The 57,671-nt window shown below is 36.9% G+C and carries 57 protein-coding genes (2 of these 57 only partly in view); 29 read left to right on the top strand and 28 right to left on the bottom strand.

The annotated features are described in order from the left end of the window. The 3 genes in view from FW781_RS14450 to FW781_RS14440 are tightly spaced (at most 22 nt apart) and all read left to right on the top strand, a layout consistent with a single transcriptional unit that may run on beyond the window. On the top strand, positions 1-1,987 hold the 3' portion of the coding sequence (locus FW781_RS14450; protein ID WP_149388072.1) for a glycoside hydrolase family 20 protein. Its footprint begins 275 nt before the window's first position; only the last 1,987 of its 2,262 coding nucleotides appear in the window; its start codon lies beyond the left edge, outside the window; its stop codon occupies positions 1,985-1,987. An 18-nt stretch (positions 1,988-2,005) separates the two neighbouring features. Further along, positions 2,006-2,575, top strand: coding sequence for a YeeE/YedE family protein (locus FW781_RS14445; protein ID WP_149388071.1), 570 nt, complete (start codon positions 2,006-2,008; stop codon positions 2,573-2,575). A 22-nt stretch (positions 2,576-2,597) separates the two neighbouring features. Next, positions 2,598-3,086: a DUF6691 family protein gene (locus FW781_RS14440; protein ID WP_149388070.1), complete on the top strand. Its 489-nt coding sequence runs from the start codon at positions 2,598-2,600 to the stop codon at positions 3,084-3,086. A 146-nt stretch (positions 3,087-3,232) separates the two neighbouring features. On the opposite strand, the gene FW781_RS14435 is transcribed toward FW781_RS14440, so the two are convergent. The 4 genes from FW781_RS14435 to FW781_RS14420 all read right to left on the bottom strand — a co-directional run bounded on the left by FW781_RS14435 (position 3,233) and on the right by FW781_RS14420 (position 6,993). Then, complete coding sequence (locus FW781_RS14435; protein WP_149388069.1) at positions 3,233-4,633, bottom strand: TolC family protein; 1,401 nt, start codon at positions 4,631-4,633, stop codon at positions 3,233-3,235. Position 4,634: 1 nt separating this feature from the next. Next, the gene (locus FW781_RS14430; protein ID WP_149388068.1) at positions 4,635-5,792 is read right to left on the bottom strand and encodes an HlyD family secretion protein; all 1,158 of its coding nucleotides are present in this window, start codon (positions 5,790-5,792) and stop codon (positions 4,635-4,637) included. Positions 5,793-5,797: 5 nt separating this feature from the next. Next, on the bottom strand, positions 5,798-6,163 hold the full coding sequence (locus tag FW781_RS14425; RefSeq protein WP_149388067.1) for a DUF3302 domain-containing protein: 366 nt from the start codon (positions 6,161-6,163) through the stop codon (positions 5,798-5,800). Between the two features lie 224 nt (positions 6,164-6,387). Further along, the gene (locus FW781_RS14420) at positions 6,388-6,993 is read right to left on the bottom strand and encodes a Crp/Fnr family transcriptional regulator (protein WP_149388066.1); all 606 of its coding nucleotides are present in this window, start codon (positions 6,991-6,993) and stop codon (positions 6,388-6,390) included. Positions 6,994-7,102: 109 nt separating this feature from the next. Between FW781_RS14420 and FW781_RS14415 the strand changes: the two genes are divergently transcribed. The 4 genes from FW781_RS14415 (at position 7,103) to FW781_RS14400 (ending at position 12,157) form a co-directional block, all read left to right on the top strand. Then, positions 7,103-8,101, top strand: a complete 999-nt coding sequence (locus tag FW781_RS14415; protein WP_149388065.1) for an isoaspartyl peptidase/L-asparaginase family protein — start codon at positions 7,103-7,105, stop codon at positions 8,099-8,101. A 226-nt stretch (positions 8,102-8,327) separates the two neighbouring features. Then, positions 8,328-8,888, top strand: coding sequence for a hypothetical protein (locus FW781_RS14410; protein WP_149388064.1), 561 nt, complete (start codon positions 8,328-8,330; stop codon positions 8,886-8,888). Between the two features lie 14 nt (positions 8,889-8,902). Continuing rightward, a complete protein-coding gene (locus FW781_RS14405) occupies positions 8,903-9,565 on the top strand; it encodes a copper homeostasis protein CutC (RefSeq protein ID WP_149388063.1) in 663 nt (220 codons plus the stop codon). 126 nt (positions 9,566-9,691) lie between these two features. Next, the gene (locus FW781_RS14400) at positions 9,692-12,157 is read left to right on the top strand and encodes a beta-mannosidase (RefSeq protein WP_149388062.1); all 2,466 of its coding nucleotides are present in this window, start codon (positions 9,692-9,694) and stop codon (positions 12,155-12,157) included. A gap of 208 nt (positions 12,158-12,365) precedes the next feature. Here the strand turns inward: FW781_RS14400 and FW781_RS14395 are convergent, their stop codons facing one another. After that, entirely contained in the window at positions 12,366-13,463 is a 1,098-nt protein-coding gene (locus FW781_RS14395; protein ID WP_149388061.1) for an alkene reductase, read from the bottom strand. Positions 13,464-13,860: 397 nt separating this feature from the next. Here FW781_RS14395 and FW781_RS14390 point away from each other — a divergent pair, with 397 nt between their 5' ends. The 4 genes from FW781_RS14390 to FW781_RS14375 all read left to right on the top strand — a co-directional run bounded on the left by FW781_RS14390 (position 13,861) and on the right by FW781_RS14375 (position 21,136). Beyond that, positions 13,861-14,769, top strand: a complete 909-nt coding sequence (locus FW781_RS14390) for an AEC family transporter (RefSeq protein WP_149388060.1) — start codon at positions 13,861-13,863, stop codon at positions 14,767-14,769. Positions 14,770-15,044: 275 nt separating this feature from the next. Beyond that, the gene (gene priA, locus FW781_RS14385) at positions 15,045-17,492 is read left to right on the top strand and encodes a replication restart helicase PriA (protein WP_149388059.1); all 2,448 of its coding nucleotides are present in this window, start codon (positions 15,045-15,047) and stop codon (positions 17,490-17,492) included. Positions 17,493-17,653: 161 nt separating this feature from the next. After that, positions 17,654-19,123, top strand: coding sequence for a D-alanyl-D-alanine carboxypeptidase/D-alanyl-D-alanine endopeptidase (gene dacB / locus FW781_RS14380; protein WP_149388058.1), 1,470 nt, complete (start codon positions 17,654-17,656; stop codon positions 19,121-19,123). A gap of 84 nt (positions 19,124-19,207) precedes the next feature. Then, positions 19,208-21,136: a M1 family aminopeptidase gene (locus FW781_RS14375; RefSeq protein ID WP_149388057.1), complete on the top strand. Its 1,929-nt coding sequence runs from the start codon at positions 19,208-19,210 to the stop codon at positions 21,134-21,136. Between the two features lie 67 nt (positions 21,137-21,203). Here FW781_RS14375 and FW781_RS14370 read toward each other — a convergent pair whose 3' ends face one another. Further along, the gene (locus tag FW781_RS14370) at positions 21,204-22,082 is read right to left on the bottom strand and encodes a cupin-like domain-containing protein (RefSeq protein ID WP_149388056.1); all 879 of its coding nucleotides are present in this window, start codon (positions 22,080-22,082) and stop codon (positions 21,204-21,206) included. 158 nt (positions 22,083-22,240) lie between these two features. Here FW781_RS14370 and kbl point away from each other — a divergent pair, with 158 nt between their 5' ends. The 4 genes from kbl (at position 22,241) to gldG (ending at position 26,623) form a co-directional block, all read left to right on the top strand. Beyond that, a complete protein-coding gene (kbl, locus tag FW781_RS14365) occupies positions 22,241-23,437 on the top strand; it encodes a glycine C-acetyltransferase (RefSeq protein WP_149388055.1) in 1,197 nt (398 codons plus the stop codon). A 171-nt stretch (positions 23,438-23,608) separates the two neighbouring features. Further along, complete coding sequence (locus FW781_RS14360) at positions 23,609-24,160, top strand: CopD family protein (RefSeq protein ID WP_149388054.1); 552 nt, start codon at positions 23,609-23,611, stop codon at positions 24,158-24,160. Positions 24,161-24,219: 59 nt separating this feature from the next. Beyond that, on the top strand, positions 24,220-24,948 hold the full coding sequence (locus FW781_RS14355; protein ID WP_149388053.1) for an ABC transporter permease: 729 nt from the start codon (positions 24,220-24,222) through the stop codon (positions 24,946-24,948). 4 nt (positions 24,949-24,952) lie between these two features. After that, positions 24,953-26,623, top strand: coding sequence for a gliding motility-associated ABC transporter substrate-binding protein GldG (gene gldG / locus FW781_RS14350; RefSeq protein WP_149388052.1), 1,671 nt, complete (start codon positions 24,953-24,955; stop codon positions 26,621-26,623). Positions 26,624-26,832: 209 nt separating this feature from the next. On the opposite strand, the gene FW781_RS14345 is transcribed toward gldG, so the two are convergent. The 3 genes from FW781_RS14345 to FW781_RS14335 all read right to left on the bottom strand — a co-directional run bounded on the left by FW781_RS14345 (position 26,833) and on the right by FW781_RS14335 (position 29,488). Beyond that, complete coding sequence (locus FW781_RS14345) at positions 26,833-28,065, bottom strand: serine hydrolase domain-containing protein (protein WP_149388051.1); 1,233 nt, start codon at positions 28,063-28,065, stop codon at positions 26,833-26,835. A 245-nt stretch (positions 28,066-28,310) separates the two neighbouring features. Further along, positions 28,311-28,949, bottom strand: coding sequence for a hypothetical protein (locus FW781_RS14340; RefSeq protein ID WP_149388050.1), 639 nt, complete (start codon positions 28,947-28,949; stop codon positions 28,311-28,313). A 110-nt stretch (positions 28,950-29,059) separates the two neighbouring features. Beyond that, the gene (locus FW781_RS14335) at positions 29,060-29,488 is read right to left on the bottom strand and encodes a DUF4268 domain-containing protein (RefSeq protein WP_149388049.1); all 429 of its coding nucleotides are present in this window, start codon (positions 29,486-29,488) and stop codon (positions 29,060-29,062) included. A 174-nt stretch (positions 29,489-29,662) separates the two neighbouring features. Here FW781_RS14335 and FW781_RS14330 point away from each other — a divergent pair, with 174 nt between their 5' ends. The 4 genes from FW781_RS14330 (at position 29,663) to FW781_RS14315 (ending at position 31,619) form a co-directional block, all read left to right on the top strand. Then, a complete protein-coding gene (locus FW781_RS14330; protein WP_149388283.1) occupies positions 29,663-30,070 on the top strand; it encodes an RrF2 family transcriptional regulator in 408 nt (135 codons plus the stop codon). 89 nt (positions 30,071-30,159) lie between these two features. Then, on the top strand, positions 30,160-30,351 hold the full coding sequence (locus FW781_RS14325) for a hypothetical protein (protein WP_149388048.1): 192 nt from the start codon (positions 30,160-30,162) through the stop codon (positions 30,349-30,351). Between the two features lies 1 nt (position 30,352). Beyond that, positions 30,353-31,240, top strand: coding sequence for a sulfite exporter TauE/SafE family protein (locus tag FW781_RS14320; protein ID WP_149388047.1), 888 nt, complete (start codon positions 30,353-30,355; stop codon positions 31,238-31,240). An 88-nt stretch (positions 31,241-31,328) separates the two neighbouring features. Further along, positions 31,329-31,619 (top strand): putative quinol monooxygenase, encoded by a 291-nt coding sequence (locus tag FW781_RS14315; RefSeq protein ID WP_149388046.1) that lies wholly within the window; start codon positions 31,329-31,331, stop codon positions 31,617-31,619. Positions 31,620-31,751: 132 nt separating this feature from the next. Here the strand turns inward: FW781_RS14315 and FW781_RS14310 are convergent, their stop codons facing one another. Both FW781_RS14310 and FW781_RS14305 read right to left on the bottom strand, forming a co-directional pair. Next, positions 31,752-33,044 carry a T9SS type A sorting domain-containing protein gene (locus FW781_RS14310; RefSeq protein WP_149388045.1) on the bottom strand — a complete coding sequence of 431 codons (1,293 nt, stop codon included), beginning with the start codon at positions 33,042-33,044 and terminating at the stop codon, positions 31,752-31,754. A 195-nt stretch (positions 33,045-33,239) separates the two neighbouring features. Continuing rightward, positions 33,240-34,046, bottom strand: coding sequence for a T9SS-dependent choice-of-anchor J family protein (locus FW781_RS14305; RefSeq protein WP_149388044.1), 807 nt, complete (start codon positions 34,044-34,046; stop codon positions 33,240-33,242). A 95-nt stretch (positions 34,047-34,141) separates the two neighbouring features. On the opposite strand from FW781_RS14305, the gene FW781_RS14300 reads away from it, so the two are divergent. The 9 genes from FW781_RS14300 (at position 34,142) to FW781_RS14260 (ending at position 43,591) form a co-directional block, all read left to right on the top strand. Further along, entirely contained in the window at positions 34,142-36,247 is a 2,106-nt protein-coding gene (locus FW781_RS14300; protein ID WP_149388043.1) for a TonB-dependent receptor plug domain-containing protein, read from the top strand. A gap of 16 nt (positions 36,248-36,263) precedes the next feature. Then, positions 36,264-37,379: an HmuY family protein gene (locus FW781_RS14295; RefSeq protein ID WP_149388042.1), complete on the top strand. Its 1,116-nt coding sequence runs from the start codon at positions 36,264-36,266 to the stop codon at positions 37,377-37,379. A 21-nt stretch (positions 37,380-37,400) separates the two neighbouring features. Beyond that, positions 37,401-38,279 carry a heme/hemin ABC transporter substrate-binding protein gene (locus FW781_RS14290; RefSeq protein WP_149388041.1) on the top strand — a complete coding sequence of 293 codons (879 nt, stop codon included), beginning with the start codon at positions 37,401-37,403 and terminating at the stop codon, positions 38,277-38,279. Further along, complete coding sequence (locus FW781_RS14285; RefSeq protein WP_149388040.1) at positions 38,263-39,303, top strand: FecCD family ABC transporter permease; 1,041 nt, start codon at positions 38,263-38,265, stop codon at positions 39,301-39,303. Before FW781_RS14290 ends, FW781_RS14285 begins: the two co-directional genes overlap by 17 nt. Beyond that, entirely contained in the window at positions 39,303-40,076 is a 774-nt protein-coding gene (locus FW781_RS14280; RefSeq protein WP_149388039.1) for a heme ABC transporter ATP-binding protein, read from the top strand. Before FW781_RS14285 ends, FW781_RS14280 begins: the two co-directional genes overlap by 1 nt. Before the next feature lie 2 nt (positions 40,077-40,078). Next, on the top strand, positions 40,079-40,729 hold the full coding sequence (locus tag FW781_RS14275) for a class I SAM-dependent methyltransferase (RefSeq protein ID WP_149388038.1): 651 nt from the start codon (positions 40,079-40,081) through the stop codon (positions 40,727-40,729). A gap of 4 nt (positions 40,730-40,733) precedes the next feature. Beyond that, the gene (locus FW781_RS14270) at positions 40,734-41,762 is read left to right on the top strand and encodes a hemin-degrading factor (protein ID WP_149388037.1); all 1,029 of its coding nucleotides are present in this window, start codon (positions 40,734-40,736) and stop codon (positions 41,760-41,762) included. A 118-nt stretch (positions 41,763-41,880) separates the two neighbouring features. Next, positions 41,881-42,753, top strand: coding sequence for a ChaN family lipoprotein (locus FW781_RS14265; RefSeq protein WP_149388036.1), 873 nt, complete (start codon positions 41,881-41,883; stop codon positions 42,751-42,753). Positions 42,754-42,955: 202 nt separating this feature from the next. Beyond that, positions 42,956-43,591: a peptide deformylase gene (locus tag FW781_RS14260; RefSeq protein WP_149388035.1), complete on the top strand. Its 636-nt coding sequence runs from the start codon at positions 42,956-42,958 to the stop codon at positions 43,589-43,591. Between the two features lie 46 nt (positions 43,592-43,637). On the opposite strand, the gene FW781_RS14255 is transcribed toward FW781_RS14260, so the two are convergent. The 4 genes from FW781_RS14255 to FW781_RS14240 all read right to left on the bottom strand — a co-directional run bounded on the left by FW781_RS14255 (position 43,638) and on the right by FW781_RS14240 (position 45,765). Further along, positions 43,638-44,072 (bottom strand): hypothetical protein, encoded by a 435-nt coding sequence (locus tag FW781_RS14255; protein ID WP_149388034.1) that lies wholly within the window; start codon positions 44,070-44,072, stop codon positions 43,638-43,640. A gap of 168 nt (positions 44,073-44,240) precedes the next feature. After that, positions 44,241-44,666, bottom strand: a complete 426-nt coding sequence (locus tag FW781_RS14250) for an organic hydroperoxide resistance protein (protein ID WP_149388033.1) — start codon at positions 44,664-44,666, stop codon at positions 44,241-44,243. Beyond that, positions 44,667-45,101: a MarR family winged helix-turn-helix transcriptional regulator gene (locus FW781_RS14245; protein ID WP_149388032.1), complete on the bottom strand. Its 435-nt coding sequence runs from the start codon at positions 45,099-45,101 to the stop codon at positions 44,667-44,669. A 31-nt stretch (positions 45,102-45,132) separates the two neighbouring features. After that, a complete protein-coding gene (locus tag FW781_RS14240; protein WP_149388031.1) occupies positions 45,133-45,765 on the bottom strand; it encodes an NAD(P)H-dependent oxidoreductase in 633 nt (210 codons plus the stop codon). Positions 45,766-46,021: 256 nt separating this feature from the next. On the opposite strand from FW781_RS14240, the gene FW781_RS14235 reads away from it, so the two are divergent. Beyond that, positions 46,022-46,774: an SDR family oxidoreductase gene (locus FW781_RS14235; RefSeq protein ID WP_149388030.1), complete on the top strand. Its 753-nt coding sequence runs from the start codon at positions 46,022-46,024 to the stop codon at positions 46,772-46,774. A gap of 28 nt (positions 46,775-46,802) precedes the next feature. Here FW781_RS14235 and FW781_RS14230 read toward each other — a convergent pair whose 3' ends face one another. The 13 genes from FW781_RS14230 to FW781_RS14170 form a co-directional block, all read right to left on the bottom strand. Beyond that, the gene (locus FW781_RS14230; RefSeq protein ID WP_149388029.1) at positions 46,803-47,078 is read right to left on the bottom strand and encodes a hypothetical protein; all 276 of its coding nucleotides are present in this window, start codon (positions 47,076-47,078) and stop codon (positions 46,803-46,805) included. A 105-nt stretch (positions 47,079-47,183) separates the two neighbouring features. Further along, a complete protein-coding gene (locus FW781_RS14225; protein ID WP_149388028.1) occupies positions 47,184-48,143 on the bottom strand; it encodes a protein-glutamine glutaminase in 960 nt (319 codons plus the stop codon). Positions 48,144-48,516: 373 nt separating this feature from the next. Then, positions 48,517-49,245: a lipoyl(octanoyl) transferase LipB gene (gene lipB / locus FW781_RS14220; protein ID WP_149388027.1), complete on the bottom strand. Its 729-nt coding sequence runs from the start codon at positions 49,243-49,245 to the stop codon at positions 48,517-48,519. A gap of 31 nt (positions 49,246-49,276) precedes the next feature. Next, positions 49,277-50,011, bottom strand: a complete 735-nt coding sequence (trpA, locus tag FW781_RS14215; protein ID WP_206753767.1) for a tryptophan synthase subunit alpha — start codon at positions 50,009-50,011, stop codon at positions 49,277-49,279. Positions 50,012-50,104: 93 nt separating this feature from the next. Beyond that, complete coding sequence (gene trpB / locus FW781_RS14210; protein ID WP_149388025.1) at positions 50,105-51,283, bottom strand: tryptophan synthase subunit beta; 1,179 nt, start codon at positions 51,281-51,283, stop codon at positions 50,105-50,107. 4 nt (positions 51,284-51,287) lie between these two features. Next, positions 51,288-51,833 carry a GNAT family N-acetyltransferase gene (locus FW781_RS14205; protein WP_149388024.1) on the bottom strand — a complete coding sequence of 182 codons (546 nt, stop codon included), beginning with the start codon at positions 51,831-51,833 and terminating at the stop codon, positions 51,288-51,290. Next, a complete protein-coding gene (locus FW781_RS14200) occupies positions 51,830-52,342 on the bottom strand; it encodes a hypothetical protein (protein ID WP_149388023.1) in 513 nt (170 codons plus the stop codon). The genes FW781_RS14205 and FW781_RS14200 overlap by 4 nt, the downstream gene beginning before the upstream one ends. A 25-nt stretch (positions 52,343-52,367) precedes the next feature. Then, positions 52,368-53,048, bottom strand: a complete 681-nt coding sequence (locus FW781_RS14195) for a phosphoribosylanthranilate isomerase (protein ID WP_149388022.1) — start codon at positions 53,046-53,048, stop codon at positions 52,368-52,370. Between the two features lie 20 nt (positions 53,049-53,068). Beyond that, positions 53,069-53,842, bottom strand: a complete 774-nt coding sequence (gene trpC / locus FW781_RS14190) for an indole-3-glycerol phosphate synthase TrpC (protein ID WP_149388021.1) — start codon at positions 53,840-53,842, stop codon at positions 53,069-53,071. A gap of 27 nt (positions 53,843-53,869) precedes the next feature. Beyond that, positions 53,870-54,856 carry an anthranilate phosphoribosyltransferase gene (gene trpD, locus FW781_RS14185; protein ID WP_149388020.1) on the bottom strand — a complete coding sequence of 329 codons (987 nt, stop codon included), beginning with the start codon at positions 54,854-54,856 and terminating at the stop codon, positions 53,870-53,872. 41 nt (positions 54,857-54,897) lie between these two features. Further along, complete coding sequence (locus FW781_RS14180; RefSeq protein ID WP_149388019.1) at positions 54,898-55,500, bottom strand: anthranilate synthase component II; 603 nt, start codon at positions 55,498-55,500, stop codon at positions 54,898-54,900. 88 nt (positions 55,501-55,588) lie between these two features. Next, complete coding sequence (locus tag FW781_RS14175; RefSeq protein ID WP_172625729.1) at positions 55,589-57,013, bottom strand: anthranilate synthase component I family protein; 1,425 nt, start codon at positions 57,011-57,013, stop codon at positions 55,589-55,591. Between the two features lie 251 nt (positions 57,014-57,264). After that, on the bottom strand, positions 57,265-57,671 hold the 3' portion of the coding sequence (locus tag FW781_RS14170; RefSeq protein WP_149388018.1) for a hypothetical protein. It continues 235 nt past the right edge of the window; 407 of the gene's 642 nt are visible here — the last part of the coding sequence; the start codon falls outside the window, past its right edge; its stop codon occupies positions 57,265-57,267.

Here is a 57,671-nt window from a genome sequence, read left to right as displayed (position 1 = left end):
ACAGAAAAAAGAATATTATTCCATAGAAATTTCTCCAAAGCAGATTCATGTAAAATCTTATACAAAACAGGGATATTTTCTGGCGCTGCAAACATTGATTCAGGTTTTTGAGCAATATAAAGGGAGTAAGGAAATTCCGACGATGAAGATTGAAGACCAGCCAAAATTTGCCTGGAGAGGAATGCATCTGGATGTATGCCGTCATTTTTTCACGGTGGAAGAGGTGAAGCAGTATATAGACTATCTGGCGATGTACAAACTGAATACATTCCACTGGCATTTAACAGATGATCAGGGATGGAGAATTGAAATAAAAAAATACCCAAAGCTTACTCAGATAGGTTCAAAACGTAAAGAATCCATGATCGGGGCTTATGTTGATAATACTTTTGACGGAAAGCCTTACGGACCTTATTTTTATACCCAGGAGCAAATAAAGGAGGTGGTAAAATATGCTCAGGACAGACATATCACCGTAGTTCCGGAAATCGAAATGCCGGGGCATGCTTTGGCCGCGTTATCTGCATATCCTGAATTGGCCTGTACAAAAGGACCTTTTGAAGCTGCTACGAAATGGGGCGTTTTTGATGATGTTTTCTGCCCGAAAGACGAAACATTTACATTCCTGGAGAACGTTTTGGACGAGGTGATGAAGTTATTCCCATCCAGATACATTCATATCGGCGGTGATGAATGTCCAAAAACACGATGGAAAGAATGCGCACACTGTCAGGAATTAATTAAGAAAAATAACTTAAAAGATGAGCATGGCTTACAAAGCTATTTTATTCATAGAATTGAAAAATATGTCAATAGCAAAGGAAGAAAAATTATAGGCTGGGACGAGATTTTAGAAGGAGGGTTGGCTCCTAATGCCGCTGTAATGAGCTGGACGGGTGTCAACGGAGGTATTGAAGCTGCAAAATCAAAACACTTTGCTGTAATGACTCCGGGAGCATATTGTTATTTTGATCATTATCAGGGAGATCCACAGTCAGAGCCTAATGCTTTTGGAGGTTTTACTCCTTTAGATAAAGTATATTCTTACAATCCTATTCCTTCCGAGTTGAATGCAGAGCAGGCCAAATATATCATGGGAGTTCAGGCCAACTTATGGACAGAATATATTTTAGATTTTAAACAGGTACAATATATGATCTTCCCAAGATTAATGGCCCTTTCTGAAGTAGGGTGGGGAACATCAGATCCTAAAAATTATAAAGAGTTTGAAAATAGGGTAATCAACCAATTTAAAGTTCTGGATAACATGAAGGTGAACTATGCAAAGAGCATTTATAACATCACCGGAAAAGTAATTCCTTCAAATAATGGAATTGCCTACGAATTGTCAACCTCACAAAACTCAAATGGCATCAGATATACGCTGGATGGGACAGATCCTTCTATCAACTCTAAAACCTACCAGAACGCAGTTCAGATTCCTAATTCTTTGACAATTAAATCTGCTTATTTTGAAGAGGGGCAGTTGAAGAGTGCTGTTTCTACACAGCAGTTTATGATTTCAAAGACCACAGGAAAAAACATAAGTCTTGAACAGCAGCCAAGTGAAAATTATTCTTTCGGAGGTGCTTTTACATTGGTAGACGGGATTATCGGAAATGTAAAACAGCTTGGCAAAACATGGCTGGGTTTTCAGGGGAAAGATGTAGTGGCAACCATAGATTTTGGTCAGAAAACCTCTTTCACAGAAGTATATTTTAATACATTAGAAAATAAAGGAAGCTGGATTCACCTTGCTAAATCTGCAAAGATTTTTGTTTCAGATGATAACAAGAATTTTAAACTAATTAAAGAAATCGGGACAGCAGAAATTCAGAATTCGAATGGAAAAATCAAAGTGAACGTTGGAGCACAAAATACAAAATACCTGAAATTAAGTATTGAAAATGCAGGCATTATTCCGGCAGGAAATCCCGGAGCAGATTCAAAGGCATGGTTATTTGTAGATGAAATTGGCGCAAATTAAAATAAATAAAGAAGAGAAATGCTGGAGATTATAAAAGAACCGTGGCCGTGGTATATTGCCGGCCCATTGATTGGTCTTACCGTACCTGCCTTATTGCTAATGGGAAATAAATCCTTTGGAATCAGTTCCTCACTAAGACATATCTGCGCAGCCTGTATACCCGCCAATGTGAACTTTTTTAAATATGATTGGAAAAAAGAAGCCTGGAATTTATTCTTTGTAGCTGGAATTTTCTTTGGAGGAATGATTGCTTCCGATTTTTTGCTCAATCCCGCAGAAATAACCGTTAATCCTGATCTGAAAACGGAATTGGCAGGTTACGGAATTACAGATTACAGCAATCAGGTTCCGGTACAGCTAATGAATTTTGAAAGCCTACTGACTTTGAAAGGATTTATCATGATAGTAGTAGGCGGATTTCTGGTAGGCTTCGGAACAAGGTATGCCGGAGGATGCACCAGTGGACATGCTATCATGGGGCTTTCCAACTTACAATGGCCCTCTTTGGTTGCAACAATCTGCTTTATGATCGGTGGTTTTTTAATGGCTAACATTATTCTGCCAGTCATTCTTTCCCTATCAATATAATTTTAAAACAGAAGTTTACATCATGATAAAAGAAAAAGAACAGAATATATGCCAACAGGATGCTGTATGTGTGAACGGAAGTACTCTTACTCATCAATGGTATCACAATTTGAAGTACCTTGCTGCAGGAATTATTTTCGGGATTATTTTTGTGAAAGCAGAAGTCATCAGTTGGTTCAAAATACAGGAAATGTTCCGCATGCAGTCTTTTCATATGTATGGTATCATTGGAAGTGCTGTGTTGGTGGGCATGATTTCAGTATGGCTCATCAAAAAATTCAATATAAAAACAATACATGGAGAGCCTATTACACTCACTCCAAAAAAGTTTAATAAAGGTCAGATTTATGGTGGATTGATTTTTGGTTTTGGCTGGGCTGTTACAGGAGCCTGCCCCGGACCTCTATTCGCTCAGATCGGAACAGGAGCTTTAGCAGTATCTGTTACCCTTTTGAGTGCCATTGCAGGAACATGGGTATATGGATATTTCCGGGATCAATTACCACACTAAAGAATCGGAAACTTTCCCAAATACTCCATCAAAGGTACTTATATTCCTCTCCTTTGCAGGGGTGGTTTAAAATGATAAAAACGCATACAGAATTTTAAAAGCAAAAAGACTGCAGAAAATAGCCTGTAGTCTTTTTAAGTATAAAATTATGAATAAATGAAGTTCTCAGCGCCTAAAGCCATATAAAGATTAATGCGCTCTATTCTGTACTGAAGTTCCAGACTGATGAGGTTCATTTCGTTTTTCAGGAGATCCCTCTGTTTACGGATCAGTACAAAACTGTTGTTGATACCTACCTTTATCTGTTTCTCGGTGAGCGTAATATTATTTTTTAATTCATTGACAGCCTTAGTCGTATAAGTCATCTGTTTTTCAATAGAATGAAGATTGGCCAGAGAAGTCTCCACTTCGTTCAAAGCATTCAGAACCGCTTTTGAATATTCTTCAACAACCTGTTTCTGCTGGGAATTTTTTATCTCCACATTCTTTTTTAATTTTCCGCTGTTGAATAGCGGAGAAACCAATCCGCCACCCACTTTTAATAAGGGATTTGAAAATAAAGAATTGATAGATTCCACATTACTTCCGGCAGATCCAAGAGACGCACTTATACTTAATGAAGGAAGTCTTGCTGCTTTAGCCTGCTGTACTTCATAAAAAGCCTTTTCAATCTGAAAATGATTAGCCTGGATATCTGATCTGTTTTCCAAAAGTTCAAGAGGAAAAGACTCAGGAATCCTATTGGTTACAGGATTAAAAAAATTCTGAGTGGCTAACTTCCCTTCCGGATACTTTCCGGTGAGCAGTTCCAGTGATCTTCTGGATTGTGTATTTGCATTTTTTATCTTTTCCAGATAACCTTGCAGGGAAATAATCTCTGCTGTTATATTGGAGATATCCAAAGCATTGGCCGTTCCTATTTTCTTTTGAATGACATACAGCTTTTCCAGATCTCTAGATTTCTGAATGTAACTTTCAATCTTATCTTCCTGATTATTTCCCGCAATATTCAGAAAATAAGCTTTAGCAATCATCCCGGCAATAGACTGATGCAGCAAGGTATTCTGATGTTTTGCAGAAAAGTAATTGCTGGTGCCTGCCATTTGTGAAGATTTATTTTTTCCCCAAAGATCAATTTCCCAGTTGGCTTTTAAGGCAAGGCGTCGGATCTGAGTATCACTTACTAAATTATTGGAAGTATTGGCTACTGCGCTTACACTTGGATAAAGATCACTTCCTGCAATTTCCATTGCCAGTTCAATCTGATTCAGCTTTTCCTTTGCTATAATAAGATCAGCATTATACAGCATTCCTTCATTGATCAGGGCTTCCAATAGAGGTGTTTTAAGATCATTGATCCAGTCATAGGAAATTGATCTTGAGTTCGCTTTTCTGTCGAAGATCCATTCATCCGGGATTTCCATATGAGAAGCAATTTCGCTCTTTTCCTTAAGCCCGTTTATATTTTCCTTAGTTGGCTCTTTGTAACCAATGCATGAACTTAAACTTACAGAAAGTACACCCAGTAAAATTAATTTCTTGTACATGTTAATGAAGTTTAGGAATCAGATAGTTGATTTTACTGTTGATACGTACCATTACTTTTCGGATAAGATGAAGCGGTTTGATATGGTCAGAATAGATGACCGCTGTTCCTCTTGCTCCAACGGTAAGCTGTTTCTGGCTGTCTTCCAATACAAACTTCGCAATAAGTTTTCCATCGGTTTCCGGCAATTGTCTTGCTGTGTCAGGAAGTCCGGCAGTAGACCCGTTGCCTCCCAGCATTCCTCCTGCATTATTCATAATTCCCTGGCTGGTAGCATCAATTACATATTCAAGTCTGGCTTTTACCACTTTTCCCGGTTCTGTTTTAAGAGCCAGTTCTACTTCATCACCGTTTTTTACCGATTCCAGTTCATTCTGGGCAAAAAATCCAATTACTGACTGTTGCTTCTGGATCAGAACAAAAGCAGATTTAAAAGGTGCCATAATTGCTCCTTCATTCAATTGAACATTGGGAATTACTCCATCGGTAGGAGCCAGAACAACTGTTTGGGAAAGATTCCATTTTGCTTGCTCCAGCTTTGCCTGAATCTCAGACACTGATGAATTCTCTCCACCATAAGAAGCGTTAGATTTCGTTTCCAATGACTGTTGCTGTGACTGTGCTGCACTGATTCTTGATTGAAGATCACGTACATTCGTGACAGCCTGTTCCAGATCAAATTTATTAGCCGCGCCTGCTTCCACCAATTCCTTATACTGAGTAGCTCTTTTATTAGCTAAATCCAGCTGTGACTGTAACCCTGCAATATTTTTTCTGGAAGCTGAAATATCCGTATTATAAGAACTTACAGTAGCTTTCATATTGCTCAGCTTAGCTTCCAAAGATTTTATTTCCTGTAGATATGGCTCTCTGTCCAGTACAAATAGAGTATCTCCTTTCTTTACTTCCTGATTGGTCTTTACATAGACTTTTTTCACCCTTCCCAAAACCTGAGTGGTAATATCTACACTTCTGTTTCCCACTTTTACGTCAGAGGTAATAGGACAGTAATAATTTAAACTTAATATTAAAGCTATAGACCCGAAGATAGGTAATGAATATACCACTACCTGTGTAGTAAATGTCCAAGGGATGAGTTTGAGTTTTTTAATAAGCAGCCAGCATATTCCGGCATATATTGCTACTAGTAATTCCAGCATGTTTTTTAATTTTCGATTGTTTTAAATTCTTCTTCAGTAAAATCTGTGGTATTCGTGTCTTTTTTCGGTGTTTCTTGGGTTCCGTAATCATAGTTGGCCCAGATTAGGGCAATCGGCCATAAAAGGCCTCCAAAAACAAGGGAAAGGAGGCACATACTTTTTATGGCTTTCAGCTGAGGATGGTTCTTTTTCTCAGCTACCTTTTCCGGATAAATGTGAACTTTCCAGAAAAGATAAATTCCTGCTATAGGTAAAACAAGTAAAATGAACCAAGAAGCAGAATTTGCTATAGTATCTTCTAAACTGCCTGTTGATGCCTGAACAAAATTGCATGATAGTAACAGGCAAAGAAGTAAGGATATTCTTTGCATAAAATAATTGTATGAGGTAATAATGAAATGTAAACAAGGAAGTAATATGGCGGTCAGTACTTAACCTGCCGATTACTGTGAAATCTTAAGAAAGATTAAAGATAATTCAATAATAAGTCGTTTTTTAGGTGATGTTTTTCTCATTTTGCTTTTTAATTGATTGTATAATAGTGTTTTGAGTAAGCAAAAATAGAATGAATAAAATGAGAAAAAGTATTCCTAAGTTATTTTTTTCTTTCGTTTCTTTTTTTATGAATACGGGCTGTCATCCTTGAAAGCGAGTTTGGAGTAATGCCCAGAAAATTGGCAATATACTTTCTGTTGGCATTCTGTGAAGTAAAAGGACGGGTTTCCAGAAACTCTTCATACCGGGAATGGGGAGAAGCAGAGCAGAACTGTTCTGTGCGTACTTTTAATATGCTGATGATCTGTTTTAAAGATTTAATATATAGATTATAAATACCTCTGTTCTGAAATGCAGCTTCTTCAAATTCACTTTTATTAAACAAGAAGATCTGAGTTTCTATTACAGCTTCTATGATATACTTTCTTTCATTTTCATGAGCATAAGACTCCGGACTTTCCATAATAGCAGCTTCTTTTTCAGAGGGGAGAAAAAGGTTGCTTTCAACCCCGTCTTCATCATCAAAGAAAAATCTTAATAATCCATGGGAAAGAATGAACATCTGGTTGAAAGACTTCCCCGGTTCTGCCAGTTTTTCTTTTCTTTGAAGTAGTTTGGGAGTACTCATATTGGCCAGAATAGCAATTTCTTCATCAGAGAGTTCCTGAAAGAAAGAGATATTTCTGAAAATTTTAAATGAGTCCATTACAGCAGTAAAGATAAATAAAAATAATACACGGATATTCGTTGAGCTGCCATGAGGATTTCATAGAAGTTTTTTTTAGATTTGTGGGTATTATACAATTTGAGATACCATGAACAATAACCGAAGAAGTTTTATTAAAAAACTGGGAATTGCAACAGCCGCACTTGCCGTAAACCCACTGGATTTAATGGCTGCTGAATTACCCGGACCCACTGTCAAAGCTGTCAACAAACCAATTGTCCTTTCTACCTGGAATTTCGGATTAAAAGCCAACGAAGAAGCGTGGACAATTCTTGGAAAAGGAGGAAAAGCTTTGGATGCCGTTGAAAAAGGAGTTCGTCTCGTAGAATTAGATCCTAAGGAAAGAAGTGTGGGCTATGGAGGCCGTCCGGACAGAGATGGAAGAGTAACGCTGGATGCCTGTATCATGGATGAAAATTATAATATCGGTTCTGTGGCATGCCTGGAACATGTTAAAAACCCTATTTCCGTTGCCAGAGCAGTAATGGAAAAAACACCACACGTTATGCTTGTGGGAGATGGAGCCCTGCAGTTTGCCCTTTCACAAGGATTTAAAAAAGAAAACCTTCTCACTCAGGAATCTGAAAAAGAATGGAAAGAATGGTTAAAAACCAGCCAGTATAAGCCTATTGCCAATATTGAAAATCACGATACCATAGGAATGATTGCTTTGGATGCACAAGGAAATCTTTCAGGTGCCTGCACAACAAGTGGAATGGCTTTTAAAATGCACGGCAGAGTGGGAGATTCGCCAATTATCGGAGCAGGTCTGTTTGTAGATAATGAAGTAGGAGCAGCTACAGCAACCGGCCATGGTGAAGAAGTGATAAGAACGGTAGGAACTCATCTTGTAGTTGAGTTGATGAGACAAGGCAGAAATCCACAGGAAGCCTGTAAAGAAGCCGTAGACAGAATTGTAAAAATCGCACAGCGAAGAAACAAAAATCTAAAAGATATTCAGGTAGGTTTTATTGCCATCAATAAGCAGGGAGAATACGGATCTTACTGTATTCAGGACGGATTCAACTTTGCGGTGTATGATCAGAAAGGAAACCGCCTTGAGAAACCGGAATTTGCTTTGAAATAATTCTGGTACCGGAAATATGACTTGTAGAGAGCAAAATAAGGATTCAATATATTTTGTCGGAGATAAAATCCTTGCACCTTGAAACAGATTGCAAGAAAAATCTTTGTGTCTTTACGTTATTCCAGCAAGAAATAATTAAAAACTTAACAGTAACGGGGGCGTGCTGTCGAAGAAATTTATTTAAACAAATCATTAAAAAACTATTTAGCCAAAACATAAAACAAATATGAAAAGAACGATTATCGCTTCCTTATTTCTGGTTATTGCATGCAAAGAAGAAAAGAAGGAGATTAACAATGTTACTGAGCCACAGCAGATAGAAGAGAAAGTAGTTTTGAATAACGAGTCCAATGAAGCAGAAGATGCTAAAAGATGGCTGGAAAAAAGCATTATTGATTATTTTAAAGCTGATATCGGAAATGGAGAAAAGAATATGCAGAAGATCACAACCAAAGACTATTTCGATTATAAGACTGATGCGATGAATGTAGACATGGATGTAGACGGAAGTCTTACTGAGAAAGAATTTCAGGATAAATGGAAATCGAAATTCGACACCCGTAAAGCCGGAGTTGGAGTCGGTTTCTTAATTACAGCTCAGGATTGGAACAAGATTGAAGTTGGAAGCTGTGAATTAAAATCTTCGTCAAAAGATGAATATGTCTTCAGTATAGTGTTGAGGGATGATGGTTTTAAGGCTAAATATCCTTCAGTAATAAAAGTAATAAAAGAAAACGGTTCCTTTCTGATTGCAGATGTATTGCAGGATAGGCCAAAGGAAAATTAAACAGATACAATACAATGTCAAAAATAGAAATAGCATGTTTTAATCCTGAATCAGCAATAATTGCTTTTGAAAATGGAGCTGACAGAATAGAATTATGTGACGGTCTCAGTGAAGGCGGTACAACCCCGGATTTTGAAACCATGAAAAAGCTCCGCGAAAAAATTAATATCCCGGTTTTTGTAATGATCCGTCCAAGAGGAGGAGATTTTACCTATTCGGATTCAGAATTTGAACAGATGAAAAAAGATTTGGTTCATTTGAAATCGTTACAGGCAGATGGTTTTGTATTCGGTATTCTGGATGAGAATGAGGAAGTCAATATTGAGCAGAATAAAGCTTTGGTAGAACTGGCTGCACCGCTTCCATGTACATTCCACCGGGCTTTTGACCGGGCAGCAAGCCTGGAAGAATCGTTAGAAAAAGTAATTGAATGTGGTTTTACAACCATTCTTACTTCCGGTCAAAAACCCAATGTATCGGAAGGTAAAGAAAATCTGAAGAGACTGGTTGAACTATCTAATGGAAGAATCGAAATACTTATAGGGGGCGGACTGCGTTCATCCAATATTGAAGAAATAAGAGCAACTACAAATGCAGGTTACTTCCATTCTTCAGCCATTACTGATGGTGGTGCTTTTGCCAACCCGGATGAGGTAGTGGCATTGAAGAGTAAGTAATAGATTATATACGCTTAGTTTGTCCTTCCAAGCGTAGCGGGAATCTAAACCAATAAGATAGAGATTCCTTCGTTCCTCGGAATGACAAAATCACTGGTATTGTAACGATACAAAACAAATTTATTGATGAATAGAACGATCCTTTTTGCTTTCCTTTTCACACAGAATATACTTTCTGCACAGTTTTCACAAAGAAATTTATCCTCTGAGAACTGGCAATTTAAAAATTCAAAAGATCAGAACTGGCTTCCTGCAAAAGTTCCGGGAACCGTTCATTTGGATCTGATGGATAACAAGATTATTCCTGATCCCTTTAAAGATGAAAATGAAAAGAAAGTACAGTGGATCGAAAATGAAGACTGGGATTATCAGACTCAATTTACGGTTTCACCTCAGGAATTGAAAAATGATAATATTGATTTGGTCTTTAATGGCTTGGATACATTTTCTGAAATTTATCTTAATGGTAAGCTCTTAAAGAAAACAGATAATATGTTCAGGAAATGGAATATTCCTGTAAAACAATTTATGAAACCGGGTGATAATACATTGCAGATTAAGTTTACATCTGCGGTAAATACCGGAAAAGAATTGGCGAAAAAAGTTCCGTTTATCATGCCGGAATCGCCAAGAAGTTTTGTAAGAAAAGCACAGTATCAATTTGGCTGGGATTGGGGGCCGAGGCTTGTTACCGCAGGAATATGGAAAGATATTCAATTGGAATTCTGGAATAATGCTAAAATTATAGCCGTTAAAGATATTCAGAATAACTCCGGAAAAGCTTCTGATTTACGTTTTGACATAGAGGTTTATGCTCAAAATGCAGGAGATTACACATTGGATCTTAATAAAATTCACCAAAAAATATCTTTAAAAAAAGGAATCAATACAATTTCAGTTCCTTACGAAACAAAAGGAATGGAGCTTTGGCAGCCTAACGGACGTGGCGAAGCTAATCTTTATGATTTTAAAATAAAACTTTTAAAAGATCTTAAAAATATTGATGGTAAAGATATCAGGATAGGATTAAGAACTGTAGAATTGATTCAGGAAAAAGACGAAAAAGGAAAATCATTCTACTTTAAAGTGAATGGTCAGCCATTATATATTAAAGGAACCAACTGGATTCCGGGAGACAGTTTTTCTCCGAGAATGACCAAAGAAAAATACCGGAAACTCATCAAAGATACCAAAGAAGCAAATATGAATATGATCCGTATCTGGGGCGGGGGTATTTATGAAGATGATGAATTTTACAAAGCATGCGATGAAAACGGAATTTTAGTATGGCAGGATTTTATGTTTGCAGGAAGTTTTTATCCTGCAGATGAGGCATTTTTAAACAATGTAAAAGAAGAAGTAAAAGATCAGGTGAGCAGACTTCAGAATCATCCGTCAATTGCTTTATGGTGTGGGAATAATGAAATTGATGAAGCTATTGTCAACTGGGGATATCAGAAACAGTTCAAATATTCAAAAAATGATTCGCTGCAGGTTTGGAAAGACTATAAAAAATTATTCCATGATGTGATTCCCAATGTATTGTCAGAAAGTCTGAAATCAGATAAAAATATATATTGGCCGAGTTCGCCGTCCATCGGCTGGGGACATAAAGAAAGCCTTACAGAAGGAGATTCTCACTATTGGGGAGTTTGGTGGGGTGAGCAGCCATTTGAAATTTACGACGAAAAAGTAGGACGTTTCATGTCTGAATACGGTTTTCAGGGGACACCCAGCCTTGAAACTACAAAATCCATGTTTTCCGGAACTTCAGAGTTAAATCTGCAAAATTCAACAATCAAAGCGCATGAAAAGCATGCCCGTGGATGGGATATTATTAATGAATATCTGAAACGTGATTATAAAATTCCTGCGGATTTCATACAATATAATTATGTTTCACAGCTATTGCAGGCAAGAGGAATGCAGATCGCAATAGAAGCCCACCGCCGTGCAAAACCTTACAATATGGGAACGCTGTATTGGCAGCTCAATGATTGCTGGCCCGTAGTTTCGTGGTCGTCTATAGATTATCTTGGAAACTGGAAAGCTTTCCATTATCAGGCTAAAAGAAGCTTTGAACCTGTATTGGTATCAGTTGTAGAAACCGAAAAAAACTATGACATTTATCTGATAAGTGATCTGTTGAAAGAATTAAAAACAGATATAAAGTTTGAATTAATTGATTTTAAGGGAAAAGTACTTTGGAAAGCCGATCAGTCCGATGTGGTACATGCTGATGTCAGTAAGAAGATTAGGAGCATCAGTAAATCGGAATTGGCTCAGTTTAATCTTTCCGAAGCTGTTTTGAAGATCAGTTCTGAAAAGGATATGGCATTTCAAAAGCTGTTCTTTTTTAATAAGCCTAAAGATATAAAACTCCCAAAGCCTGAGATTAAAATCAGAAAAATATCACCCACTGAAATTGAAATATCAACAAATGCCTTGGCAAAAGATACGTATCTGATTGGAGATGCTCATTTCAGCGATAATTTCTTTGATCTGTTACCGGGAACTTCAAAAAGAATTGTCCTTTCAAAACCTTTAGAGAAAATTGAAGTAATGAGTCTTTGGGATGTGATGAAAGACTAAAGATAATTTTCAGAATATTAATTCGGAATAATCCATAAAAATAAAAAGAGCTATCGTAATGGACAGCTCTTTTCTACCTGTAGCAGCGGAAGCTTCCTGCGGCAGTTTTTGAAGATAATTGAGTACGTATTTCTAGTTATCTTGGTATTATTTGTTGTGAATGTACTCTATTTTGAACATTTACATCTGTTTCTAAATAATTTAATTGCTATTTATTGTATACGTCCCAGTCCAGATACCCTTCCATGGTAAGTCCGTAATGAAGTTCTCTTTTTGGAGGGGTGAGTTCCCAGTTGTTTTCAAGGCGCTCCACAAGATCAGGATTGGAAATAAAAGCCTCTCCGAATGCTGCAATATCAATCACACCTTCATTGATCAGTTTTTCAGATTTTTCTCTGTCCATTCCTCCGGCAAGGATGATTACACCATCATACCAGTTTCGGAAACGCTTCATGAAATCATCCGGTAAAGCAAAACTTCCTCTGGATTTTTGATCCATGATATGAACATAAACGATATTCCTCTTGGAAAGTTCTTTGGCTAAATACTCGTATGTAGCTTCTATTTCATCGTAATAAGGCATTTCATATAATCCACCATATGGAGTTAGGCGGATGGCTACTTTATCAGCACCAATTGCTGCAATAGCAGAATCTATGATCTCTAATAAAAATCGTGAACGGTTTTCTATACTTCCACCATATTCATCCTTACGGTTATTGACAAACGGATTCAAAAACTGCTCAATGAGATATCCGTTGGCTCCATGAAGCTCAATTCCGTCAAAACCTGCTTTCACAGCATTTACAGCCGCTATAGTGAAGTCCTGAACAACCTGTTTTACTTCATCAGTAGCCAACGCCCGTGGCTTGGAATTAATAACAAAACCTTCTTTTCCATTTTCATCATATCCCCATGCATGCGTTTCACCTGCCTGAATATCAGAAGAAGAAACAGGAGCTTGTCCGTCCGGCTGGATCGTTACGTGAGAAGCACGTCCCACGTGCCATAATTGTGTGAAAATCTTACTTCCTTTTTGATGTACCGCATCGGTCACCAGTTTCCAGCCTTCTACCTGCTCATCTGTATATAATCCGGGAATATGAAGTACTCCTTTTGAAGTTGGAGAGATGGCTGTACCCTCTGTAATGATTAGTCCTGTACTAGCACGTTGTGCATAATATTCAGCATTGAAGTCTTTCGGAATTCCATCTTCATTTCTGGCTCTGGTCATTGGCGCCATGGCGATTCTGTTTTTAAGGTTTAATGAGCCTATACTTGCTTCTTTAAAAATATTAATATTCATTGTTTAAAATTTTAGTTATTAAAAAAATGAGATGATTAGTCTTATTTTATAATTTTACAGACGTATTTTTAAAAGATATTTTTTATTGATTTATTTTCAGGCAATACTTTATCTCTTATTAATGGTACAAATTTCCGTTAGAATCAGTTATTATAAAAATTATTTAAAATATAGTTATTTATTATAAAAATAATAGCTAGGGGTTTGAATTGAAATTGATGAGAAAAACAGATATGCCTTTTGAATTGGTGAAAAGGAAACCCGTGAAGGCTTTATAAGCAATGAAGAAGAGCCTTTCTGCATCCGGGGTATATCTGAATGGTACTCAAAAAAATATAAATTTTACCTTTCCAACTCAAAAATCAGCCGTAAATTTGTATCATATTTCTTTATAATTATGGTAAATTTTGTTCTGATTGCAGTGTGCATTATTGCAGGAATGATATTCAAAGCAACAAAATCTATCCACCCCGATGCCCACAAAGGTATCAACACCTGGATTCTTTATCTTGCTCTTCCGGCAGTTTCGTTTAAATACCTGCCTAAAGTAAAATGGACAACAGAAATGTTGTTTCCGATTGCAGCCACATTTTTAATTTCTGTGTTCTGCTTCTTCTTTATGATGTTTTATAGCAGGAGCCGAGGGTATTCAAGGCGTTCCAGAAGTACTTTAGAACTGGCAAGCGGCTATAGCAATACGTCATTCATCGGATTTCCTTTAATCAGCGCTTTTTATGGAGAAGGGCTCCTGAGTATTGCCATTATTTGTGACCAAACCATGTTCTTTGCTCTTTCTACTCTTGGAATTATTGCTGCAGTAAAAGGAGGAAGTAGAACAGGAAAGGTAAGTGCAGTTTTTATTTTAAAAAGGCTCATTACATTTCCACCATTAATAGGCTGTATTTCTGCTTTGGTATTGTCACGGTTTATTGACTTTACCGTTGCAGAACCATTCTTTGATAAGCTTGCGGCTACGGTAAGTCCATTAGCCCTGTTTTCAGTGGGACTGCAGCTGAAATTTAACGGATGGAGAAAACTGATTCCGCAGATGTCGATGTCAATGCTTTATAAGCTTATTCTGGCCCCCGCAATAGTGCTGGGAATGGCTTTATTATTCGGAATAAAAGGAGATGTGGCTAAAATTACCGTATTTGAAGCGGCAATGCCTACGCTGGTTACCTCCAGTATCATCGCAGAACAGTTCAGACTCAATACAAAACTGACCAACCTGATCATTGGTATCAGTATTATTGTTGGATTTTTTACTTCTGCTTTTTGGTATGAAATGGCCGAACTTCTTTTTTAACGATAAGATGGCTCTTTCTCAATACTGTCAATTGATATCGGTTTTATGCGTATTATTTGTCATTCCGCAGGAATCCAATCTGCTTTATTCGATATCAAGAGGATTTAGAAATACTGAAATGTCGGGATTCCTGCGGAATGATAAAATGAAAGGTGAGAATACACTCTGTAATTCTGAAATAGAATTTCTAAGGTCTATTAAAGGAACACGAAAGAATCTCCACAAAGTTGCAGTTCTCTCAGGAAAAATCTAATTTTACATTTTAAATATTTCCATTGCAATACGCTCAAATTGTTTTACCACTGAACCTCAAAGGATCTTTCACTTATAAAGTTCCCGAAGAAATGATGTCCGAAATTCAGGCCGGAATGCGTGTTCTGGTACCGTTTGGGGGAAAGAAAATTTATACAGGACTTGTATTTGAACTTCATGACAAGGCACCGGAAAACTTTGTAGCAAAGGAAGTCATCAGCATGCTGGATGATAAGCCGATTATGCCTCAAGAGCAGATTGATTTCTGGAATTGGTTATCGGAATACTATATGTGCAGTCTGGGAGAAATCTACAGGTTTTCATTTCCTTCTTCATTAAAGCTGGAGAGTGAAACCTATTTAAAATTAAGACCAGGGGTAGTGGTTGATTTTGAAAATTTGGATGTCAACGAAATGTACCTTATTCAGGCACTTGAAGTACGACAGCTGATCAACCTGACGGATATTGAAGCTTTTATTCCTAAAAAAGATATCATCAAGACCATCAATTCGTTGATTGACCTTCAGTATATTGAGATTGATGAAAAAATTGCTGAAAAATATAAAGCTAAAGAAGTAGCTTACGTGAGAATTAAGGATGAGGTTTTGGCTAATCAGAACCTTACGGACGTACTTTTAAAGCTAAACAGAGCTCAAAAGCAGAAAGACCTGTTCCTTCTTATTTTAGAAAAGCAAACGGAAAATTCTGATGCTCCTATCAAAAAATCCGAACTGTTTGAGGACGGTTATTTCGGAAGTTCACACTTCAAGCCTTTAGCGGATAAAGGTCTTGTGGAGGAATATTACATGCAGAAAGACAGAATTGAAAGCTATGAAGGAGAAATTGAAGAACTGGAAGAGCTTTCAGAACAGCAGAGAATTGCTAAATCTGAGATCGATGAAGCGTTTCAAGAAGGAAAAAATGTACTGCTTCACGGGGTAACTTCATCTGGGAAAACACATATTTATTTAGAAAAAATTGAAGAATGTATTCAAGAGGGAAAGAATGTTTTGTTTTTACTTCCTGAAATTTCCCTGACCAAACAAATTACGCAGAGATTAGAAAAAAAATACGGTCGCCAGCTAGGATTTTATCATCAGAAACTGACTGATTTCGAAAGGGTAGAGGTTTGGAGAAGAATTAAGCAGAATGATGTCCGTATTCTGATAGGGACCCGAAATGCTTTGTTTCTGCCTTATCAGAATCTGGGACTTATTGTAGTAGATGAAGAGCATGATTCTGCCTACAGACCAAGAGAAGTAACCCCTTATTTCAACGCTAAAGATGCGTCATTGGTTTTGGGAGGATTTTACAATGCGGGAGTGATCCTGGGATCTGCTACACCTTCCGTTGAAAGCTATTACAGAGCACGAAAAGACAAAATGAAATATATTTTCCTGAATGAAAGATTTGGGAATGTGAGTCTGCCGGAATATGAACTAATCAATTTCAAAGAAGCCCTAGAATCTAAAAACGTTTCCGGAAATTTCTCTCTGAAGCTTGTTGAAGAAATTAAGAAGACAGTGGATGAAAAAAAACAGGCAATTGTCCTGCACAACCGTCGTGGCTATTCCAATGTAATAGAATGTGAGAGCTGTGGCTATGTCAATTACTGCTCCAATTGTGATGTGGTAATGACTTATCACAAGGCTGCCAATGAAATGAAATGCCATTACTGCGGACAAAGAGCTTCAAAACCAAGAACCTGTCCGAAATGCAATTCTGAAAAGCTGAACGAAAGAGGAGTAGGGGTAGAGCAGATTCATGAGGAGGTTTCCAAACTGTTCCCTGAAAATGAAGTAGACAGAATGGATGTGGATTCTATGCGTAAGAAATTTGCCTACGAGAAGCTGTATGAAAAGATTGAAGATGGAGAAACAGATATCATCGTAGGGACACAAATGATTTCCAAAGGACTTGATTTTGATCATATTGAACTCGTTACAATTCCAAAAGCAGATTCCTTATTATATGTACAGGATTTCAGAGCAGAAGAAAGAGCCTATCAGCTGATCACACAGGTTTCAGGAAGAGCCGGAAGGGTTTCCGGAAAAGGAAAAATTCTCATTCAGACCTTCAATCCTGATCATTCTGTATTCCAGTTGATTAAAATGAATAATCCTGCGAAGATCTATAAATACATCCTTACTGAACGCCAGAAGTTCCATTATCCGCCGTTTACCAAGCTGATTATGATTGAAATGAAGCACAGAAAGGAGGATAAAGTAGACCGTGCCTCTCAGTTTCTGGGTTCTATCCTCAGAAAATATCTTCCGGAAGATTGTGTTTTAGGCCCTGAAAGAGCCCAGATTGCAAGACTGAATAATCTGTATCAGTTCCAGATTATGCTTAAGCTTCCCCGTGGGAAAAACTATGAGAAATTTAAAAACCTGGTTTTGATAAGTTTAAAAGAATTTGACGAAATTACTGCATATCAAAGTATTAAAAAAGATGTTTTTGTAGATTTTTAACAATTTTTAACAAACTTTACACTCTTTTATAAGACGCTGGTGACCTGTTGTATAACAATAATTTCTACTTTTGGACGTTGATTAAGTGTTTGGCTTTTTAATTGAATGATTTAACCTGTCATTTTTTATAGAGTCAAAGCTATAGAACAAAAAGAAGATAGATGGTAAATTTCAGAAAATATATTTCAAGTGCGGCGGTGTTGGCTTCTGGTCTTTTCCTGGCTCAATCTACCGTTTCTACCGTTCTTTATTCTCAGAATTATGACAATCAGAAAAGCAGTTTAAACCTGCCTTCACCCGTGAGTACGATGGTGGAGAAAACTGTGTTGTCAGCAAAAGAACTTGTAGATATTAATGTAAACACAATGATGGCGGATCCTGTGCTGAAAAATGCAAGCTGGGGATTCGTAGTGTACGATCCGAAAACGAAGAAGGTAATCTCTTCGTACAATGAAAATACTCCTTTAGTACCTGCCTCTACTACAAAGCTGCTTACGACGGAAACAGCATTAAACCTGCTGGGTGAAAACTACCGTTGGATGACTCAGCTTGAGTATTCAGGAACTATAGATGAAAATGGAGTTTTAAATGGAAATCTTTATGTAATAGGAAGCGGTGACCCTTCGTTGGGAACAAACAAAGCAGGTGCATCATCTTACAGAGATATCATTTCAGATTTCGTAGGCGGAGTTTCAAGAGAGGGAATCAAAAAGGTAAATGGTGATATTATCATTCAGACAGCGCTTTTCAAAGGCAATATTTCAGTGCTTCCGGAAAATGTTGTATGGCTGGAAAACAATAATTATTATTTGCCTGCAGGAAGTACCCGTGATATCAACCCTGCTAACGAAAAACTGATTGTTAAAAAAGGAGGTTTCTCAACAGAGAAGAAGTTTTTCTATGTTTCTCCTTATGCTCATCAGATGGTGTATGCTGATAAATATGAGGGAAATGGAGCTTTAACAACCAAACTTCCTGATGCTCCGGCATACCTTGCGAACTCTTTCAGAACCACATTGGTAAAAAGCGGAATTCCTGTAACCGGAAAAGTAAGTCCGAAAATGACAGATGCAGAGCCGGAAGGAAGAAAAATGCTTTCAGCTTATAAATCTCCAACTTTAGGTGATATTATTTATTATACCAATCAGCACAGTGATAATTCATTGGCAGAAGCGTTGCTAAGAACAGTTGGTTATCAGAAACTGGGTGACCAGACTTCAGAATCAGGAAGAATTGTGGTAACGGGCCATCTGAAAGATGCCGGTTTCGATATGATTGGTCTTAATTATATGGATGGAAGCGGGCTTTCAAGAAGTAACAACGTAACTCCAATTTCGCAGGTGAAGTTTCTTACTTCTTTGATGGATCAAAAATATTATAGATCTTACCTGACTTCTTTACCAATAGGAGGACAATCCGGAACTTTAAAAAGAATGTTCATCGGGGAAGGTAACGGACAGGTTTTTGCCAAAACAGGAACGCTGAATAAAGTAAAAACATTAGCAGGCTATCTGAAGACAAATTCCGGGAAAACATTGGTGTTCTCCTTAATGGTGAATAACTATGCCGGGTCGGTAGATATGGTGAAAAAGAGAATGGAGAAAATTCTTGAACCTGCACTAGATCTTTAATTTTTTTTTATTTTATATATTATAACAGCCTTTTAATCATTGATTAAAAGGTTTTTTTTTATATTTGATTAAATTTTTCTAAACATGACAAAATTGTACCTTTTGGTGTTGGGATTTTTAATTTCCCAGCAATTTTATGGCCAGAAGCATGAGCAAAACATCGATATGAAAGGATTGATCGAAAAAGAGAAAAAATCCTTTACGCAAAAAATGAATATCGGGAATACGAATCCCAATACTCTGAATTACGATTTACAGTATCAAAGAATGGATGTTACGCTCAACCCGGCTTCCAACAATATTTCCGGATCGGTAACTTCTCATTTTAAGCCTACTCAGAATATGGGAAGTATTTATTTTGATCTGACGACTTCTTTAACGGTTTCTCAGGTTAAATATCACGGTAACAATCTTGTTTTCCAACAGCTTCCTTCCAACGAAGTGAAAATTGATTTTCAAACTCCGGTCACTGCCAATACACTGGACTCTCTGACTATTCATTACTCAGGAATGCCACCAAGTGCCAATGGAGCCTTCACAACAGCTACGCAGGGCGGAACTCCGGTACTTTCAACGTTGAATGAACCTTATGGCGCACAGGACTGGTTTCCGACAAAACAAAGTTTAAATGATAAAATTGAAAGATTTGATTTTAAAATTACAACACCATCCAATTACAGTGTAGCTGCCAATGGGAAACTAATGTCCGAAACTTTTCCTACAGGATCAACAAAGCTTACTTTCTGGAGAACGATGTATCCTACACCAGCTTATCTGATCGCATTGTCAATTACCAACTTTGTTAAGCTTACGGATACCATCGGAAACCCTCCTTTTCCTTTTGTGAACTATATTTATCCTTCCACCAATTCAAATCAAACCAGCCTGAATAATATTGAATGGACGAAGCAGGTGATGAATACTTTTGAAACATACTTTGGTTCTTATCCTTTCCGAAATGAAAAATACGGACACATGGAATTTATGTACGGAGGAGGAATGGAGCATCAGACGATGTCTTCTATGGGAGGCTGGAGCAAGCAGCTTATTGCCCATGAGCTTACTCACCAATGGTTTGGAGATAAGGTAACTTGTGGTGCATGGAATGATATCTGGCTGAATGAAGGTTTTGCTACTTTCGGAGAACATCTTGCCAATGAAAAACTTTTGATGACCAATACGGAGTTTATGAATTATCTGCAAGGTCAATCCAATTATATTACAGCAAGTACAACAGGAACAGTGTATGTACCAGATACCGGACTTTCAAGTATCAACAGAATATTTGACAGCAGACTGTCTTATTCTAAAGGAGGATATGTATTGAGAATGCTGAAGTGGATTTTAGGAGATGCCGTTTTTTATCAGGCGCTTAAAGATTATCACGCAAGACCGAATTTAGCCTACAGCTATGCACGTACCGCTGATTTTAATGCTTCTTTGCTTCAGTCTACCGGGACAGATTTTACGGAATTTTTTAACGACTGGGTGTATGGGGAAGGATATCCCACATATACTATAAAATGGATGCAGGGCGGTAATCAGGCTTTATTTAAAGTTTCTCAGACACAAAGCAGTTCTAACGTAAGCTTTTTTGAAATGCCTTTACCTATAAAAGTAACCGGAACTTCAGGACAAACTGCTTATCTGGTCCTGAACAATACTTCAAATAACCAAAGTTTTTTAGAATCTGTAACATTTCCCATTGCTAGTGTTCAGTTCAATTATGAGTACCAGATTCTGGAGAAAAACTCTACCGTTACCCAGGATAATACTTTAAGTGTTTCTTCCGTTGAGAAGGAAGGATTTGGTCTATATCCCAATCCTGCTAAAAATGAAATTAACCTGAAAGGAATTAACAGAACAGCAGATTTTACCATTCATGCGGTAGATGGGAAACTGGTAGGAAAAGGAACTTATCAGCCAGGTAAAGCGATTGGGATTTCAGAATTGGTTCCAGGAACTTACTTCATTACGATTGATGAAAAGAGCATCAAATTTATTAAGCATTAAAATTAAACACGGTAAAATATCAATAAGTTCTTTTACTTATTATTGATGATAACATAACAGGAAGCTTTCAGATCTGAAAGCTTCTTTGTTTTCTGGCAGCCTTTGCACCTCGTTTACGGGCTATCTTTACTTTGTACTCAAACCATTTTTCTTTGAATAGTTTACGCATGAGGTTATCAAAATGTCTTGTGATGACCAGGTTTTTGAAACCTCTCCATTTTTCAAGAGGACTTGACGGAAGCGCCCTTACTGATATAGAATATCCTTCTGTATCATACTGAATATAATGCCACCATCCGGAAGGAATATAAAGTGTTTCACCAGGATGAATCACTGCTTCATAACCGTTTAAATAGAGTAATGCTGGATATTTTCTGTAGTCTGGATTTTTTATTTGGGCAAGACTGTGGAAATTATAAGGCAGCTTATACATGATATCAGACTGTTCCCAGGGAAAGAGCCAGATTCTTTTGATTCCCTGGAACTGAGTAATGAAAACATGGGACATATCAATATCAATATGATTTCTGGTGACAGAACCTTCACCTCCGAAAAACATAAAAGGCAGCCATTTTAGTATTTTACCATTCGTAACATCATTGTAGATAATATCATTCTTAAGCTCAGGCTTTATTTTTAATAAATTAAATAAAAAAAGTCGGTGTTCAGTAGGAGCAGACTGTATAAGATCAAGATATTCTGAAAATGTGCTTTGGGCTATAGGATCACTTGCCACTCTGTCGAGGGAATCAAGTTCACTGCCGTAAACATTTACTTTATGATCCCCTGCGATTTCTTTGAAATACTCATAATTCCACTTTTTGAAGGCAGGGCTTTCCGGATGTATAAACTCTTCGATAATAATTGGAATTCTCGGCTTCATATGGTTATTAATAAAGGTTTCTGAATTGATTGTCTTTATTTTTTGTACCGGCTTTAATCTCATGCTCTCAAATTTTAAACAAATATAATTATTATCCTACTAAATTTATAGACTAATAATGTTAAAACTGAAAGCAGAATTGATTTTTTAGAATTAAACATATAAAAGGTTTTATTTTACTGCCTTTTTAGTAAATTAGCACATCTAAAAAATTACTAAAAATGATCTCTGAAAAATACCTTCAACATTTACAGAATGAACTTCAGAATATTGAGAATGACGGACTTTACAAAAGAGAAAGAATCATCACTTCTCAGCAAAGTGCAGAAATAGAAGCTAACGGAAAAAAGCTTTTGAACTTCTGTGCGAATAATTATCTGGGATTATCCAACAATCCGGAAGTAATGAAAGCGTCTCAGGAAATGATTCAATCTCATGGATATGGGATGTCATCGGTACGTTTCATCTGCGGAACACAGGATATTCACAAGGATTTGGAGAAAAAGATTGCTGACTTTTTAGGTCTTGAAGATACTATCCTCTATGCAGCGGCATTTGATGCAAATGGTGGTGTTTTTGAACCATTGTTTACAGAAGAAGATGCTATTATTTCAGATGAACTGAACCATGCTTCTATCATTGATGGTGTTCGTCTTTGTAAAGCAGCGAGATACAGATATAAAAACAATAATATGGCGGATCTGGAAGCTCAGTTAATCGCTGCTTCTGAAAAGAACCACCGTTTCAAAATAATTGTAACAGACGGAGTATTCTCAATGGACGGTATTGTTGCAGACTTAAAGGGAGTATGTGACCTTGCTGACAAATATGATGCTTTGGTAATGGTAGATGATTCTCATGCAACAGGTTTCATCGGAAAAACCGGCCGTGGAACTCACGAAGCGAATGAGGTAATGGGTAGAGTAGATATCATCACTTCTACATTAGGAAAAGCTTTAGGAGGTGCTTTGGGAGGATTTACTTCCGGTAAAAAAGAGATCATTGATATGCTGAGACAGCGTTCCAGACCTTATTTATTCTCCAACTCTTTAGCACCCGGAATTGTAGGAGCTGCATTGAGAGTATTGGATATGATTTCTGATGATACAACTCTTCGTGATCAGGTAATGGAAAATGCAGAATACTTCAGAACGGAAATGAAAGCGAAAGGTTTTGATATTCCGGACGGAGATGCTGCGATTGTTCCGGTAATGCTTTATGATGCACCTCTTTCTCAGAAAATGGCTGAAAAGCTTATGGATGAAGGGATTTACGTCATCGGATTCTTCTATCCTGTAGTACCGAAAGGAAAAGCGAGAATCAGAGTACAGTTATCTGCTGCTCATACTAAAGAACATCTGGATAAAGCGATTGCTGCTTTTGAAAAAGTTGGAAAAGAATTAGGCGTGATTTCTTAATCATTGAGTTGATTAAAACAATGAAAATATAATGTTCGGCTCGGGCAGCTTTGCTGCCCCGAGCCGAACTATTTTTTATAGAAATCCGTTTTACTTATATTTTCCTGATCAAAAGAAATTTATTTTTAACAATTATATAATAAGCTTATCTTTGCTGTTAATTTTTTCTGAATGCTTTATACAATAATCAAAGCGCTGCACATTATTTTTATGGTAAGCTACTTTGCGGGAATTTTTTATCTCGTGAGGATTTTCGTTTACTATAAGGATACCGACGAATTTCCTGAAGAAAAGAAGAAAATTCTGAGAGAGCAGTACACCTTTATGGCCAGAAGACTGTGGAATATTATCACTGTTCCTGCGGGGGTAATCATGGCAGTATGCGGATTGGTCATGATCTTTTTAAATCCGGGGCTGATGAAAATGGGATGGTTTCACTTAAAGCTTACCTTCCTGATCGGACTTGCCATTTACCATTACTGGTGCTGGAAAAAAGTGCTTCATTTGAAGACGTTGAATGGAAATACACTGCCAACGGCCAATATAAAACTGAGACAGGCTAATGAAATTGCGACATTCATTCTGTTTCTGGTGGTATTTACCGTTATTTTAAAATCAATGGTGATCGAATACTGGTGGCAATTAATTGCAGGATTTTTCGTTCTTGTATTTCTGATCATGATGACAGTGAAACTGGTTAATAAAAATAAAAAAAACAAATAATTGTGGAGTAGGGTGCATGTCTGAGAATATTCATCCTTTTTACATCTTACAAAAAAACTATGATTGCAATTTTAAAGAAAGAACTTTGGAGTTACTTTGGAAACTGGAGCGCATGGGTGATTATTGCTGCTTTCAGTTTGATAGCTACTCTTTTCCTGTTCTTTTTCGACAACGATTCTAATATTTTTGAGATCGGAATGGCCTCGCTTCAGAGTTATTTCGTATTGGTTCCATGGCTGCTCATGTTTATCATTCCGGCCCTTTCTATGAAAACTTTTGCAGAAGAACAGCAAACGGGAACATTAAACTGGCTTTTTTCACAGCCGTTAAAAGTTTCAGAGCTGGTAGCTGGAAAATTCCTTTCCGTATGGATTGTTGGGATTCTATGCCTTATTCCTTCACTGATTTACCTTTATACAGTATATGTGCTGGGAGTTCCTGCAGGAAATATAGACCTTGGAATGACTTTCGGGAGTTACTTTGGCCTGATTATTTTAATTGCGGCATTTGCTGCAGTGGGAATTCTGGCTTCTTCACTGTCACAGAATCAGATTATGGCTTATCTGTTAGGCGTTTTCATGTGCTTTATCATGTATTTCGGAATCGAACAGCTGGCAAGCTATAAACTTTTGGGAGGAGCAGATTTTATTCTTCAGAATATTGGTTTCTATCAGCATTTCTTAGGCTTTACAAGAGGGCTTATTGATTTTAAAGATATAGCGTATTTTGTTCTTGTCATTGGTGCTTCATTAGTATTGTCCAATCATTTTATAAACAAAAAGAAGTAGAATTATGAAGAAGATCAATGCTAAATCTCCACTGGGAATATTCTTATTTGCAATTGTTCCATTGGTAATTATCCTGACCTATTCAGGAATCAGATTAGACTTAACCAAAGAAAAAAGATATACGCTTTCTGATAACACAATCAAAGTGCTGGAGTCTGTTAAAAAGCCTCTGACTGTTGAAGTGTATCTGGAAGGAGATTTCCCGGCAAGTTTCAAACAGCTTCAGAGCGAAACGAAATTTATGCTGGAAGAATTCAGAAAAATTAATCCAAAGATTGATTTTAAATTCATCGATCCGATCAAAACAAAAATGTCTCAGGACACCCTGATGGCCATGGGGATGCAGCCATCTATTCTTCCGGATGTGAAAGACGGAAAGATTTCACAGATCACCCTTTTCCCATACGCTGTGATCAAACATGGAAATGACGGAGTTTCTATACCGCTGGTAGTACAGCAGGCAGGAATTGATGCCGATCAGCAGCTGACAAGATCTATCGAAGGACTGGAATATAACCTTGTTTCCAACATTAAAAATATTGCAGCAGCCAAGAGAAAGAAAATCGGAATCCTGGTCAATCATGATGAGCTAAATCCTGACGAGTTCCAGGGGTTTGTACAGCTGGCAATGGAAAACTATGATGCAGGGCCAATTATTCCTAAAAATCAGACAGAACTTTCAATAGAAGATATCCCGTTATTGAAGCAGATGAGCGCTTTGGTGATTGCAAAACCAAGAAAAGCTTTTACAGATAATGAAAAAGTAATTCTTGACCAATACATCATGAACGGAGGAAAAACACTTTGGATGATTGATGCGGTAAATGCTGAAATGGATACCTTAACAAGATCCAAAAAAGTAATGCCTTTCCCGGTAGATATCAACATGACAGACTTCTTTTTCAATTATGGGCTGAGAATTAATCCCGCTTTGGTTAAAGACGTTAAGAAGTTTGCCCTGTTAAGACTGGTTACAGGAGAAGTGAGTGGAAATCCTCAGTACACAAGCCTGCCTTGGCCTTATTACCCGCTTGGAATTGCCGAAAATAATAATCCGGTTACAAAAAATATCAACCCTGTAAAATTTGAATTCCCGACTTCTATTGATACTTTAGGAGGAAGAAAAAATATCAAAACAAAAGTCCTTTTTGAATCCAGCGAAAGAACATTGTTGAAACAGGTTCCAAACTATGTAGATCTGAAAGAAATTGCAAGTGTAGACAGTCTTGGACAAATGGAAAAACCAAGTACACCGAAAATCTTTGCGGTAGCATTGGAAGGGAAATTTAATTCTGCGTATGCATCAAGAATTGAAAGAAAATCTTACCCGGGATTCAAAGCATCCAGCCCGGAAAATAAAATGATCGTTATTGCAGACGGTGATGTAGGAAGAAATAAGGTGATCAAAGGAAAACCGCTTCCGTTAGGAGTTGACCTGTTGACGAACGAACAGTTTGGAAACGAACAGTTCCTTAGAAATGCTCTGGATTATTTGCTGGATGACAGCAATCTGATGGAGCTTAGAAACAGAAATATAGAAGAAAGACTTCTTGACAGACAAAGAATCACTGAAGAAAAATCCACATGGCAGTGGCTGAATTTACTGCTTCCACTGGCGATTATCGGCCTTATCGGAGGATTATTCTTCTGGCTGAGGAAAAAGAAATTTGGATAAAATATAAAAAGTCCGGAAGAATCTTCTTCCGGACTTTTTTATTATAATAATCCTGCTTAGAAGCAATTTAATAACTCCTGAAGAAAATTCGGCAGAAGCCTGATCTTATAACATACGATAACCGTACTGTTTATTTTTCTGTTTTAATAAGCCAGTGAAACAGAATAACTGTTCGCAGAGTTGTTGGTAATCATCAATTGTAACTTGGTCTATAGTTTCTTTTGATACTTCTCCAGTACATTCCAGATTCCATAAAAAGCATCATTTCCTTTTTTGTCTGAGAAGTTCGTGTTGAAGATCATAATCCTTCCCAGATTATTTTTAGGATCAAAAAACAGCATAGACATTACTCCAGGATCACCTCCTGTATGACCAATATATCCTGTATATCCAAATCCCATGAATATTCCTACATTATAAGATTCACTGTAAGGATTTTTATCATTCCGTTCCGTAAAATTGGAAGCTGTAAGTTGGGGCGTAAAATATTCTTTATAGCTTTTTTGAGTCAGGATTGTTCCTTTTCCATTGTAACCTTTGATAAGTTCGGTTAAATACTTACTCAGGTCGTTGATACTCGTAATAAACCCGCCGTCAGGATATGTTGCAGATTGATAATAGGGAAGAGGCGTTTCGGGGTTTTCATACAGCCTGGAGAATTTTGAAAACTTTACTTCTTCAAAAGACCATCCTGAGTCTTTCATCTGTAGAGGTTTCAGGATATATTCTTTTGTGAAATTATTGAAGGGTTGCCCGGTCGCTTTTTCAATAATAAAGGCTGCAAGAGCAGTTCCTACATTGGAATATTCATAAATTGATCCCGGTTTATAGGCGGAGAAACTGTTTTTATTCCACTTTCCGTTTTCTGCCAGCACATTTTCTAGAAATACAGGCATAGAAATGATAGAATCTGTAGGATTGAATACCTGCTCATCATCAAAATTAAGTTTTAATCCATTCAAATCCTGATCAGGTTTCAGAAAGTAATTTTTAGATACGTAAAATTCGTTGTCAAGAATAGAAGAAGTATGGGTTGCCAGCTGGCGAATGGTAATTGGGGTTTGAGGGAAATGAGGATTAACTATTTTAAAGGGTAAATATTTTTGAACAGGATCGTCCAGATTCAATTTTCCGAGCTCCTGAGCTTTCAGAAGAGCAATTCCAACAAATGTTTTGGAAACGGACGCAATATTCTGTATCGTGTTTTCAGTATAGAGTTTTTTTTCTTTTACGTCTGAAAAGCCAAATCCCTTTTGATATAAAGTCGACTTTTCATTTACCACAGAAACGGCAAACCCGTTGAATAGACCTTGCTCGTATATTTTGTTGACAGCCACATTCAAAGAATCTTTGACATCATGATTAACAAGACGAACTTCTTTCATCGAATGACATGATGTAAACATCCATGAAGTTATCATTAATAATAAAATCCTTCCCATATGTTTTTAATAATAAGACACTTGATAAAGTAGTTTTGTTACAGATTGAGGAGATTAAAAAAGAAAAAGACTGTTTCAATCCTGAAACAGTCACTATTTTATTTTTCTATAATAGCTGTAAGATGTAACCACTTATTGGAGTGATGAAAAGCCCGTCACTGAAATTACTAAAGAAATTCTGTATAACCGATCATCTATCTTTATATCTAAAGATATTAGAGATATCGAGCAGATTGGTATTTAAGTTATTGCTGATAGGCTTCTTTTGGAAGTAAGGCAGCAGTTCTGTAATAGCTGATATCAGTCGGGATCTGAGTCTGAAGGTCCTGGAAAGTATCATAATCATAATGAACCCAATTTTCTTCGTGGTCGGGATCAGGAGTTTTGTCTACAGCCAGTTCCAGTTTTCCGTCCTCCTGGTAACTGCATTCTATAGCGGCATATTTTTCACCCTTCTCATCCTGAGTGTACCAGCATTTTATGGTTCTTTCGAGCTGTGGTTTATGGGTTTCGTTATCGATGACCTGGGAACAGATGAAGTTTTCAGGGTCGTCCGTTTTGAAAACGGTTTTAGAAATTAAGGGCAGCTCATCTACGGATAAGGAATACAATTTATTGGTAGAAATAATAAAGCCGTCGGTAGTTTCTTTTTTTTCAATATCAAAAAAGTCAGATTTTTCCTTAAGATAATCTACTACCTGTGCTTCGTCTTCTTCGTCACTTAGAAAATAATTGATGTTGTAAACACTGTCTTCGTTGATGAATTCAATTTCTTTCAAGAAACCGGAACCTTCCTCATAATAATACAGATGATATTCGTTTAGCTTCACAGCTTTACTTTTAGAGATGATTTCTCCAAAAATGTTTTTGTACACTTTTCTCATTTTTAATCACGTTATTTAGTTTCATCTATTAGTTTAAGTGGTATCGCAAAGATAAGTTTTCTTTTTTATCTAAGCCTGAAGTGTAAAATAGTATTTATTTCGTAAGTATTTTATATATCCTTTATAAAATCCTCATATTCATAGTAAAAGCGTTCAAAACCGTCCATTTTGTCCACAAAAAATTCAAAAATTTCTTGCCACGTATTTTTATTAAAAATGGAAACACCATGTTTTTCAATCCATATTCTGCTGATAATCTTACCGTTTTCAAGGGTGAAATATTCTTCTTTGTGAAAATCTCCAGTGAAATCCTTTAAAATATCTTCCAGTGACCAGATCTTTTCGTAGTAGGCATTTCGGAAGATCTCATCTTTCATTTCGATATCCAGAGAAACTTCTGCTTTTTTATTGTCGGCAGAAAATTTAAATGCCATATCCTTTATTTTAGTATCATAAAGAATCCATTTTCTGGGAAATGATCTTCCAAAAGCTGTCCAAAATTCCTTTTTTAACTGCTGTGCTTCTTGTTTACTGAACATACAGCAAACATAATGATTTAATAGGAGAAAGGCAAAAATGTGGTACTGAATCCGTAAAATTACGGATAAGACGGGTACGCAAAAATACGTAGAGTAAAACTCAAATTTACAGATTTATCTGTCCACCTTATCTGCCTTTTTCAAATGTTAAACAATTTTCTTATTTTTGCTGTAATGCTTTCAAAAAAATCTCAATATGCGTTTAAGGCACTTTCATATCTTGTAGAAAAAAGAAATGAAGGCCCAATTCTTATTTCCGAAATTGCGGAACACAAAAAAATTCCTTTAAAGTTTTTGGAAAATATTCTGCTTGAATTAAAAAAAGCGGAAATTCTTGACAGTAAAAAAGGAAAGGGTGGAGGATATTTTCTGAAAGAAAAACCTGAGAATGTGAAACTGGCCAAGATCATTCGTCTTGTAAACGGTCCTATTGCAATGCTTCCTTGTGTAAGTCTTAATTTTTATGAAAAATGTGCCGACTGCAATGAAGATCACTGCGGACTTCATGATGTACTGATAGAGGTTCGGGATGCTTCACTGAATATTCTTGAGAAAAAAACTTTAATGGATCTGGTCGACTGACCTGGTCCTTTTTTTTGAATTAATAGTCTACTTTTTTTGTAGGGTAAATATTTTTATCAGATATTTGCAATACTTCAAAGGAAGAAATTATGATTTCAAAAGAAGAAGCGCACCTATTACAAAAGCTTACACCCCTCAATACAGCAGCGGATAAAACTGTTGCACACCTTTTTTTCGGGAAAAAATCTATTTGCAGGAATGCGAATAACAGACAATCGTTGAAGGTCTATATTCTTGATGATTTTGATAATGAAGTAGTATACCCTAAAATGATTTTGTGATATGGTGATTTCAAGAAAAATTCAGGTTAGGCTTAATGTCCTTTTTGTGACGGCTGTTATTATATCTATTGCTGTTTTTTCAATGTATGAACTGGGATATCTGGATGAACTTCTGGCCATCTTAGCAAAAGATAATTATATTTTTTACTGGATGCTTTTGGTAGGAGTTTTTGCAGAAGTTGTAGCAGGGTCAATGGGAATGGGGTATGGAGTGATCTGTACTACCACACTTATGCTTCTGAATATTCCACCCCATATTGTAAGTGCGAGTATTCATTCAGCAGAAAGCTTTACAACGGCTGCGGGAAGTATCAGCCATATCAGATTGAAAAATGTCAGTAAGAGTTTAGTGAAGAAACTTGCAGTGCCGGCAGTTATCGGGGCTGTCATTGGTGCAGTAAGTCTTACTTATCTTGGAGAATATTATGCGAAAATCACCAAAACACTGATCGCTTTTTACACTCTGTACCTGGGGATTCAGATTTTATCAAATGCTTTTAAAGAAAAACAAAGCAAAGCACTGAAAAGGAAAACCAACCTTACCAGACTGGGAGTGATAGGAGGGTTTATAGACTCTTTTGCCGGTGGAGGATGGGGACCTCTGGTAACCGGAACCTTGATTAAAAATGCTTTTACCCCAAGATTTGCCGTAGGAAGCTCTACCGTAGCTAAATTTATCCTTACGATTACAGCTGCCGTTACCTTTTTCTTTACCCTGGGAATCCAGCACTGGAATATTATTCTGGGTCTTTTGATAGGAGGAATTATTACGGCACCTTTTTCAGCTATGCTTACTGCAAAGCTTCCTGTGAAGAAAATGTTTGTGATTATTGGAACATTGGTGATTGTGATGAGTTCTATAACTATTTATAAATCAGTTTTTAATTAAAAATTATGCCTTGTATTGAAAAATAAAGGGTATAAAAAGATATTCGGTTTTGAAAATATTTTACTTTTACATCACTAAATATTAGAACATGAATTTACATATCATTGCACTTTTTAAGTTTAATGAAAATTATCTGATGGATGCTGTAGAGCTGTTTCAGAACCTTGTGAAAGAAACAAGAAAAGAAGAAGGCTGTCTGCAGTATGACCTTATTGAAGATAAAGATAATAAAGGAACTTTCTTCCTGATTGAGCTTTGGGAAAGTGTAGAGCACCACAACAGGCATAATGGCCAGGACCACCTTTTAAACTTCCGTAAGGACGCTTCCAAAATCATGGAGAGCTCAGCAGAAGTTTACAAAGGATTTAAGATATATTAATCTTTTAATATTTAAAGATTTAAGAATTTAAAGATTTAAATGTTTTTAGTTTCCTTTAAGAATAAAAGGCGGTTTCAAACTATTGAAACCGCCTTTTTATTAGAAAAAATAGAAAGTATTAAAATAAAATATTTATTTTACGATAAGCTTTTTCGTTTCCGAATGCCCTCCGTAAGTAATTTTCACAAGGTAATTTCCTGATGTAAGCGTAGAAAGGTTCAGATCCTGCTTGTAGAATCCTGCCTGATTGCTAAGTTCAGCAGAATATACTTTTTTACCGGTAAGATCATAGACTTCTACATTTCCTTTGTTGCTTGCTTTTTCTTTAACATCAAAAAGAACCGTTACTTTTTTATCAGCCGTTGCAGGGTTAGGATAAATCCCGAAAGACGCCTTTTTTCCAACTTCGGTAATACCTAATGTTTCAGTAATCTTCTTGTATTTGAAATACATGTTTCCTGTAGTGGCGCCACCGTTTGTAGTGAAGTACATTCTGTAGTAGTCGTTTCCTTTTTTTACATAGTATACCACATCACTTTTTACCGTTCCGATGCCTTTCCATGAGTGTCCCACAGTTGTGATAGCTGATGAGAAGCTTGCACTGGCAGGGATTGTATAAGCTGTTGTAGCCTGAGTTTCCGGTTGTACCATTGCCACTTTGATGTTCGGGCTCTGGATTGCTCCGGAAAGCGGATACATCTGCACTCCCATATAGAAAGTATAATATTTAGTAAATACGAAATCCCACGCCGTTCTTGATGGCTCCAGACTGGCAACTTTTGCTCCTGTATCAAATGAGAAATAATTGAAATATGAATCATCTGTTCCGTTAGCGATTGTTCTTGTTTCTGTAGCTCCCCATGAAGTACCGTTCCATTTTGAATATTTAAAAGTATATCCTGCAAAAGCATCTTCAATGGCAAACTTGATGTAGGTACCTGAAGCATATTTTAAAACAAAAATTGCTTTCCCCTGAATGTGGTGGTTTACCGGGTTGTAAACTCCCCATCCTGTCGAAGGGATATTAGGGTTTGGAGATGTTACAGGCCCTTGTTCAAAAGCTCCCTGGCTCCAGTCAGTAGTTTGGTCCGGGTTGTATAGAGGTGCTCCCCATGAAGCTTCATTGCTGATACTGATGTTATCCCAGTCTGCTAAATTAGTTGAAGCAGTAAATACTTCAATATCTTTTGCATCATTTATTCTTGATCCAAATGCATAGTTTGAATTTCTATAAAAAGCTACATCCCAGGTATTGGCAGGCTGGGAAACCATATTACCATCTGCAAGGTTTACAAAAACTCTGTTTTGATATCCGCTTCCCATTGTCATATTTACCTGTGAGTATCCCTGTGCATCAGTCTGTGCCAAAACAGTCTGCTGAACAGACAATGCCAATACTGAAGCCAATAATAGTTTTGTTTTCATAATTTATTTTTTAAATCCTTATTTAGAATGATTCCACAAAAATATATAATTATTTTTAATCAGTCTAAATAAAACATGATTTTTATCGTGTTTTTATTTTAATCAGCATTGGGAATACAAAAAATCAGACCCAAAAAAGCCGGAAGGAAAGTGATCCCACCGGCTTTATAAAGGCTGATAATAGTCTAATAAACCTTATTTCTTAATAAATTTTGATTGGATAATTTTTCCTTCTGCAGTTTCAATACTCATGAAATATACTCCGCTATGAAGTGTGCTGATATCAAATCTTTGTCCGTTCAGTTTCCCTTCAGCTGCTTTTTGTCCTGCTGCTGAATAGATCTGGATGTTCTTAGGATCCTTCTTCACGATGAATTCTAATGCACTTTGATCAGAATTTAAGGCAAATCTGAAATTTTCTGTTGCTTTATTGTTGTCCGAAACCCCTAAAGAAGCGGTCGTGTTGTAAACTACATTATCAACCTGAATTGCAACGTGCGTTGCCGTAGGAGTAAATTTAAATACTAGATATGAGCCTGCAGATGCCGGAATATTGACGCTGATATTCTGAACTGTACCAATAACGGATACATTGATAGGACTTCCTACAGGAACAAAAGTTGACATGTCTGCAGGATTGGATGCTACTCCTATCTGGATACTTCCCGGACCAGGAGATGGAGATACCAAAGTAGTATCAAAAGTTAATGTTTTATTTCCGGTCGGAACTTCAATCTGTGGTGAAATCAGGTATGAAGATCCTGTCGCATTATTTCCTGCGTACGACTGAATGAATCTGTTAGAATCGCCTGCTACAATCATTCTTGGAGGTACAGGAGGAAACTCACCGGTTATTGGAGCAACAATGGCAGACCATCCAAACTGAGGGAAAGTAGTATTCCCTGCGGTGAAATTATTGAAATTTTCATTGATGTTAGATACCTGAGCATTCGCTGTTAAGGCTGTAAACATCAGAGTTCCTAAAAGTAATTTTAATTTCATGAGATTATTTTTATTTAGAATTATTCCACAAAAATATATATTTATTTTTAATGAGTCTAAATAAAGTTTTATATTTGTCGAAAATTTGTACCCTTATGAAGAAGAAAGTGCTTTCCGTTCTATCATTATCCGTAGCCTTATGGATGAATGCACAAGAAAAGGATTCTCTTAATCAAAAGAAAATTGATGAAGTTGTTATTACAGGACAGTATATGCAGCAGTCCATTAACAAATCAATATATAAGGTTGAGGTTATTGATGCAGAACAGATTAAAAATATGGCAGCTACGAATGTTGCTGAGGTTTTAAATCAAAGTCTTAACATACAGATCACTCCGGATACCCGTTCAGGAAATTCTACCGCTAATATTATGGGACTTAATGGTGATTATGTAAAAATCCTTATAGACAATATTCCGGTAGTAGGGGATACAGGGCTGGGAAGTAATATCGACCTTACCAAAATTACCTTAAGCAATATCGAAAGAATTGAAATTGTAAAAGGAAGTATGGGGGTTGAATATGGGAACGGTGCTGTTGCCGGGGTAATCAATATTATTACTAAGAAAACCAGTACCAAAAAAGTAAGTGTAAGAGGTTCGGTACAGGAAGAAACGGTAAGAGACAATTACGATCTTAAGAAAAGAGGGAACGGAAGACATATTCAGAACCTGAATATAGATTATAATATCAGCAATGAATGGTTTGCAAGCATCAATTTCAACCATAACCAGTTTATGGGATATGAAGGAGAAAGCAAAGGGTATAAATATTTCGGACAGGACAACCAAAGAGGATATGAATGGAACCCGAAAGACCAATATGATGCTTCTGCATTACTAAGATATACGAAAAACAAAACAACATTCTTCTACAAGTTGTCCTATCTTAATGAAAACTTCAACTTCTATAATCCGGAAGTAAGTCGAAATCCACTTAATGACGGAGTAGGTGGAGTATCTTATGAAAGTAGAGACAGAAAATATAATACAGACCGCTGGGTGCATCAGTTTAATATTCAGACCAATCTGGGACATATCCGATACATGGGAGATTTCTCCTATCAGAACCAGGACAGAAAATATTATGACTACAATTACGATATTCCGAATAGAGCCATAAAGAGCCGTCAGGATGAAAAGTCTTACTATAAAACTGACGTCATCTACTCAAGAGGAATGTTCAGTAACTTTCTGGATAGTAAAGTTTTTGATTTCCAGTTAGGATATGAATTAGACTATACCAATGGTTATGCCGCATTGATCGCCGGGGACTTTTTTGGTGAAGCGGTAAAAAGAAAGATATTTACCTATTCCAACTTCCTTTCCGCAGAATGGAATGTTTCAGACAAATTTTCACTGAGACCGGGAGTAAGACTTTCGCTAAGTGAGAATTTTAACAATCAATACAACTACTCCTTATCAGCAAGATATAAAACGTCTGAGAACTCAAATCTTAGAGCCATCATAGGATCTGCAAACCGTTTTCCTAAATATGACGAGCTATACACCTATTTTGTAAATCTTAATCATGATGTACAGGGAAATCCGGATTTAAATCCTGAAAAAGGATTCTCAGCAGGACTTTTCTGGAATCAGAACTTTTCAGTGGATAATGGCTGGAAAATCGCTTACGGAGTAGATGCATTATATCTGGATGTACGGGACAGGATTGAAATGGTGGTGGTAAAACAACCTTCCACCTACAAATACATGAATCTCAATACCTACAGAAATCTATTATTTTCAGCCAATGTAGATTTTAGAAAAGATCAGTTCGCCTTGTCTTTAAGAGGGTCAGTAAACGGAACATCGGTATCAATGAATGAATTAACATCCTCTTCTCCCACAGACTTCCAGTATTTAGTACAGGCAGGAGCTTCAGCAACTTACAAACTGAAAAGTACCGATACCAATTTTGCCCTTTACTACAAATTCACAGGTCCGGACAGAATTTATGTGTCGGACGGAGCAAGCGGATTCCGACTGGGAAAAGTGGACAGCTTCCATATGATGGACTTCATCGTAAGCCAGCCTTTCTGGAATAAACATTTTGAAATTTCTGCGGGGGTAAAAAATATATTTGATGTAACGAGGTTAAACTCTACTGCAATTGCCGGCTCAGCCCATACAGCAGCGAATGGTTTTGTTAATTTATACTATGGCAGAAGCTATTTTGCCCGATTAATGTTTCAATTTTAAATAATAAGTTACTGTTATGAAGTATTTAAAAATATTTTCTATTCTTTCCATCATGGTGGCCACTCAGTCTTGTCTCTCTGCAGATGAAGATCCGGTTCCGGTACCTCCTATGACTGGATCTGAAGTTAATGTAAAAGTCGGAGGCCCTACAGAACCTAATCAGGTTTGGATTGATTTAAGTGATTACACCAATCCGGCTGTCAACAGCAGAACAGATTGGGATCTTGGTTTTTATACAGGAGATGAATTTCGTGTGATTATGAACGGATCTCTTGCTATGACAGTTATAAAAATACCTAATGCTGCAGATATCACTAAGGTAAAAGATGCTGATGTTACAAGTTTGAAAGAAATTGCTCAGGTAGGAACTTTTGATGCTGCCAACATGAAGTATATTGACAATCCGAACGGAGATTTCCTAAATCAGACTTCCGGAATTGACGCTATCAAAGAAAATGATGCTGATAATCCTGTTTATCTGATCAATCTTGGAAGAGAAATACCTTCCGCTGCCAATATCGGGGCAGGTTCCGTTTCATTATCCGGCGATCCGAGAGGATGGAAAAAAATTCAGATCCTGAGAGCTCAAAATGGATACAAGATCCGCTATGCCGATTTGAATGCAACAGGAACAGACATCAAAGAATATATCATTACAAAAGATACCGAGTACAATTTCTCATTCTTTAACCTGAAAACGGGTACACCGGTAAAGATTCAGCCTAAGAAAAAAAGATGGGACTTAGCATTTACAACGTTTACCAATGAAGTATTCATGGGACCTACAACCAGTGCAGGAAGCTACTTCTATGCAGATTTTGTAACCACCAATACCTTAAATGGAGTAGGTGCTTACCAGGTAAGTGTTACAGGAAATCTGGAACAGGCTTATACTGCATTTAAACTGAAGGACGTTGAGCCGGCCAAATTTGTTTTTAATGATCATAGAGCCATTGGTGATAAGTGGAGAACAACAACAGGAACATCAGCCAATCCGGTTCCCTTTGTATACTCAGACCGTTTCTTTGTGCTGAAAGATGCTGAAGGTTTCTACTTTAAGCTGAGATTCAACAAAATGAAAGACGAAAACGGAAACCGCGGGTACACCAATTTTGAATTTGAACCTTTATAAATAATCAAATAATAGTATATCATGAAAAAATTCATCCTTGCAGCTTCTGTACTTGTAGCAGTATATTCTTGCAAAAAAGCAGAAGCATCAACGAAAGAAAATACAACAGAAGCTGCTTCTGAAGCACCAAAAACCAATAATAAAATAGTAACATTAAACGGAGGAATTACAGAAATCGTAAGTGCTTTAGGCCACGAAAAAGAAATTGTTGCAACAGATGTTACAAGTACTTATCCTGCATCTTTAAAAGCTACAGCCAAAGATTTAGGCCACATGAGATCAATGACTATTGAGCCGATCATGGCAGTCTCTCCGACATTAATTTTAGCTTCTGATAAGGATATCAATCCCGAATTAATGGGAAAGATCAAATCTTCAGGAATTAAAACTGAAGTATTCAAACAGGAATATACAGTAGAAGGAACTAAAAAGTTAATAGAATCTGTAGCAAAAGCTATCGGAAATACTGATTACCAGAAGTTAAATGACAAAATTGATGCTGATTTGAAACAAGTACAGCCTATTGCTAAAAAGCCAAAAGTATTGTTCATCTATGCAAGAGGCAATATGCTGATGGTGAGCGGTAAAAATACTCCAATGGCTTCTTTGATTACTCTTGCTGGCGGGGAAAATGCAGTCACTGATTTTGAAGATTTCAAACCATTGACACCTGAAGCCGTTGTAAAAGCTAATCCTGATGTACTGTTCTTCTTTGAAACAGGTTTACAGGGAGCTGGAGGAAATGAAGGAGCCCTTAAAATGCCGGGTGTTTCCCAAACCAATGCAGGGAAAAATAAAAAGATCATAGCAATGGACGGAGGTTTAGTGTCAGGTTTCGGACCGAGACTAGGAGAAGCAGCAGTAGGATTAAACAAACTTTTAATTGAAAGCACAAAGTAAACTATACTTTTATCTTATTATAAGTGCGGTACTGCTTACTATTATAGCAGTACTGTCACTTAATACAGGAGTTTATGATTTCGGAGAAAACTCTCCGTTCATGGCACTGTGGCAATTTATAAAAGGAGATCCCAATTTATCATTGAGTGATAAATATGTGATTTGGGACGTAAGAGCAGCCAGAATCATTATGGCCATTTTAGTAGGAAGTATGTTATCGGTTTCAGGAACGAGTCTTCAGGGGCTTTTCAAGAATCCTTTGGCAACGGGAGATTTAATAGGACTTACATCGGGGGCAACTTTGCTGGCAGCCATTGCGATTGTTTTAGGAGGACATTTCAAAGAATATCTTCCTGAAGCTGTACAATTTTCACTGGTAGGAATAGCCGCTTTTATAGGTTCTTTTCTATCCATGATGTTGGTCTACAGAATTTCAACAAGCGGAGGGAAAACAAATGTCGTCATGATGCTGCTTACCGGAGTGGCAATAACGGCTATCGGGTTTTCTATCACCGGATTTTTGATCTACATCTCAAAAGATGAGCAGCTTAGGGATCTTACTTTCTGGAATTTAGGAAGTCTGGCAGCCGCAACATGGACGAAGAATATCATCCTGGCTATTGTTCTGCTGATTGCTTACATTATTTTACTCCCAAAAGGAAAAGCACTGAATGCAATGATGCTGGGAGAGAAAGACGCACAGCATCTGGGAATCAATGTGGAAAGACTGAAAAAGCAGATTATTATCATTGTTGCATTAATGGTGGGAAGCTGTGTGGCATTCTCAGGAACTATTGGTTTTGTAGGTCTTATTGTACCTTATATTTTAAGGCTTTTATTCAAATCCAATTATGCATTTATTTTGCCGTTATCAGCAATGTGTGGAAGCATTTTGTTATTGACAGCAGATACTTTCAGCAGAAGTATTGTAGCACCTTCAGAACTGCCGATCGGGATTTTGACAGCCTTAATGGGAGGTCCTATTTTTATCGCTATTTTGGTTAAATTTAAAAAATCACTGTAATGATCAAGGCACACCAGATTAATTATAAACATAAAGAATTCCGGATTCTGGACGGGGTAGATGTCTCTCTGGAATACGGTGAATTTCTGGCTATTGTAGGACCCAACGGAGCAGGAAAATCAAGTCTTCTGAGTGTTTTGGCTGATGAAGTGAAATCCGGCAATAACAAAGTTTTGTTTAAAGATAAACCCATTAGAGAATGGCCTATCAAAGAACTTTCAAAACACAAAGCAAAGTTCTCACAACATAACAGCAACGATATTCCGCTTGAGGTAAAAGATGTGATCATGATGGGAAGGTATCCGTATTTCGATGCCCAGCCCGGAAAAGAAGATCTGGAGGCCATGAACAAGATGATGTACGACACCGATATTTTTCACCTCAAAGAAAGAGAATACAATACCCTTTCAGGAGGAGAAAAGCAGCGTGTACACCTTTCAAGAGTAATGGCTCAGCTTGAAAATGATATCGTCCACAAACTGGTTTTTCTGGACGAACCATTGAATAATTTAGATATAAAACATCAGTACAAAGCACTGGAAATTATCAAAAATTTCACAAAAAAAGCCAACAGTGCCATTGTTGTTTTGCATGACCTGAACCTTGCTGCACAATTTGCAGATAAGATTTTATTAATGAAATCAGGACAGGTTTCCGCCTATGGAACGCCACAGGAAGTTTTTACCGCTGAAAATATCAGCAATGCTTATAATTTTCCCTGTACCATCTGCGGACATCCTATTACCAATAACCCAATGATCATTTTTGGATAACCATGGAAAAAGAAGAACTCAAAACCCTTGCACAGAATCTTGCCAATCCTCAGGGAGAAAAAGGCATCGAGATTGGTGAAATGATGAATGCTACTAACATCAGCATGACGTTAGAAAGTATCAAAACACTTGTGATAGATGACGGCCAGCAAATCCTTGAAATAGGACACGGCAATGCCGGACATCTGAAAAGTATCATGAGTCTTGCCAAAAACCTCAGATACACCGGGATTGATATTTCTGAAACCATGCACAATGAAGCCAAAAGACTCAATAAAGAATTTGAAAGCCAGGCAGATTTTGTTTTATATGAAGGTAAAAAACTTCCTTTTCAGGACAGAATTTTCGATAAAATATTTACAGTCAATACCGTGTATTTCTGGGAAAATCCGGTAGAGTTTTTAAACGAAATCTACAGGGTTTTAAAAGATGACGGAACATTCGTTCTTACATTCGGACAAAAAGAGTTCATGGAAAAATTACCGTTTACAGAATATGATTTCACCCTGTACAGCAATATCGAAATGGAAGAGCTGATCTCCAAAAGTCATTTTAAAAGAATGAAAACTTCGGAAAAAGAAGAAGAAATAAAAAGTAAAACAGGAAACGAAACAATACAAAGAATTTATACAATTTTAACCATAAAAAAGTAAAGTAATGAGCACATTAGTTAATGATTTAAAGGAAAAATGGGAAGCTCTGAAAGCAGAAAATCCACATATCAGAATAAGAAATGCCGCAGCACAGTTAGAAGTAAGTGAAGCAGAATTGTTGGCAACAAGCATTGGAGAAGGTGTTACTGTCCTGAATCCGGATTTTCAGGGAATCCTTACAGAAGCTGAGCAGTTAGGAAAAGTAATGGCTCTTACCCGTAATGATGAGTGTGTTCATGAAAGAAAAGGAACTTACCTGAACGGAGATTTCAGCAGTCCTCATGCACAGCTTTTTGTGGGTGAAGATATTGACCTTAGAATTTTCCTTAATCACTGGAAATTTGCTTTTGCAGTATTGGAAGGAGATAAGAAAAGTCTTCAGTTTTTCGGAAAAGATGGCCTGGCACTTCACAAGATTTATTTGACTAAAAATAGCAATGAAGCTGCTTTTGATACGATTGCAGAAAAATTCAAGGCAGAAGATCAGAATCAGGCATTGGCTTTTGAGGCAGTAGCTCCAAAGCAGGCTGAAAAAGCAGATTCTGAAATTGATGTTGAAGGCTTCAAAAAAGCTTGGACAGAGTTGAAAGATACTCATGATTTTTTCATGATGACAAGAAAATATGGAGTAAGCAGAACACAGGCATTAAGATTAGCTCCGGAAGGATTTGCGAAGAAAATCGATAACGCAAAAGTGGTAAACATCCTTGAAGATGCTTCTGAAAAAAATACCCCGATCATGGTTTTCGTTGGAAACAGAGGAATTATCCAGATTCACACAGGAAATGTAAAGAAAACGCTTTGGCACCAGCAATGGTTTAACGTAATGGATCCTGATTTCAACTTACACCTTGATGTAACGAAAATTGCAGAAGCATGGATTGTTAAAAAGCCAACTGAGGACGGAGAAGTAACGGCTATCGAAGTATTCAACAAAGAAGGAGACTTTATTGTTCAGTTCTTCGGAAAAAGAAAACCTGGAATTCCTGAGCTTCAGGAGTGGAAGGACCTTGTAGCGGCTTTAGAAAAGTAATAATTAGATAATTTGAATGAGACCGTTTTGTTTGTGAAATTCAAAGCGGTCTTTTTTATGACAAGTAATCTGCAACTGCCGGAATATTTGTGTAATTTGTGATTAAATATAAAATAAAATGAAAAATATTTTCATAGCGTTACTGCTTGCCGGTTTCTGTTCGTTGAAGGCACAGGAATTAAAAGCGTATCAATTTTATGATAAAAAAGGAAAAGAAATAAAGACAGAAAAGCTGGTAAAAGAACTGGCAGATTATGATGTGGTCTTTTTTGGCGAAAATCATAACAGCTCTATCAATCATTGGCTTCAGCTCAAAATTACAGAAGCTCTGTTTGCAAAAAAGAACGGGCAGCTTATTTTAGGAGCCGAGATGTTTGAAAGAGACAATCAGGCACAGCTGGATCAATATCTGAACGGAAAATTTGATGCTAAGACATTAAAAGACTCAGCCCGTTTATGGAATAATTATGCTACAGATTATAAGCCTCTGGTAGATTTTGCCAAAGATAAAAAGCTGAGTTTTATTGCCACTAATATTCCAAGAAGATATGCTTCCCAGACGGCTAAAGAAGGTCTTGAGTCTTTAAATAAATTAACTGAAAAAGAGAAAGCATACATTGCTCAGCTGCCTATTAAAGTTACTTTAGATACACCTGGATATCCGGAAATGAAAAAGATGATGGGTGATCATGCAGAAGGAACAAAAGTGATGAATTTTATTTCAGCTCAGGCTACAAAAGACGCTACAATGGCAGAATCTATTCTGAAAAATTACCAGGCCGGAAAAACATTTATCCATTACAATGGAAACTATCACAGCAAAGAATTTGGTGGAATCTATTGGTATATCAAACAGAAAAATCCTAATCTGAAAATGGCAGTGATTTCTGTTTTCGAGTCAGAAGATCCTGAACTGAAAGTACCTGCTAAAGACTATATCCCTACAGACTTCAATCTGATTATTCCGGGAGATATGACTAAGACTTTTTAATTATGCACTCGCAGATTGTGCTAATTGAGTAGATCTTTGTCATGCATTAAATATTTTTGAATTGCAGATATTCAATAGGAACGGGCTTTAGCCCGTTTATTTTTTATATCAGCTTCCATTGGCTTCAGCCAAAACTTAAAATTCATGGATAAATAATCATTTTTATTATACAATATTTACCTTTGTACCACATTCAAAAAACATGAAGAAATTATCTACTCTGCTGATCTTTTTTATAGGACTGATCAGTGCCCAGAAACTCAGTTCCAATGAAATTTCAATTATTAATCAGGGAGATATAAATACAGCATTGCCAATCTACCAGACAACGGATGTTAGTCAGCATAAAACATTACTGAATATTTCTTCAGAAGCAGATCCCCTTGATCCGAATACCGCTGTTCTTGTAAAAAGAATGAAAGCGTCTCTTCTTTCCACCGATGGCGGAGTAGGTATTGCAGCGCCTCAGGTAGGAATCAACAGAAAGATCATTTGGGTACAGCGTTTTGACAAAGAAGGAACTCCTTTGGAATATTTTATCAATCCGGTGATTGTATGGCGTTCCGACCTGCAGAATCTTGGTCCTGAAGGTGATTTATCTATTCCTGATTTCAGAGATCAATTCTATAGAAGTAAAGTGATTCAACTGGAATATGTAGATTTGAAAGGACAGAAATATTCAGAAATTGTAGAAGGTTTCACAGCCGTTATTCTTCAGCATGAAATCGACCATCTCTTCGGAATTCTGATCTCCGATAAAAAAGAAAAAGAGAAAAATGATTCTTATAAAAGAGTAGATGCCTATCAGAAAAGTGATGTAATGAAAGACAGAAGGTAATGATGAGTTATGAATTATAAATTATAGCAGTGTGTTATAATTTTGTTTATCCATATCTTACAATGAAATCTTCCCCATCTTCATAATCTGCAGGATCAACGTGTGAAACTACTCCAATATCAGATTGTAAAATACTTTTGAGCTGGTCAAAATACATTTTTTCAGTTTCCTTGGTGCCATTTAAGGTCAGGCTCATAATAAGTTTGTTGTCATCAGTAATGTCTGCACCTACCATAATTTTGTTGGGATTATCATGGTATTTATTCCAATAAAAAGTCTGGGTGATGGCAGGTGTTTCAATGAAATAGCCGATCATTTCATCTTCTGTTTTAAAGATATAATTTTTGTCATGTCTAGGATAGGTATAATTCAGATTTAATTTTTCGTAACCGGGAAGAAATGTATTCAATACCAAATCGATTGTCTTTCTTGCCTTTTGCCCCGCATACACCTGACAAACAATATCTATAATAATTTCCATAGTATAAAATTACTCAATTTTTAAGATAATAAATAACAGACTCTATCTTTTAAAATCAATGCAATCATCTGTGTTCATCTGTGAAATCTTTGGTTAAAAATAAAATAAAAAGGAGCTGCTTCCATGGAAACAGCTCCTTTCGTTATAACTATGCTTAAAAAAATTGGATTAATCGTTGTTGGTTACTGATAATTTCACCTCCATATTATTTCTGGTAGCATTAGAGTAAGGGCAGATCTGGTGTGCTTTTTCTGTCAGATCCTGTGCTTCTTCAAGAGAAACTCCCGGGATATTGACATCAAGTTCTGCTGCCAGACCGAAGCCTCCATTTTCAAGTTGTCCTATGCTCACCTGAGCGGTAACAGTGGTTTCCCCTGTTTTTACTTTAGAAAGGCTGATTACTCTGTTCAGAGCGCTGTCGAAACATGCAGAATATCCGGCTGCAAAAAGCATTTCAGGATTTGCGAAATCATCATTGGCTCCTCCCAGATTTTTGGGCATTCTTACTTCAAGGTCCAACACTCCGTTTTCACTTTTTACATGTCCGTTTCTGCCTCCTTTAGCAGTTACCTGAGTTGTATATAACGTTTTCATTTATTTTTCTATTTTGTTTAATATTTTTAGTACGGTGTCTTTAAGATGCAGCAGTTCTTCCGGCTGTATTCCAAGCTTTTCCTGAATTTTTCCCGGAATTTCACATGCTTTTTTCTGAAGCTGTTTTCCAGCTTCGTCTAAAAATACTTCAACCACTCTTTCGTCCTCTTTTTTTCTTTTTCTGTTGATAAATCCTTTAGACTCCAGTCTTTTCAGAAGAGGTGTTAAAGTTCCGCTGTCCAGATACAGTTTTTCTCCGATATGCGTTACCGTAAGTCCGTCGCCTTCCCATAATACCATCATAACAAGGTATTGCGGATACGTCATGTCCAGCTCATCGAGGAAAGGACGGTAAAGTCCTGTAATCTCCTTGGCAATAACATACAGCGGGAAGCAAATCTGGTTTTCTAGTTTGGGTGTTTTCGGATTTTCCATAATGTTGAGTACGAAAGATTCGATGAAGGTATTACTTTTTTATGATAAATTCATCCATTGGAATTCTGACTTTTTTCATAGAAGACAGCCAGTCATTAGCTTCATCACGGTATCCAAGATATAAAAGAGTTACACTTTTTAATCCTAATTCTTTTAATCCCAGTACTTCATCTACTACAGCATTGTTGAATCCTTCTGCCGGAGTACTGTCGATTTTCAGTTCTGCAGCCTGTGCAAGGGCAATTCCTAACGCAATGTAAGTCTGACGGGCAGTATGTGCAAAATGCTCTTCAGAAGTTTGTGCTCCGTACATTTTCTTGATTGTATCAGTATAGCTTCCGAAACGGCCTCTTGGAAGGTCTCTTACATCCGTATGATAATCGTAAACTTTGTCAATTTTTTCATTAGAATAGCTGTCCCATGCTGCAAAGACCAAAACGTGAGAAGAATCTCTCATTACTTCAGGGTTTAAAGCTCCGGCTACCATTTTCTCTTTCAATTCCTGGTTTTCTACTACAATAATTCGGAAAGGCTGTAATCCGGATGAAGTAGGAGCAAGTCTTGCTGATTCTAAAATAGTAGTAAGATCTTCCTGTGAAATTTTTTTGTTCGGGTCATAAGCTTTTACAGCGTGTCTCCAGTTTAGGTTTTCTATTAATGACATTTTTTCTTTTGTTTTAAATTAAACTACTTGGGTTATTAAACTTCCTGATTGTCTGTTGAGGTAGAATAACACTGCAAATATACAAGCAATTTAATTGTGTGCAATTTAATTTTAAAAGATTTTATTGATGACGATTATTGATGAATTAAAATAAACAGAAGGTATGTGATATGCTTTTAAGTTATTTCCGCATGATTCGGATTTTTTTTAACTCTTTGTATTCCAATCTTTGCAATAGAAATTTACACTAAAAACAATGGAGAAATTTAAAAATAAAACGGCTTTAATAACCGGAGGAACCAATGGGATGGGCATGGCTACCGCCCAGAAATTCATCGAAGAAGGAGGAAAAGTTATTATCACGGGAAGAAGTGAAGAAACGGTAAATACCGCTTTAAAGAAACTCGGAGAAATGGCTTCTGGAATCGTATCCAACGCGGGGAATATAAAAGACCTGATGAAACTTCAGCAGGAAGTCAGAAAGTATACCGAACAGATTGATCTGGTTTTTGCCAATGCAGGATACGGAAGATTTGCTCCTGTAGAATATGTAGATGAAAATCAGTTTGACGAACTTTTTAATCTACTGGTAAAAGGTCCTTTTTTTACAGTGCAGCAGGTATTACCATTAATGAAAAGCGGAAGTTCCATTATTTTTAATACCTCCGTGGCGACGGATATTGCGATGGCTAATTTTTCGGTGTATTCTGCGGCCAAATCAGCAGTACAGTCTTTCATTAAAACATTTGCTGTTGAACTTACAGAACGGGGCATCCGGGTCAACGGAGTGAGTCCGGGGCATATTAAAACCAATATTTTTAATAATACAGGTTTAACCAGAGAGCAGATTGAAAGCGCAATTCATGATATTATTCCTACAATCCCTTTCAAAAGACAGGGTGAGCCGTCAGAAATAGCCAATGTAGTTCTGTTTCTTGCTTCAGAGGAAGCGTCATATATCCATGGCGCTGAAATAAAAGTGGATGCCGGAATTTCTGTGATCAGGTAAAGGCAGTATGCTTCAGCAAGATAAAAGGTTATTTGACCTCATTAATTTCTTTGATGATATTGGTCTTATTTTCAATACCAATATTATAGGCCTTACTTTTCTTAATGCTTTGGGTCGCTTTTTCGATAAGAGTTTTATAATCCGGCGATTTTTTTGAAATATAAAAAACCTGAGCACTGATTCCAATGGCAACACGTACCACTTCATTGGGTTTATCCGGATCTTCAGTGATATTGGAAATAGTGGCATTATTATACCAGGTTAAATTCTGTGAACTGGAATTACCGGAACAGGATGTAATCATAATAAAAAGTAATAGTAAATAGGACCAGGCTCTCATAGCAAAAAATATTAAGTAAAAAGCTCCTGCAATGTATTAAAATAAATGCAGGAGCTCTGTATAAATTAGTTAAAATCCACAGCTTCCTACGCTAGGTGCAGGAGAAGGAGAACATCCTGAAAGGGATGAGAAGATATTCAATACACAATTGGTATTTACATAATTGTTATCATACAGTAAAGATCCTGACGGGCTTCTGTAGTATACATTACCTGCTGTATTGGCAAATGAAGATACAGACGCAGATCCACAGCCTGTATTGGTACATGCTGCTCTCCATGCTGCATCAGTTACAGGACCGCTGGAGAATAATGATGGATCAATGATTCTTTTTTCAACAATTCCGGAAGCATTTTTAAAGCTTACCAATATGGCTACGTGATATACCCATGATACACAGCATGTTCCTGTAGAAGCTCTCAGGTTACCATATACAAATTGTTTTTCACAGTCATATCCTGCATTCAATAGTATTTGTCTCATTTTATGAGCTCTTGCGTAGCATCCGTCCACAGGATATCTGAATGTGATACACGGAGAAGAAGCTGTAGAAGTTCCGCAAGCCTGGTTTTTAATTTGAGTAAATAAGCTGTTTAGCGTTGCAAGGTTAGGAATAACACTTACTGCTTTTTTACTGTCACCCCTTTCTTCCTTGTTGAATACAGATTTGAAATAACGAATATCTTCATCTGTTGCTTTGTCTACTTTTGCGATTTCGCTGGTATTGGTTTTAAGGAAAATATGAACAGGAGTTTCATTTTCAACTGCCTGTCTGATCATGGAAATATAACCTGCATTTTCTTTACTGTCCTTAATGTAGTAGGGCTGGGCAGTAACCATAAATGAGATTTTAAATTTCCCATCTTCTTTTTCAATCCCTACCGGAACAGTTTTGCCGAAATCTTTCATTGCAATTTCGTTTGACTCTTTGGCAACAAGATTCGGGTCCTGATTGGCATTGGAATCTGAACAGGCGTTGAATGACAGCATCGTCACAAACACCATCATGGATAACAGAAATTTTTTCATAGTTTTTATATTTTGGTGGTTAATTTTTAGTGAACTTTTAATGATAATAGTTCACTATTTTGTGATATTAAAAGTAGTAAAAAATAAAACATGTGCAAGATTTTTTTTCCAATAAGATAAATTATTCTTTCATTTTATTGATTTTATGATATTGAAAATGGTAAAAAACTAATGATTATGGTGGTAATTGAGAAAAACATTTTTTTTGATTTTAAGTCTGGATTCTTGCGGAATAACAAACCATGGATAAACCTCAATTTCAATTGTGTCATTCCATAGGAATCTAAATGTTCTGATAGATATAAAATATTACTTAAACTAAAAAACCAGTTTCAACATTTGAAACTGGTTTTTTATATTTTGAGTCCACTGACTATTTGTAAATGAGTTCTGCCTGGAAAACGTCAGCAAAATGTCTTCTGATCTTTGCTTTTAATTCTTCCATTTCTTCCGGTGTCAGTTCTCTTTCAAGCTCTCTCTTTAAAGAAGTCACCTGCTTATCTTTGATCCCACATGGAATGATATATTCAAAATAACGCATATCCGTATTTACATTTAATGCGAAACCATGAAGGGTAACCCATCTTGAGGCTTTCACTCCCATAGCACACATCTTTCTGGCATAAGGTTTCCCCACATCCAGCCAAACTCCCGTTTCTCCCGGAGAACGTTCTCCTTTAATGCCATATTCGGCGATGGTTCTGATGATCACTTCTTCCAGATTTCTCATATATAAATGAATGTCTGTAAAAAAGTTTTCAAGATCCAGAATAGGGTAGCCTACAACCTGTCCGTAGCCATGATAGGTAATATCCCCGCCACGGTTTACCTTTACGAAAGTGGCATCAATCTCTTTCAGCTTATCAAGGCCGGCCAGCATATTCTCTTCATGCCCGCTTTTTCCTAAAGTATATACATGAGGATGCTCTACAAAAAGAAGGTGATTGGGAGTGGTACTATGCTGTTCTGCAGGAAGATCTCTGTTTTTTATCTTGGTATCAATGATATTTTTCATCAGCTGCTCCTGATAATCCCAGGCTGGCTGATATTCTTTGACCCCTAAATCTTCAAATTCTACTGATTTATTTTGATTTGTATTCATTTCAATTTTTGATATACAAATTTAGTGAATTTTACCCTTTGATGGAATGGATAAAATCTATGGCACTTTTATTCCAGTCTTTATCCTGAAGCAAAATATTCACAAAGGCTGTACCTATGATACCGCCATCTGCTTTTTCCGTTACATTTTCAAAATCCTCTTTCGATTTGATTCCGAATCCGATCATCACAGGATTTTTAAACGGAAGGGATGCTATCCTGGAAAGGTAGTTCTCATTTTTTAAAACTGCATTTTCATTTCCTGTTGTAGAGGAAGAGCTTACCGCATACAGAAACCCTGAACTTAAAGAATCCAGATAAATCATTCTTTCATCAGTCGTTTCAGGAGTGATCAGAAAGGTAAAATTAAGGTTATTTTGCTGTAGAATCTTCTGATAATTTTTCTCAAACTCAATAGGAGGAAGGTCCGGAAGAATCAGTCCTGAAACACCGCTTTCGGCACACGCTGCACAGAATTTTTCAAATCCGAAACTTAAAACCGGATTGATATATCCCATCAGAATAATTGGAATTCTGATTTCGTTTTTGACTGCTTTTAATTGAGACAGCAGTTTTTCAATTGTCATTCCGTTTTGTAAAGCCAGTTCATGAGCTTTCTGAATCACCGGTCCGTCTGCCACCGGATCAGAATAGGGCATTCCGATTTCGATCATATCTGCTCCGGAATCCTGAATCAGTTTTATAATATCAGCGGTATCTTCCAAGTGAGGAATTCCTGCGGTGAAGTATATATTTAGTTTTTTCATTTCTTTCTTTATTGTATTGATGTATTCATGTAAAATGTATTTATGATCAGGTTTCATCTATAAAGTCATTTTAAATGAATACTTTTTTACATTTTACAAATTTTTCAGATACGTTTCCATATCCTTATCTCCACGGCCGCTCAGACAAATGACTACGACATCATTTTCCTTAAATTTCTTCTTGTCCAGAACAGCAAGAGCATGAGAACTTTCCAATGCAGGAATAATCCCTTCCAGTCTGGTGAGTTCAAAAGCACATTTTAAGGCTTCATCATCATTAATGCTAAAGAATTCAGCACGTTTTTCTTTAAATAAATGGGCATGAAAAGGCCCGATTCCCGGATAATCCAGTCCTGCAGAGATAGAATGAGGCTCTATAACCTGGCCGTCCTCTGTCTGCATTACAAGACTTTTACTTCCGTGAAGTACACCAAGAGTTCCTAAAAAGGTAGTAGCAGCAGACTTTCCGGAATCTACTCCCAGACCGCCGGCTTCAGCAGCAATAATTTTCACATCTTTTTCCTCTACAAAATGATAAAAAGTTCCTGCCGCATTACTTCCGCCACCTACACAGGCAATCACATAATCAGGGTTTTCTCTTCCTATTTTTTCTTTAAGCTGCTCTTTAATCTCTTTTGAAATAATGCTCTGAAATCTTGCAACGAGATCGGGGAATGGGTGAGGACCTACCACGCTTCCGATCACATAATGAGTGGTCTGAGGGTTGTTGATCCAGTCTCTTAATGCTTCATTTACTGCATCTTTAAGGGTTTTTGATCCTGAAGTAGCTGGCACAACTTCCGCACCCAGCATTTTCATTCTTGCTACATTCGGGGCCTGTCTCTGGATATCAATTTCTCCCATATAGACAATGCATTCCAAGCCAAGTAAAGCACACGCTGTAGCAGTGGCAACACCATGCTGCCCGGCTCCGGTTTCAGCAATAATTCTGGTTTTTCCAAGACGTTTCGCCAACAGAACCTGTCCCAGAGCGTTATTGATCTTATGCGCTCCGGTATGGTTGAGGTCTTCACGTTTTAAATAAATCTGAGTCTGGTATTTCTTACTTAGATTTTTAGCAAAATATAATGGGGTAGCTCTTCCGACATAATTTTTCAGCAAATCCTGATACTCAGCCTGAAAATCTTCAGATTCTATAATTTCAAGATAGCTTTTTTGTAATTCTTCTACATTAGGATAGAGCATTTCGGGGATAAAAGCTCCTCCGAACTCTCCATAATATCCGTTTTCATCGGGGTTTTTATAATTCATTTTTTTATTCTTTAGTCATTAAATAAGCATTATTCTGCAAGCTCAGCTGATAGAGCACTTCTTTTGTTTCCTTTGAAACATTAAAGATCAAAATATCATCATCTTCAGAGTTTATCCATTCCGAACCTATACTTTCTTTGATCATTTTGGCTTTGTCATAAAGAATTTCAACTGCACATTTTTCATAAAAAGGACGAAGATCCGAATGACAGAAACCAATAGTATCCAGATTTCTCTGAATAACATTCTCTTTGAAATGATGGATCAAAGCTGCTCCATACCCTTTCTTTTTATGAGCAGAAACAAGTCCTACAGCTTCAGCAAAAGAGTAATTAGTTCCGGCTATTTTTAATGTAAAATCAAAATTTACACGAATCAGTGCCAATATATTTTCATCTGTATCCAGTATAAAATGAAATTCCGAATCTTTGAAAAAAGTCCGGAAATAGGCAGATTTCATAGTGTTCCAGGCAGAAATATCCCAAAGCTGCAAGATATGTTCTATCTCGTTTTCCGTTAAATCCTTAGTTTCTTTTATCTGATATTTCATGGGTTCAAACTATTAATAAATGTAAGATGGTAATCGTGTTGTTGTTTGGTAATCAGTTTTTTATAATATAATAATTCTATTTTATGCATCAAATCAATTAAAGTAGCTTTATCTATTTTGGATTGATACATGGTAATGGCAATTTCCAGGTTATCAATTAGATAATAAGAATCGGCGTCTTCATACAGCAGGAATATTTTAGCATAAATCAATCCTAAATCATATTTTATAACTGATCTTACATGGTTTTCCAGAAACTTATCCGAAATAATCACAAGATAATAGCTGTTCCACAGACTGATTCTTTCAAAAAAATACTGGATATCGTTTTCCTGAAAATCCTTAATAATATCAATGAACTCAGACAGTAATCCGCCAACTTCCCAATGTTCTATATTACTGTCATTCTCAGCAACAAAATGATACAGAGACTGGATTTTTTCATTCCCGAACTTAGGAGGGAATAAGGTTTTATAAAATGTCTTTTTTAGCAAGTGTATGTTCATCATTGTGTTTTTTTAGTTGATATATCTTTTACTGATATAGGGTTTTAAATTTTTTTATGCGGTCAGCATCTTTATTTCCGGGTTCCGTTTCAAATTTTGAATTGATATCCAAAGCATATGGTTTTTGTTGCAATACTTTAATATTTCCAATGTTTTCTTCTGAAATACCTCCACTTAAAAAATAGGGCAGAGGAATCGTAAGGTCGTTCAATAAAGTCCAGTCGAACTGTTTTCCCGTTCCGCCGAATGCTTTCCCGTCTGTATCGAACAGGTAATAGGAGATAGGTGACAGATTGCCGGTTGCCGGTTGCAGACTGAAAGTTTGTAATATTTTATTTTTGGTTTCTGAATTATTGTTTCCTATTCTTATCACTTTAATGATCCTGACTTCCGGAGCAAGTTTTTGTTTTAATTCAGCAATGAAACTATAGCTTTCATCGCCATGAAGCTGGACAAAATTTAATCCTGCTTTTTGAACAATTTTGAGAATGATATCAGATTCTTCATTCACAAAAACACCTGTTTTCCCGTGATGGTCAATAGCAGAGATCTCTTCCAGACTCAGATGATTCAAAACATATCTTGGTGATTTTTCATAGAAGATGAAGCCAAGGAAATCTATGTTCATAGCGATCAGCTCCTGAATCTGGTCTAATTGCGTTAAACCACATACTTTGAGTCGGGGAGTGCTGGAAGGTTGCTGGTTCATGATCAGAGATGGTTTATATATTAAATTTGTACTGAGAAATTTTCAAATGCTTTGGCCGGATTCGTATTTTTCATAAAATATTCTCCCATCAGGAAGCCGTCAAATCCTTTTTCCTTTAAAAACTGAAAATCTTCAAGGTTGTAAATGCCGCTTTCCGCTACAGATAAAACGTCTTTGGGAAGCTGGTTTTTCAACTGAACAGAATGTTGAAGATCCACTTTGAAATCCTTAAGGTTTCGGTTGTTGATACCCACAATATCAATTCTTGAATTAAAATGTTTCAGTTCATCTTCCGTATGAATTTCCAGCAAAATTTCCATTTTAAGTTCATGGGCAAGTGCCGTGAATTCTTCTACCTGAGCAGGTGAAAGACAGGACGCAATCAATAAAATAACATCTGCTCCTATGCTTTTGGCTTCATAGAACTGGTATTCATCAATCATGAAATCTTTTCGCAGGATCGGAATTTTAATATCATTTCTTACGCTTAGGATATCATTTAAATTTCCTCCAAAAAAATCATGATCGGTCAGGATGGAAATTCCGCTGGCTCCAAAATTTTCATATGCTGAAACCACTTCTAAAGGCCCTACATTATTATTGATAATCCCTTTTGAAGGAGACTGTCTTTTAAATTCAGCGATAATCCCGCTTTTATTTTTGATAGATTCTTTCAAAGAATGGGTTTTTCTTTCAAAAAATCCTGAGTTTTTTAATCGGTCAAGAGATATGCGTGACTTTGCTCCGGCAATCTCCAACTTTTTTCGTTCAATAATTTTATCCAGTATAGTCATTTTTGTGTTTAAAATTTAGGATGAATTTTAATTAATCAAGAGATTAAAACTGTTTAATGCTTTTCCGCTTTGCAGACTTTCCTTAGCTAAAAGAAGACAATCATCATATGTTCCGAATTTATGAGTGTTGTAAAGAGCTACTGAAGCATTCGCTAGAATCACAGAATTTTGTTGTTCTGTACCTTTCCCTTCCAGAATATTCATAAATGTTTTGGCGGTTTCCTGAGTAGAAACTCCTGCTTTAATATCTTCCAGTGTTACAGGTTTAAAGCCTAAATCTTCTGCAGAATAGATTTCTTCCCCGTTTTTTGTAATGATTTTGCTGTCGTCTGTAAGGCTTATTTCATCATATCCGTCAAGGCCATGTACAAGAACAAACTCATGTTCCTCTTTTTGAAGGAGATATTGATAAATTCTTGCAATTTCCAGGTTGTACACTCCAATCATTGAATATTTGGGTTTTGCAGGATTAACTAAGGGTCCCAAAAGGTTAAAAAATGTTCTTAATCCCAAAGATTTTCTCAATAATCCAACCGATTGCAGCGCAGGATGGAAATAGGGAGCATGTAAAAAGCAGATGTTGGCTCTTTCAAGGTCTTCATTCAATTGTTCCGAACTGTTTTTGAACTCATATCCAAGTTCTTCCAGTACATTGGATGAACCTGTGGTAGTGGAAGCTCCATAATTTCCATGTTTGGTTACCTTCTGCCCGGCTCCGGCCACCACAAAGCTGGCTAATGTAGATATATTGATCGTATCTTTTCCGTCACCTCCTGTTCCCACAATGTCAATGGTATCACCTGCATCTATATCTGCAGGAACAGCCATCTGAAGCAGAGCCTCTCTGAAGCCTTCCACTTCTTTCAGGGTAATATTTCTCATCAGGAAGACACTGATAAAGGCTGTAACTTCTGCAGAGTTGAACTTATTCTGTGCAATCTCAATCATAGTAGCCTTAGCTTCTGATTTTGAAAGCGTATTATGGTTGAAGAGGTATTGCAGTATTTCTTTCATTTGTGGAGTTTTTATTATTGTTGATGAGATTTCTGATGTTTTCACGGCAAAAGAAAGTTTTTAATGATGACTTCTCCTTCGGGGGTTAAAATACTCTCAGGGTGAAACTGTACTCCGTGTACATCATAGGTTTTGTGCTGTAAGGCCATGATCATTCCGTCTTTGTCTACGGCTGTGACTTCCAGCTCTTCCGGAAAACCTTCGGGATTTACTGCCCAGCTGTGGTATCTGCCCACTTCCAGTCCTGAACTTAAATTTTTGAAAAGTTTTGTATTCTCTTTTACCAGTTCAGTAGTCGTTGCCACCCCGTGGAAAATTTCAGTCAGGTTAATAAGATTTCCTCCGAAAGCTTCAGCGATAGCCTGTTGTCCGAGACATACTCCAAGAATGCTTTTCGTAGGGGCATATTCTTTAATAAGGTCTAATAAAATACCTGCTTCTTCAGGAATTCCAGGTCCCGGTGAGAGGATGATCTTGTCATATTTTCCAATTTCTTCAAGCGTAATTTCATCATTTCTTACCACATCCACTCTTTGATTCAGAATTCTTTCGATAATCTGAACGAGGTTATAAGTGAAGCTGTCATAATTGTCAAAAACGAGAACTTTAAGCGGAGTCTGCTGAGTGTTTATATTGTTGTTCATTTCTTTTTTGTTAGGTTGTTTTTTTTGCTAGTTGCTAGTTGCTAGTTGCTAGTTGCTAGTTGCTAGTTGCTAGTTGATTGGAACTATTTTATTTTTCAACTATTTTTTCTGCTTTTTCAACTGCTTTTTTGAGGGCATTCAGCTTATTATTGACTTCCTGCAGTTCATTTTCCGGAACTGATTTTGCTACAATACCGGCACCGGCCTGGTAAAAGAGTGTATTATTTTTACTTAGGAAAGTTCTGATCATGATAGCCTGGTTGCAGGTACCATTTAATCCGATAATTCCTATACAACCTCCATAATATCCGCGGGAATCTTTTTCATATTGATTAATAAGTTGAAGAGCCTTATGCTTCGGGGCGCCGCTCAATGTTCCCTGAGGGAAAGTCGCGGAAACCATTTCAAGAGGGTTGATATTATCTTCCACATCTGCGGTCACTTCACTTACCATATGAATCACGTGAGAGAACAGCTGGATTTCTTTAAGTTTGGTAACCGTTACATTTTTTCCGAGTTTTCCAAGGTCATTTCTTGCCAGGTCAACCAGCATGGTATGTTCTGCATTTTCTTTAGGATCAGCTTTTAAAACCTCGATAGCTTCGAGATCCGTTTCCAGATTTCCTGTTCTTTTGGATGTTCCGGCAATCGGGTGAATGATTGCTTTATTGTCTTTTATAATTAATTGGCTTTCAGGGCTTGATCCAAACAGTTTGTAATTTCCATAATCAAAATAGAAAAGATACGGAGAAGGGTTGATGTTTCTTAAAGCACGGTATACATTGAATTCATCTCCCTTGAATTTCTGCTCAAATCTTCTGCTCAGAACCAATTGGAAGACATCTCCGCGCATGCAGTGCTTTTGGGCGGTTTTTACCAGCTCAATATAATCTTCATCAGTAATATTGGAAGTTTCCTCATTAGTTTTTTCGAAAGGGTACACCGGGGTATTCTGATTTTTAATAAGATTTTCTAACAGATGAAACTCAGATTTTACTCCATCAATAGAGTTTTCAATAATATGCATTTCATCGTTGAAATGATTGATAGCGATTACATATTGGTATAATCTGTATCTCAGAACAGGGATTTCAACTTCCTTGCTTTGTGCTTTGAGATTGATATTTTCGAAAAACTGTACCGCTTCAAAGCTTGTATAGCCAAAAAGACTCTGAGCTGTCTGTTCTATTGGATCGTTGGTGGCTTCACATTTAAAGATATTCCTGAATTCCTCAAATATATCGGTGATATTGCGCTCCGTCATGAATTGCTTTACAGGAGCAGAAGCAGGAAGCTTGATTTCGTATTCGCTGAGGTTTTTCACTTCAATTCCTGCAATGGCATTTACAGCGATGAAGGAAAAATTGTTATCAATACTTTTTGAATCCGAGCTTTCCAGAAGAATCGTATCACGGAACTTATCCCTTATCTTAAGGTAAATATTCATGGGAGTATGAAGATCTCCCAGAGTTTTTTTCGAAACAGTTTTTATTTTAATTATGTCAGTAAACATCTTGTTGTTGTTTTTATAAAGTTGAGGAATAAAAAAAGGCTTCAACGGTATCCGTCAAAGCCTATATATTGTTTTTTGATTATTTCTGCTGTATGATTAGCAACATGACAATACCTTCAGACCCGACGAAGAGTTTGAAAGCCACCACCAAATATTGTTGCTCATTTTAAACATGGGACAAATTTAGAAATTTTTTTTAATACAAAAACTAAAAAATATTAAAAATTAAAAAAACTTAATATAAGAACTTTCTATTTAAGGTGTTTAAGCTCAAGCTGCAATTCCTTGATTTTTTCTTTGGAAGCTTCATCATCATAGTATTTTACATACTCTTCCAATGCGGCAATATATTCTTCAACGAATTCCTTATTCGTTTTGTCTGCTTCATACTTGGTTTTTGCAGAATTGACGGGAGCTAGCTTCTCGTATTGGATTAAAATTTTTCCTTCTCTGGACTGATCATAAAGGATGACTATGTTCTTTTCATATCCGGGAATGTATTTTACAGGAATATCTTTATCACCAGGTATTCTGATTGAATTTATGATAGGATAGATCGCTGCAGAAGTCGTAGAAAAAAAAGTAGTGGTGTATTTCCCGTCCTGTTTCTTTACAATGGCTTCATAATCGTGGATATACATATCATTCAGGGTAGAAT

It is taken from the genome of Chryseobacterium panacisoli (assembly GCF_008274625.1).
In the GTDB taxonomy this organism is placed as follows: domain Bacteria; phylum Bacteroidota; class Bacteroidia; order Flavobacteriales; family Weeksellaceae; genus Chryseobacterium; species Chryseobacterium panacisoli.
The sequence above is the reverse complement of the archived record's forward strand: the minus strand, read 5'-3'. Positions and strand labels throughout refer to the sequence as shown.

Bases quoted from the DNA above. Each gene is read 5' to 3' on its own strand.
- trpA (WP_206753767.1), bottom strand. From the start codon at position 50,011: ATGAAAAAACTAAATATATACTTCACCGCAGGAATTCCTCACTTGGAA.
- FW781_RS14300 (WP_149388043.1), top strand. From the start codon at position 34,142: ATGAAGAAGAAAGTGCTTTCCGTTCTATCATTATCCGTAGCCTTATGG.
- FW781_RS14290 (WP_149388041.1), top strand. From the start codon at position 37,401: ATGAAAAAATTCATCCTTGCAGCTTCTGTACTTGTAGCAGTATATTCT.
- FW781_RS14335 (WP_149388049.1), bottom strand. From the start codon at position 29,488: ATGTTCAGTAAACAAGAAGCACAGCAGTTAAAAAAGGAATTTTGGACA.
- FW781_RS14445 (WP_149388071.1), top strand. From the start codon at position 2,006: ATGCTGGAGATTATAAAAGAACCGTGGCCGTGGTATATTGCCGGCCCA.
- FW781_RS14400 (WP_149388062.1), top strand. From the start codon at position 9,692: ATGAATAGAACGATCCTTTTTGCTTTCCTTTTCACACAGAATATACTT.
- lipB (WP_149388027.1), bottom strand. From the start codon at position 49,245: ATGAATACAAATCAAAATAAATCAGTAGAATTTGAAGATTTAGGGGTC.
- FW781_RS14265 (WP_149388036.1), top strand. From the start codon at position 41,881: ATGAAAAATATTTTCATAGCGTTACTGCTTGCCGGTTTCTGTTCGTTG.
- FW781_RS14230 (WP_149388029.1), bottom strand. From the start codon at position 47,078: ATGATTACATCCTGTTCCGGTAATTCCAGTTCACAGAATTTAACCTGG.
- trpB (WP_149388025.1), bottom strand. From the start codon at position 51,283: ATGAATTATAAAAACCCCGATGAAAACGGATATTATGGAGAGTTCGGA.
- trpC (WP_149388021.1), bottom strand. From the start codon at position 53,842: ATGACTATACTGGATAAAATTATTGAACGAAAAAAGTTGGAGATTGCC.
- FW781_RS14345 (WP_149388051.1), bottom strand. From the start codon at position 28,065: ATGGGAAGGATTTTATTATTAATGATAACTTCATGGATGTTTACATCA.
- FW781_RS14280 (WP_149388039.1), top strand. From the start codon at position 39,303: ATGATCAAGGCACACCAGATTAATTATAAACATAAAGAATTCCGGATT.
- FW781_RS14330 (WP_149388283.1), top strand. From the start codon at position 29,663: ATGCTTTCAAAAAAATCTCAATATGCGTTTAAGGCACTTTCATATCTT.
- FW781_RS14355 (WP_149388053.1), top strand. From the start codon at position 24,220: ATGATTGCAATTTTAAAGAAAGAACTTTGGAGTTACTTTGGAAACTGG.
- FW781_RS14180 (WP_149388019.1), bottom strand. From the start codon at position 55,500: ATGAACAACAATATAAACACTCAGCAGACTCCGCTTAAAGTTCTCGTT.
- FW781_RS14310 (WP_149388045.1), bottom strand. From the start codon at position 33,044: ATGAAAACAAAACTATTATTGGCTTCAGTATTGGCATTGTCTGTTCAG.
- FW781_RS14270 (WP_149388037.1), top strand. From the start codon at position 40,734: ATGAGCACATTAGTTAATGATTTAAAGGAAAAATGGGAAGCTCTGAAA.
- FW781_RS14430 (WP_149388068.1), bottom strand. From the start codon at position 5,792: ATGCTGGAATTACTAGTAGCAATATATGCCGGAATATGCTGGCTGCTT.
- FW781_RS14295 (WP_149388042.1), top strand. From the start codon at position 36,264: ATGAAGTATTTAAAAATATTTTCTATTCTTTCCATCATGGTGGCCACT.
- FW781_RS14415 (WP_149388065.1), top strand. From the start codon at position 7,103: ATGAACAATAACCGAAGAAGTTTTATTAAAAAACTGGGAATTGCAACA.
- trpD (WP_149388020.1), bottom strand. From the start codon at position 54,856: ATGAAAGAAATACTGCAATACCTCTTCAACCATAATACGCTTTCAAAA.
- FW781_RS14175 (WP_172625729.1), bottom strand. From the start codon at position 57,013: ATGTTTACTGACATAATTAAAATAAAAACTGTTTCGAAAAAAACTCTG.
- FW781_RS14340 (WP_149388050.1), bottom strand. From the start codon at position 28,949: ATGAGAAAAGTGTACAAAAACATTTTTGGAGAAATCATCTCTAAAAGT.
- FW781_RS14440 (WP_149388070.1), top strand. From the start codon at position 2,598: ATGATAAAAGAAAAAGAACAGAATATATGCCAACAGGATGCTGTATGT.
- kbl (WP_149388055.1), top strand. From the start codon at position 22,241: ATGATCTCTGAAAAATACCTTCAACATTTACAGAATGAACTTCAGAAT.
- FW781_RS14360 (WP_149388054.1), top strand. From the start codon at position 23,609: ATGCTTTATACAATAATCAAAGCGCTGCACATTATTTTTATGGTAAGC.
- FW781_RS14405 (WP_149388063.1), top strand. From the start codon at position 8,903: ATGTCAAAAATAGAAATAGCATGTTTTAATCCTGAATCAGCAATAATT.
- FW781_RS14315 (WP_149388046.1), top strand. From the start codon at position 31,329: ATGAATTTACATATCATTGCACTTTTTAAGTTTAATGAAAATTATCTG.
- FW781_RS14205 (WP_149388024.1), bottom strand. From the start codon at position 51,833: ATGAAATATCAGATAAAAGAAACTAAGGATTTAACGGAAAACGAGATA.
- FW781_RS14375 (WP_149388057.1), top strand. From the start codon at position 19,208: ATGACAAAATTGTACCTTTTGGTGTTGGGATTTTTAATTTCCCAGCAA.
- FW781_RS14435 (WP_149388069.1), bottom strand. From the start codon at position 4,633: ATGTACAAGAAATTAATTTTACTGGGTGTACTTTCTGTAAGTTTAAGT.
- FW781_RS14250 (WP_149388033.1), bottom strand. From the start codon at position 44,666: ATGAAAACGTTATATACAACTCAGGTAACTGCTAAAGGAGGCAGAAAC.
- FW781_RS14240 (WP_149388031.1), bottom strand. From the start codon at position 45,765: ATGTCATTAATAGAAAACCTAAACTGGAGACACGCTGTAAAAGCTTAT.
- FW781_RS14275 (WP_149388038.1), top strand. From the start codon at position 40,079: ATGGAAAAAGAAGAACTCAAAACCCTTGCACAGAATCTTGCCAATCCT.
- FW781_RS14255 (WP_149388034.1), bottom strand. From the start codon at position 44,072: ATGGAAATTATTATAGATATTGTTTGTCAGGTGTATGCGGGGCAAAAG.
- dacB (WP_149388058.1), top strand. From the start codon at position 17,654: ATGGTAAATTTCAGAAAATATATTTCAAGTGCGGCGGTGTTGGCTTCT.
- FW781_RS14395 (WP_149388061.1), bottom strand. From the start codon at position 13,463: ATGAATATTAATATTTTTAAAGAAGCAAGTATAGGCTCATTAAACCTT.
- FW781_RS14420 (WP_149388066.1), bottom strand. From the start codon at position 6,993: ATGGACTCATTTAAAATTTTCAGAAATATCTCTTTCTTTCAGGAACTC.
- FW781_RS14320 (WP_149388047.1), top strand. From the start codon at position 30,353: ATGGTGATTTCAAGAAAAATTCAGGTTAGGCTTAATGTCCTTTTTGTG.
- FW781_RS14195 (WP_149388022.1), bottom strand. From the start codon at position 53,048: ATGAACCAGCAACCTTCCAGCACTCCCCGACTCAAAGTATGTGGTTTA.
- FW781_RS14305 (WP_149388044.1), bottom strand. From the start codon at position 34,046: ATGAAATTAAAATTACTTTTAGGAACTCTGATGTTTACAGCCTTAACA.
- FW781_RS14410 (WP_149388064.1), top strand. From the start codon at position 8,328: ATGAAAAGAACGATTATCGCTTCCTTATTTCTGGTTATTGCATGCAAA.
- FW781_RS14225 (WP_149388028.1), bottom strand. From the start codon at position 48,143: ATGAAAAAATTTCTGTTATCCATGATGGTGTTTGTGACGATGCTGTCA.
- FW781_RS14200 (WP_149388023.1), bottom strand. From the start codon at position 52,342: ATGATGAACATACACTTGCTAAAAAAGACATTTTATAAAACCTTATTC.
- gldG (WP_149388052.1), top strand. From the start codon at position 24,953: ATGAAGAAGATCAATGCTAAATCTCCACTGGGAATATTCTTATTTGCA.
- FW781_RS14370 (WP_149388056.1), bottom strand. From the start codon at position 22,082: ATGAGATTAAAGCCGGTACAAAAAATAAAGACAATCAATTCAGAAACC.
- FW781_RS14245 (WP_149388032.1), bottom strand. From the start codon at position 45,101: ATGGAAAATCCGAAAACACCCAAACTAGAAAACCAGATTTGCTTCCCG.
- FW781_RS14425 (WP_149388067.1), bottom strand. From the start codon at position 6,163: ATGCAAAGAATATCCTTACTTCTTTGCCTGTTACTATCATGCAATTTT.
- FW781_RS14390 (WP_149388060.1), top strand. From the start codon at position 13,861: ATGGTAAATTTTGTTCTGATTGCAGTGTGCATTATTGCAGGAATGATA.
- FW781_RS14235 (WP_149388030.1), top strand. From the start codon at position 46,022: ATGGAGAAATTTAAAAATAAAACGGCTTTAATAACCGGAGGAACCAAT.
- FW781_RS14260 (WP_149388035.1), top strand. From the start codon at position 42,956: ATGAAGAAATTATCTACTCTGCTGATCTTTTTTATAGGACTGATCAGT.
- FW781_RS14325 (WP_149388048.1), top strand. From the start codon at position 30,160: ATGATTTCAAAAGAAGAAGCGCACCTATTACAAAAGCTTACACCCCTC.